Origin of the sequence: Endozoicomonas ascidiicola (genome assembly GCF_001646945.1) — a bacterium.
Lineage (GTDB): Bacteria > Pseudomonadota > Gammaproteobacteria > Pseudomonadales > Endozoicomonadaceae > Endozoicomonas > Endozoicomonas ascidiicola.
In genome coordinates this window covers 903,935-960,711 of record NZ_LUTV01000001.1, presented here as the reverse complement: position 1 = coordinate 960,711, position 56,777 = coordinate 903,935, and the positions used below count along the sequence as shown (strand labels likewise).

The 56,777-nt window shown below is 47.3% G+C and carries 58 protein-coding genes and 1 tRNA gene (1 of these 59 cut by a window edge); 40 read left to right on the top strand and 19 right to left on the bottom strand.

Annotated elements, in window-relative coordinates; translation table 11 throughout:
* The 21 genes from AKL11_RS03910 to AKL11_RS03810 form a co-directional block, all read left to right on the top strand.
* On the top strand, nucleotides 1-609 hold the 3' portion of the coding sequence (locus AKL11_RS03910) for a flagellar hook assembly protein FlgD (protein ID WP_067515267.1). Its footprint begins 36 nt before the window's first position; the window shows 609 of its 645 coding nt (coding positions 37-645); its start codon lies beyond the left edge, outside the window; it ends in the stop codon at nucleotides 607-609.
* A gap of 56 nt (nucleotides 610-665) precedes the next feature.
* Nucleotides 666-1,883, top strand: a complete 1,218-nt coding sequence (flgE, locus tag AKL11_RS03905; RefSeq protein ID WP_067515266.1) for a flagellar hook protein FlgE — start codon at nucleotides 666-668, stop codon at nucleotides 1,881-1,883.
* Nucleotides 1,884-1,908: 25 nt separating this feature from the next.
* Nucleotides 1,909-2,646 (top strand): flagellar basal body rod protein FlgF, encoded by a 738-nt coding sequence (locus tag AKL11_RS03900; protein WP_067515265.1) that lies wholly within the window; start codon nucleotides 1,909-1,911, stop codon nucleotides 2,644-2,646.
* A 53-nt stretch (nucleotides 2,647-2,699) separates the two neighbouring features.
* A complete protein-coding gene (gene flgG, locus AKL11_RS03895; protein WP_067515264.1) occupies nucleotides 2,700-3,485 on the top strand; it encodes a flagellar basal-body rod protein FlgG in 786 nt (261 codons plus the stop codon).
* A 21-nt stretch (nucleotides 3,486-3,506) separates the two neighbouring features.
* On the top strand, nucleotides 3,507-4,208 hold the full coding sequence (locus AKL11_RS03890; RefSeq protein ID WP_067515263.1) for a flagellar basal body L-ring protein FlgH: 702 nt from the start codon (nucleotides 3,507-3,509) through the stop codon (nucleotides 4,206-4,208).
* Between the two features lie 18 nt (nucleotides 4,209-4,226).
* Nucleotides 4,227-5,357, top strand: a complete 1,131-nt coding sequence (locus tag AKL11_RS03885) for a flagellar basal body P-ring protein FlgI (protein WP_067515262.1) — start codon at nucleotides 4,227-4,229, stop codon at nucleotides 5,355-5,357.
* 11 nt (nucleotides 5,358-5,368) lie between these two features.
* Nucleotides 5,369-5,662, top strand: a complete 294-nt coding sequence (locus tag AKL11_RS03880) for a rod-binding protein (protein ID WP_067515261.1) — start codon at nucleotides 5,369-5,371, stop codon at nucleotides 5,660-5,662.
* A gap of 235 nt (nucleotides 5,663-5,897) precedes the next feature.
* On the top strand, nucleotides 5,898-7,535 hold the full coding sequence (gene flgK / locus AKL11_RS03875) for a flagellar hook-associated protein FlgK (RefSeq protein ID WP_067515260.1): 1,638 nt from the start codon (nucleotides 5,898-5,900) through the stop codon (nucleotides 7,533-7,535).
* An 86-nt stretch (nucleotides 7,536-7,621) separates the two neighbouring features.
* Nucleotides 7,622-9,325, top strand: coding sequence for a hypothetical protein (locus AKL11_RS03870; protein ID WP_067515259.1), 1,704 nt, complete (start codon nucleotides 7,622-7,624; stop codon nucleotides 9,323-9,325).
* A gap of 14 nt (nucleotides 9,326-9,339) precedes the next feature.
* Entirely contained in the window at nucleotides 9,340-10,254 is a 915-nt protein-coding gene (gene flgL, locus AKL11_RS03865) for a flagellar hook-associated protein FlgL (protein ID WP_095210143.1), read from the top strand.
* 111 nt (nucleotides 10,255-10,365) lie between these two features.
* Entirely contained in the window at nucleotides 10,366-10,674 is a 309-nt protein-coding gene (flgM, locus tag AKL11_RS03860; RefSeq protein WP_067515257.1) for a flagellar biosynthesis anti-sigma factor FlgM, read from the top strand.
* The gene (locus AKL11_RS03855) at nucleotides 10,646-11,203 is read left to right on the top strand and encodes a flagellar protein FlgN (RefSeq protein ID WP_095210142.1); all 558 of its coding nucleotides are present in this window, start codon (nucleotides 10,646-10,648) and stop codon (nucleotides 11,201-11,203) included. The genes flgM and AKL11_RS03855 overlap by 29 nt, the downstream gene beginning before the upstream one ends.
* On the top strand, nucleotides 11,203-12,069 hold the full coding sequence (locus AKL11_RS03850; RefSeq protein WP_067515255.1) for an OmpA family protein: 867 nt from the start codon (nucleotides 11,203-11,205) through the stop codon (nucleotides 12,067-12,069). Before AKL11_RS03855 ends, AKL11_RS03850 begins: the two co-directional genes overlap by 1 nt.
* 130 nt (nucleotides 12,070-12,199) lie before the next feature.
* A complete protein-coding gene (gene fliE / locus AKL11_RS03845) occupies nucleotides 12,200-12,514 on the top strand; it encodes a flagellar hook-basal body complex protein FliE (RefSeq protein WP_067515254.1) in 315 nt (104 codons plus the stop codon).
* Between the two features lie 60 nt (nucleotides 12,515-12,574).
* Complete coding sequence (gene fliF / locus AKL11_RS03840) at nucleotides 12,575-14,248, top strand: flagellar basal-body MS-ring/collar protein FliF (protein WP_067515253.1); 1,674 nt, start codon at nucleotides 12,575-12,577, stop codon at nucleotides 14,246-14,248.
* Nucleotides 14,249-14,285: 37 nt separating this feature from the next.
* Nucleotides 14,286-15,305: a flagellar motor switch protein FliG gene (fliG, locus tag AKL11_RS03835; protein ID WP_067515252.1), complete on the top strand. Its 1,020-nt coding sequence runs from the start codon at nucleotides 14,286-14,288 to the stop codon at nucleotides 15,303-15,305.
* A gap of 15 nt (nucleotides 15,306-15,320) precedes the next feature.
* Complete coding sequence (locus tag AKL11_RS03830) at nucleotides 15,321-16,091, top strand: FliH/SctL family protein (RefSeq protein ID WP_067515251.1); 771 nt, start codon at nucleotides 15,321-15,323, stop codon at nucleotides 16,089-16,091.
* Nucleotides 16,088-17,449, top strand: coding sequence for a FliI/YscN family ATPase (locus tag AKL11_RS03825; RefSeq protein WP_095210141.1), 1,362 nt, complete (start codon nucleotides 16,088-16,090; stop codon nucleotides 17,447-17,449). The genes AKL11_RS03830 and AKL11_RS03825 overlap by 4 nt, the downstream gene beginning before the upstream one ends.
* Entirely contained in the window at nucleotides 17,439-17,849 is a 411-nt protein-coding gene (locus tag AKL11_RS03820) for a hypothetical protein (RefSeq protein WP_067515250.1), read from the top strand. The genes AKL11_RS03825 and AKL11_RS03820 overlap by 11 nt, the downstream gene beginning before the upstream one ends.
* A 94-nt stretch (nucleotides 17,850-17,943) precedes the next feature.
* On the top strand, nucleotides 17,944-18,648 hold the full coding sequence (gene flgA / locus AKL11_RS03815; protein WP_067515249.1) for a flagellar basal body P-ring formation chaperone FlgA: 705 nt from the start codon (nucleotides 17,944-17,946) through the stop codon (nucleotides 18,646-18,648).
* Between the two features lie 132 nt (nucleotides 18,649-18,780).
* On the top strand, nucleotides 18,781-20,595 hold the full coding sequence (locus AKL11_RS03810) for an N-6 DNA methylase (RefSeq protein WP_067515248.1): 1,815 nt from the start codon (nucleotides 18,781-18,783) through the stop codon (nucleotides 20,593-20,595).
* Nucleotides 20,596-20,619: 24 nt separating this feature from the next.
* On the opposite strand, the gene AKL11_RS03805 is transcribed toward AKL11_RS03810, so the two are convergent.
* From AKL11_RS03805 to AKL11_RS03770, 9 genes are all read right to left on the bottom strand, one after another.
* The gene (locus tag AKL11_RS03805; RefSeq protein WP_067515247.1) at nucleotides 20,620-20,997 is read right to left on the bottom strand and encodes a Cif family virulence factor; all 378 of its coding nucleotides are present in this window, start codon (nucleotides 20,995-20,997) and stop codon (nucleotides 20,620-20,622) included.
* Between the two features lie 56 nt (nucleotides 20,998-21,053).
* Entirely contained in the window at nucleotides 21,054-21,224 is a 171-nt protein-coding gene (locus AKL11_RS25010) for a hypothetical protein (RefSeq protein WP_157673392.1), read from the bottom strand.
* A 2-nt stretch (nucleotides 21,225-21,226) separates the two neighbouring features.
* Entirely contained in the window at nucleotides 21,227-21,976 is a 750-nt protein-coding gene (fliP, locus tag AKL11_RS03800) for a flagellar type III secretion system pore protein FliP (protein ID WP_067515246.1), read from the bottom strand.
* Nucleotides 21,977-22,372, bottom strand: a complete 396-nt coding sequence (gene fliN, locus AKL11_RS03795) for a flagellar motor switch protein FliN (RefSeq protein ID WP_067515245.1) — start codon at nucleotides 22,370-22,372, stop codon at nucleotides 21,977-21,979.
* A complete protein-coding gene (locus AKL11_RS03790) occupies nucleotides 22,365-23,402 on the bottom strand; it encodes a flagellar motor switch protein FliM (RefSeq protein WP_067515244.1) in 1,038 nt (345 codons plus the stop codon). The genes fliN and AKL11_RS03790 overlap by 8 nt, the downstream gene beginning before the upstream one ends.
* Before the next feature lie 79 nt (nucleotides 23,403-23,481).
* Nucleotides 23,482-25,578, bottom strand: a complete 2,097-nt coding sequence (flhA, locus tag AKL11_RS03785) for a flagellar biosynthesis protein FlhA (RefSeq protein WP_067515243.1) — start codon at nucleotides 25,576-25,578, stop codon at nucleotides 23,482-23,484.
* An 18-nt stretch (nucleotides 25,579-25,596) separates the two neighbouring features.
* The gene (gene flhB / locus AKL11_RS03780) at nucleotides 25,597-26,742 is read right to left on the bottom strand and encodes a flagellar biosynthesis protein FlhB (protein WP_067515242.1); all 1,146 of its coding nucleotides are present in this window, start codon (nucleotides 26,740-26,742) and stop codon (nucleotides 25,597-25,599) included.
* Nucleotides 26,743-26,754: 12 nt separating this feature from the next.
* Nucleotides 26,755-27,528 (bottom strand): flagellar biosynthetic protein FliR, encoded by a 774-nt coding sequence (gene fliR, locus AKL11_RS03775; protein ID WP_067515241.1) that lies wholly within the window; start codon nucleotides 27,526-27,528, stop codon nucleotides 26,755-26,757.
* Nucleotides 27,528-27,797 carry a flagellar biosynthetic protein FliQ gene (locus tag AKL11_RS03770; RefSeq protein WP_067515240.1) on the bottom strand — a complete coding sequence of 90 codons (270 nt, stop codon included), beginning with the start codon at nucleotides 27,795-27,797 and terminating at the stop codon, nucleotides 27,528-27,530. Before AKL11_RS03770 ends, fliR begins: the two co-directional genes overlap by 1 nt.
* 304 nt (nucleotides 27,798-28,101) lie before the next feature.
* Between AKL11_RS03770 and AKL11_RS26415 the strand changes: the two genes are divergently transcribed.
* The 9 genes from AKL11_RS26415 (at nucleotide 28,102) to AKL11_RS03725 (ending at nucleotide 35,898) form a co-directional block, all read left to right on the top strand.
* On the top strand, nucleotides 28,102-29,328 hold the full coding sequence (locus tag AKL11_RS26415; RefSeq protein WP_067515239.1) for a flagellin N-terminal helical domain-containing protein: 1,227 nt from the start codon (nucleotides 28,102-28,104) through the stop codon (nucleotides 29,326-29,328).
* Between the two features lie 121 nt (nucleotides 29,329-29,449).
* On the top strand, nucleotides 29,450-30,832 hold the full coding sequence (gene fliD, locus AKL11_RS03760) for a flagellar filament capping protein FliD (RefSeq protein WP_067515238.1): 1,383 nt from the start codon (nucleotides 29,450-29,452) through the stop codon (nucleotides 30,830-30,832).
* A 22-nt stretch (nucleotides 30,833-30,854) separates the two neighbouring features.
* Nucleotides 30,855-31,274, top strand: coding sequence for a flagellar export chaperone FliS (fliS, locus tag AKL11_RS03755; protein WP_067515237.1), 420 nt, complete (start codon nucleotides 30,855-30,857; stop codon nucleotides 31,272-31,274).
* 5 nt (nucleotides 31,275-31,279) lie between these two features.
* Nucleotides 31,280-31,639: a hypothetical protein gene (locus AKL11_RS03750; protein ID WP_067515236.1), complete on the top strand. Its 360-nt coding sequence runs from the start codon at nucleotides 31,280-31,282 to the stop codon at nucleotides 31,637-31,639.
* Entirely contained in the window at nucleotides 31,639-32,892 is a 1,254-nt protein-coding gene (locus AKL11_RS03745) for a flagellar hook-length control protein FliK (RefSeq protein ID WP_067515235.1), read from the top strand. The genes AKL11_RS03750 and AKL11_RS03745 overlap by 1 nt, the downstream gene beginning before the upstream one ends.
* A gap of 27 nt (nucleotides 32,893-32,919) precedes the next feature.
* Complete coding sequence (locus AKL11_RS03740) at nucleotides 32,920-33,381, top strand: flagellar basal body-associated FliL family protein (protein ID WP_067515234.1); 462 nt, start codon at nucleotides 32,920-32,922, stop codon at nucleotides 33,379-33,381.
* Between the two features lie 9 nt (nucleotides 33,382-33,390).
* Complete coding sequence (locus AKL11_RS03735) at nucleotides 33,391-34,134, top strand: sigma-70 family RNA polymerase sigma factor (protein ID WP_095210139.1); 744 nt, start codon at nucleotides 33,391-33,393, stop codon at nucleotides 34,132-34,134.
* A gap of 1 nt (nucleotide 34,135) precedes the next feature.
* Nucleotides 34,136-34,993 carry a flagellar motor stator protein MotA gene (gene motA / locus AKL11_RS03730; protein WP_067515233.1) on the top strand — a complete coding sequence of 286 codons (858 nt, stop codon included), beginning with the start codon at nucleotides 34,136-34,138 and terminating at the stop codon, nucleotides 34,991-34,993.
* Nucleotides 34,990-35,898: an OmpA family protein gene (locus AKL11_RS03725; RefSeq protein ID WP_067515232.1), complete on the top strand. Its 909-nt coding sequence runs from the start codon at nucleotides 34,990-34,992 to the stop codon at nucleotides 35,896-35,898. The genes motA and AKL11_RS03725 overlap by 4 nt, the downstream gene beginning before the upstream one ends.
* A 7-nt stretch (nucleotides 35,899-35,905) precedes the next feature.
* On the opposite strand, the gene AKL11_RS03720 is transcribed toward AKL11_RS03725, so the two are convergent.
* The 7 genes from AKL11_RS03720 to AKL11_RS03690 all read right to left on the bottom strand — a co-directional run bounded on the left by AKL11_RS03720 (nucleotide 35,906) and on the right by AKL11_RS03690 (nucleotide 44,624).
* Nucleotides 35,906-37,552, bottom strand: coding sequence for an ABC transporter ATP-binding protein (locus tag AKL11_RS03720; RefSeq protein WP_067515231.1), 1,647 nt, complete (start codon nucleotides 37,550-37,552; stop codon nucleotides 35,906-35,908).
* Entirely contained in the window at nucleotides 37,552-38,976 is a 1,425-nt protein-coding gene (locus AKL11_RS03715) for an ABC transporter permease (protein ID WP_067515230.1), read from the bottom strand. Before AKL11_RS03715 ends, AKL11_RS03720 begins: the two co-directional genes overlap by 1 nt.
* 16 nt (nucleotides 38,977-38,992) lie before the next feature.
* Nucleotides 38,993-39,970, bottom strand: coding sequence for an ABC transporter permease (locus tag AKL11_RS03710; RefSeq protein WP_067515229.1), 978 nt, complete (start codon nucleotides 39,968-39,970; stop codon nucleotides 38,993-38,995).
* Between the two features lie 53 nt (nucleotides 39,971-40,023).
* A complete protein-coding gene (locus AKL11_RS03705; RefSeq protein ID WP_067515228.1) occupies nucleotides 40,024-42,189 on the bottom strand; it encodes an ABC transporter substrate-binding protein in 2,166 nt (721 codons plus the stop codon).
* Between the two features lie 122 nt (nucleotides 42,190-42,311).
* Nucleotides 42,312-42,986 (bottom strand): ABC transporter permease, encoded by a 675-nt coding sequence (locus AKL11_RS03700; protein WP_067515227.1) that lies wholly within the window; start codon nucleotides 42,984-42,986, stop codon nucleotides 42,312-42,314.
* 1 nt (nucleotide 42,987) lies between these two features.
* Nucleotides 42,988-43,698: an ABC transporter permease gene (locus AKL11_RS03695; protein ID WP_067515226.1), complete on the bottom strand. Its 711-nt coding sequence runs from the start codon at nucleotides 43,696-43,698 to the stop codon at nucleotides 42,988-42,990.
* Nucleotides 43,699-43,784: 86 nt separating this feature from the next.
* Nucleotides 43,785-44,624, bottom strand: a complete 840-nt coding sequence (locus tag AKL11_RS03690; protein WP_067515225.1) for a transporter substrate-binding domain-containing protein — start codon at nucleotides 44,622-44,624, stop codon at nucleotides 43,785-43,787.
* A 285-nt stretch (nucleotides 44,625-44,909) separates the two neighbouring features.
* Between AKL11_RS03690 and AKL11_RS03685 the strand changes: the two genes are divergently transcribed.
* Together AKL11_RS03685 and AKL11_RS03680 are read left to right on the top strand one after the other, a co-directional pair.
* Complete coding sequence (locus tag AKL11_RS03685) at nucleotides 44,910-45,683, top strand: ABC transporter ATP-binding protein (protein WP_067515224.1); 774 nt, start codon at nucleotides 44,910-44,912, stop codon at nucleotides 45,681-45,683.
* 18 nt (nucleotides 45,684-45,701) lie between these two features.
* Complete coding sequence (locus AKL11_RS03680; protein ID WP_067515223.1) at nucleotides 45,702-46,823, top strand: succinylglutamate desuccinylase/aspartoacylase family protein; 1,122 nt, start codon at nucleotides 45,702-45,704, stop codon at nucleotides 46,821-46,823.
* Between the two features lie 28 nt (nucleotides 46,824-46,851).
* Here the strand turns inward: AKL11_RS03680 and AKL11_RS03675 are convergent.
* Nucleotides 46,852-46,928: transfer RNA gene (locus tag AKL11_RS03675), tRNA-Ile, on the bottom strand.
* A 241-nt stretch (nucleotides 46,929-47,169) separates the two neighbouring features.
* On the opposite strand from AKL11_RS03675, the gene AKL11_RS03670 reads away from it, so the two are divergent.
* From AKL11_RS03670 to yciH, 3 genes are all read left to right on the top strand, one after another.
* Entirely contained in the window at nucleotides 47,170-48,207 is a 1,038-nt protein-coding gene (locus AKL11_RS03670) for a DUF2333 family protein (protein WP_067515383.1), read from the top strand.
* Between the two features lie 66 nt (nucleotides 48,208-48,273).
* Entirely contained in the window at nucleotides 48,274-48,876 is a 603-nt protein-coding gene (locus AKL11_RS03665) for an HD domain-containing protein (RefSeq protein ID WP_067515382.1), read from the top strand.
* 2 nt (nucleotides 48,877-48,878) lie between these two features.
* Nucleotides 48,879-49,205, top strand: a complete 327-nt coding sequence (gene yciH / locus AKL11_RS03660) for a stress response translation initiation inhibitor YciH (RefSeq protein ID WP_067515222.1) — start codon at nucleotides 48,879-48,881, stop codon at nucleotides 49,203-49,205.
* A 30-nt stretch (nucleotides 49,206-49,235) separates the two neighbouring features.
* Here yciH and AKL11_RS03655 read toward each other — a convergent pair whose 3' ends face one another.
* Nucleotides 49,236-49,544 (bottom strand): YhbY family RNA-binding protein, encoded by a 309-nt coding sequence (locus AKL11_RS03655; protein ID WP_067515221.1) that lies wholly within the window; start codon nucleotides 49,542-49,544, stop codon nucleotides 49,236-49,238.
* A gap of 344 nt (nucleotides 49,545-49,888) precedes the next feature.
* Here AKL11_RS03655 and AKL11_RS03650 point away from each other — a divergent pair, with 344 nt between their 5' ends.
* The 5 genes from AKL11_RS03650 (at nucleotide 49,889) to glmM (ending at nucleotide 56,197) form a co-directional block, all read left to right on the top strand.
* Complete coding sequence (locus AKL11_RS03650) at nucleotides 49,889-50,902, top strand: hypothetical protein (protein ID WP_067515220.1); 1,014 nt, start codon at nucleotides 49,889-49,891, stop codon at nucleotides 50,900-50,902.
* A gap of 164 nt (nucleotides 50,903-51,066) precedes the next feature.
* Nucleotides 51,067-51,687 (top strand): 23S rRNA (uridine(2552)-2'-O)-methyltransferase RlmE, encoded by a 621-nt coding sequence (rlmE, locus tag AKL11_RS03645; RefSeq protein WP_067515219.1) that lies wholly within the window; start codon nucleotides 51,067-51,069, stop codon nucleotides 51,685-51,687.
* Between the two features lie 178 nt (nucleotides 51,688-51,865).
* Nucleotides 51,866-53,821: an ATP-dependent zinc metalloprotease FtsH gene (gene ftsH / locus AKL11_RS03640; protein WP_067515218.1), complete on the top strand. Its 1,956-nt coding sequence runs from the start codon at nucleotides 51,866-51,868 to the stop codon at nucleotides 53,819-53,821.
* Nucleotides 53,822-53,913: 92 nt separating this feature from the next.
* Nucleotides 53,914-54,774: a dihydropteroate synthase gene (folP, locus tag AKL11_RS03635; protein WP_067515217.1), complete on the top strand. Its 861-nt coding sequence runs from the start codon at nucleotides 53,914-53,916 to the stop codon at nucleotides 54,772-54,774.
* 85 nt (nucleotides 54,775-54,859) lie between these two features.
* Complete coding sequence (glmM, locus tag AKL11_RS03630) at nucleotides 54,860-56,197, top strand: phosphoglucosamine mutase (protein ID WP_067515216.1); 1,338 nt, start codon at nucleotides 54,860-54,862, stop codon at nucleotides 56,195-56,197.
* Here the strand turns inward: glmM and AKL11_RS03625 are convergent.
* Complete coding sequence (locus tag AKL11_RS03625; RefSeq protein WP_067515215.1) at nucleotides 56,172-56,648, bottom strand: hypothetical protein; 477 nt, start codon at nucleotides 56,646-56,648, stop codon at nucleotides 56,172-56,174. The two genes, glmM and AKL11_RS03625, sit on opposite strands and share 26 nt — an antisense overlap.
* Nucleotides 56,649-56,777 lie beyond the last annotated feature (129 nt).

Here is a 56,777-nt window from a genome sequence, read left to right as displayed (position 1 = left end):
GCCACCACCTCCAACAGTGCTTCCGGTTCCCTACAGGTGAATCAGGATCAATTTTTGAAACTGTTTATTACTCAGTTGGAAAATCAGGACCCCACCTCTCCGCAGGACACCAATCAGATGCTGACCCAGCTTTCCCAGATATCGTCAGTGGAAAGCTTGAACTCTATTGATGGTCGCATTAGTGGATTAACCAGTTCGTTGCAGCAATCTCAAATGCTCGGTGCTGCGCAATTGCTGGGACAGAACGTTCAGGTAAGCACCAATCGTCTTATAGTTAACGACGCCGACAGTGCAGTGACAGGTGAAGCTCAGCTACCGGTTGCAGCCAGTGATGTGTTGATTCGAGTTTATGACAATGCTGGAACAGAAGTCGCCTCCCGTTCATTGGGTGCTTATAGCGCGGGTGTGGTTCCGTTTGAGTTTGAAGGTATTCAACCCGGTGAATACACCATTACGGCGACAGCCATTAATGGTGGTGATGCTTACGCTGCCGGAGTCTCGCTCACTGGCAAGGTGTCTGGTGTTGAGACAACCGGACAGGGTGTGTATTTGAGATTAGCCAACATGGGGGCTTACCCATTGTCGTCAGTGGCTTCGGTTGGTGATTAAAAGGTTTTACTAAGTCAAAACATCAAAAGAATTGTTTGAGTTCAGGGAGGAATCAAATGTCATTCAAGATTGGTTTAAGCGGGTTGAATGCTGCCCAGAAGGATCTGGAAGTCGTCAGTAATAATATTGCCAACACCAGCACCGTTGGATTTAAAGGCTCCAGAGTGGAGTTTGCTGATGTTTATGCATCGTCGGTTGCGGGTGGTAATAGCCAGGTGGCGGGGGTTCAGGTATCTGGTATTAGCCAACAGTTTTCTCAGGGAAGTATCACTTTCACAGAAAATGCATTGGATATGGCCATTAATGGACAGGGCTTTTTTGTGGTCAGTGATAATGGTGAGTTGTCGTATTCCCGGGCAGGGTATTTTTCTCTGGATGCTGAGAATTATCTGGTTAATAACCTGGGGAATAATCTGCAAGGCTACTCTGCTGACAACTCCGGTAATATCCTGCCAGGAAGCCAGACGAATCTAAGAGTTGCCCAGGGAACCATGCCTGCACAGGCCACCACTCAGGTTGGGAGTTCAGCCAATCTTGATGCTCGGGAAACCGCACTCTCTGGCGTTATTGATCCAGCAGACCCAACCACATTTCATTCCACCATGGCATTTGATGTTAACGACAGCCTTGGGTCACCACATACGGTAAGTTTGTATTTTTCCAAGACAGCAGACAATACATGGGCAGTGGACTTCTATTTTGATAATGGGGCATCCGCTGATTTGAGCGAGACTTTTACTTTTAATACTAACGGTAGCCTTGCGACGCCTGCCGGAGGAACCGCAGCGTTGAACATTCCGCTGGGTGATGCTCGTCTCGCTGGTTCTGCTGCCATGAATTTTGACGTAGATATTGCAGATTTCTCTCAACTAGGTGCTGATTTTACAGTGAACAAGGTGACTCAAGATGGCTTTCCTCCAGGTGCATTGACCGGCGTCAGGGTGTCTCAGGAAGGGATTTTGCAGGCACTCTACTCAAACGGTCAGACTCTGACACAGGGTCAGGTAGTACTTGCCGATTTTCCTAACGAAAATGGATTGATTCCTACCGGTGAAAGTCTTTGGCAGTCTAGCTTCGCTTCCGGTGCTCCGCTGATTGGCGCTCCTGGTTCCGGAATCATGGGAGAGCTGGAAGCGGGTGCACTTGAGCAATCCAATGTGGATATCTCATCACAACTGGTTCGTTTGATTGAGGCGCAAAGTAACTATCAGGCCAATGCGAAAACCATTGAGACCAGTAATAACCTGACTCAAGCATTGATGAATATTATCTAGTCACGTTTTTTACAGGACGTAAATAATGGATAAAGCGCTGTATATCAGTTCTGCCGGAGCCACGCTGTCCATGCGTGCCCAGCAGGTGCATGCCAACAACCTGACCAACAGTAATACATTGGGCTTCCGTCGTGATTTTGTCAGCAGTTTATCGGTGGCATTGCAGGGGGATGGTTTTCAAAGTCGGATTATGTCGTCTGCTCGAGGGTTAGGAAGCAGCTTTGATGTAGGGGCTCAGGAACACACCGGCAGAAAGTTGGATGCGGTGGTAAGTGGTGATGGTTGGTTCACGGTAGAAACCATTGATGGTAATGAGGCGTATACCCGTGCAGGTCAGTTTCAGGTGAGTGCTGATGGTCAATTACTGACTGCCAAGGGGTTACCAGTAATGGGTGATGCCGGGCCTGTCCAGTTACCAGAGTTTGAGTCCATTGAGATTGCTGGTGACGGAACAATTACCATTATTCCTGCCGATGGCACAGGTGAAACAGTCGAAGTCGGTCAGTTAAAACTGGTTAACCCTGAAGTGACAGAATTACAAAAGGCATGGAATGGTTTGTTCGTTTCTGCCAATGGCGAAGCACTGGATGCCGATCCAAATGTACGACTGAGAACGGGCTTTCTGGAAACCAGTAATGTCAGTGCTATGGATGAAATGATTTCGTTTATCTCGTTGAGCCGCCAGTTTGAAAGTCAGATGAAGATGATGAAAGCGGCGGGAGATTTGGCGTCATCGGGAGACCGGCTGATCAGAGAGCAGTAGTTTGGATAAAAGTCTGAATATAAGTTTGGAATAAAACACGCAGGGAGTGTGCGATGAATCCTTCACTTTGGGTCAGTAAAACAGGTTTGGCTGCCCAGGAACGGCAGATGGCCATCATTTCCAATAACCTGGCCAACGTAAATACGGTTGGGTTCAAACGGGACAGGGCAACCTTTGAAGACCTTTTTTATCATATTCAACGCCAACCTGGCGCATTAAACGACCAGAACAATGAAATACCTTCCGGCTTGCAAATGGGCACCGGTGTCAAAATGACGGGTACCCAGAAAGTATTTACGCCGGGAAATTATGACACCACCAATCAAGCACTGGATATGGCCATTATTGGTAATGGTTTTTTTCAGATGCTTCAGCCTGATGGCACGCCTGCATATTCCAGAAACGGACAGTTTCAGATCAATTCCGATGGTGAAATTGTAAACGGCAATGGTTTACCACTTGAGCCGGGCATTGCAATTCCTGCTGATGCTACCGGCATTACCATCAGCGACGATGGCATTGTGATGGTTAAGCAACCAGGCATCATTGAGCCGGTTGAAATCGGTCAAATCACCTTGGTGAATTTCGTAAACCCAGCAGGTTTACAGGCCATGGGTGGCAATTTGTTTCAGCAAACCGTTGCCAGTGGTGATCCGGTTGAAGCACAGCCCGGTGTTGAAGGTCTCGGCTTTCTAAAACAGTTTACTCTGGAAACTTCCAACGTCAGTACAGTTGAAGAGTTGGTGAAAATGATCTCTGTCCAGCGAGCCTATGAAATGAATTCAAAGGTGATCTCGGCAGCGGATCAGATGATGCAGTTTGTGAATCAGACACTTTAAGTTCAATAACAGGAGTCTGGTATGAGAATATTTCTGCTCGGTATTAGCCTGATTTTGGCCGGTTGTCAGAATCTGCCAGACACCGCATCCGTGTCGCCTGTTTTTCAGGAAGAACCAGAGGTCATTCCTGAGCCCAAAGTGCAACAGCCCTACATTGTAAAGTACGTGCCAAATGGCAGCCTGTTTAACCCCCGCTACGGCAACATGATGGTTTCCGACCGTCGAGCGTATCGTTTGGGTGACATCCTCACCATTGAGCTAAAAGGCACCACCAATATCAGCATGGGTGGGGGCAGTAGCGTCAATAAAAGCGCCAATATTGATATTCCCGATCCTACTTTATTAGGACGCTCCAGCGCGTCGATTTTGGGCAGTGGTCGTTCACTGGCAACCAGTATCCAGCCAACCCGTGAATATGGCGGTGCGACCAGTGCAAGTCGTAATAACAGTCTGGAAGGCAGTGTAGCGGTAAAGGTCGTTGAAGTTTTACCCAATGGCACGTTGCGTATTCAAGGTAACAAATGGCTGACCATTAACTCGGGTCGGGAACAGATTAAGATCAGCGGGCTTGTTCGTCCGGAAGATGTCAGCACCGATAATAAGGTGTCATCGGAACGACTGGCAGAAGCCCGAGTGGATTACGTTGCCCTTGGTGATAATGCCAATGCTCACAAGCCTGGCTGGTTTGCCAGAATGCTGAATAGCCCTTGGTTTCCTTTTTAAGGGTAAAATGGAGGAGTTATGGCAGGACGCCATCAATTGCCAGTCATCACATTATTTTTATTTGCCTTGCTTATTACAGCGCCCGCCAATGCACGACGACTGCTGGATGTTGTGGATGTTGAAGGTGTTCGCAGTAATCAGCTGATTGGCTATGGATTGGTGGTTGGCTTGGATGGCACCGGCGATAAATCGGCGTTTACCAAACAGTCTCTGGTGAACATGCTTCGGGATTTCGGGCTGACGATTACCAGTAATGATGTGAATTCTAAAAATGTCGCCGCAGTGACGGTACATGGCTCGCTGCCAGCTTTTGCCAGACCGGGGCAGAAATTGGATGTCAGTGTGTCGTCCATTGGTGATGCGAAAAGTTTACGCGGTGGAACACTGTTGTTTACACCTATGAAAGGCGCTGATGGTCAAATTTATGCCATCGCTCAAGGCAGTCTGCTTGTTGGTGGTGTATCTGCAGAGGGCTTGGCTGGAAATGCTGAAAATCCAGGAACCGGAAGTAAGGTTCAAATCAACAGCACCAATGGCGGACGTATTCCCGGTGGTGCTTTGATTGAACGAGCCGTGGAAACACCTTTTAACTACGGCACTCATTTGGTGTTGAATTTAAGAGAGCCTGGCTTTAGTACCGCGCGCAGAATTGTAAAAGCCATCAATCAGTATTTTGGCCCCGGTGTTGCGTCTGCGACTAACGGGGTATCTATTGAAGTGTCAGCCCCGAAGGACAGCAGTCAGCGGGTGTCGTTTATGGCCATGCTGGAGCAGTTGGATGTTGATATGCCCAGCCCAGCGGCTCGAATCATCTTCAATTCCCGTACCGGTACGGTGGTGATGGGCGAGAACGTACGAGTTCGACCTGCTGCAGTCAGTCATGGCAACCTTGTGGTTCGGGTCAGCCAGAATGCAACAGCCAGTCAGCCGACGGCCTTTTCAGAAGGAGGAACCACCGAAGTTGTTCTGAACAGTGATGTGGCTATATCGGAAGAAGCGTCGGCGATTTATCTGGTGCCGGAGGGAGTGTCGCTGTCTGAAGTGGTAACGGCCATCAATGGCGTTGGCGCCACACCTACGGATTTGATGTCAATTCTAGAAGCACTGAAAGCAGCCGGCGCGCTGGAAGCAGAGTTGATCGTTATATAAAGGAGAGCTTTATGCTGAGTGGCGTGGGAAATATTGCAGATCCAACGATCTTGAGTTCAGCCGAACCGGGTAATATCGATAGCCTTGAAGCTGCAGCGAAAGAGTTTGAATCATTATTTGTGAATGAACTGCTCAAAAGTATGCGACAGGCCAATGAGGCGATGATGTCAGATACCGAGTCGCCCATGATGAGTAACGATACCCGGTTTTTCTATTCTATGTTTGACGCTCAATTGGCGGAACACTTAAGTGAACATGGTGGTTTAGGCATCGCTCAGGCATTAATCCGACAGCTCGGCGACTAATACCAATTCTGCTTTTAAATTATGGGCTGTGCAGCCATTTTGGGCGACTGGCTCTGCGTTGAAGTTCCTCGCCATAGCTAAGGCTATGACTCGTCTCTTCGCCTTGTCCAGTCGCCCAAAATGACTTGCTCACTCCATAATTTAAAAGCGACATTGGTAGAATCCACAAACTCCCCCTCAAGAAGCACCTTTTTCAGGTCGATGGCAATGTGAGCAAATTCCTGTTGGAACCATCATGAGCCTGACACATATTGCCACATCCGGCCTACTGGCCAGCCAGAAAGCCCTGACGGTGGCCGGCAACAACATCGCCAATGCGGAAACCGAAGGCTACAGTCGTCAGACTGTTCAGTTTCAGCCGACCTACACGCTCTATCCGGGTATAGGTGCTTTAGGGACGGGGGTGAATTCCAGTTCGGTAAGCCGGATTACCAGTCAGTTCCTCACTGCTCAGATGTGGGAAAGTCAGGCCATTGCTGGTGAAACGAATACGCATTTGAGTTATTTGAACGATCTTGATCAGTGGCTGGGTAGCGACAATATGTCCCTAGCTAAAGGCTTTGATAACTTTTTTACCGCTTTAAACGGTGGCGCCATCGATCCGGTGGAATCCAGTACACGACAGGTGATTCTGGCAGAAAGTAACGGTCTGACAGGACGATTTAACACCCTCTTTAATCAGCTTCAGGGGCAGGCCGAAGTGGTCGGCCAGCAGCTGAATGCTGCAGCCAATCAAATTAATGGCCTGCTGACCAATATTGCCGGATTTAATGATCAGCTGAGAACGTTATCCACAGGCAGCCAGCCCGCTAACGAGATATTGGATCTCCGTGATCAAGCGGTTAAGGATCTCTCTGAGTTGGTGTCTGTTAATGTTCTGCAACACGACAATGGCTCCTACAGTGTGTATATGAAATCCGGCCAGCCATTGGTGCTGGCTAATCAGCATAACTCACTGTCCGTGGAAGGTTTGGTGGATGCTGCAGATGGTTTTCAGATGATTCTGCAAACCGGCAACACCAAGATACGAGTCACCGGCGATCCAGGTGGAACGGTGGGTGGTTTGCTGCAATATCAATCTGATCAGCTGGTTTACGCTCGCAATGAAATGGGGCGTATGGCCGTGGTTCTGGCTCATGAAATCAATACTCAGTTGCAAGCCGGCGAAGACCTTAATGGCAACCCCGGCACGTCGTTGTTTAATGATTTGACGACACCGGTCGGTGCAGCGATGCCCCTTGATGCGGTATCAACGGCAGTCAGTTCCTTAACGATTACCGATACCAATCAACTGCAATCCAGTGATTATGATTTTCGTGTTGATAACGCAGGCAACTATCGGGTGGTTCGACGGCTTGATAATACGGACGTTGCCGCCGGTGTTTTGTCGGGCGCAGGCACAGATACCCTGACGTTTGATGGTATCGAGATTAATGTTGATGCCACAGCCACGGATCAAGCTTATCGACTGGCTCCGTTAAGGTACGGTGCCCGGGAAATCCAAACCATGATGTCGGACCCTTCTGCCCTGGCGTTTGCTGCTCCTGGAAATGGCATAGGCGACAACAGTAATTTGCTGGATTTAGTCGCCATTCAATCCAAAGGTCTCATCAATGGCGGCACCAGTACATTGGTGACGGCGTATTCCGGTTTTGTGGGTGAAGTCGCGGTGCAGACGTCTCGAAGTAAAACCGAGGCGGCTGGTGGGCAGGCATTATTGTCGCAGGTTGAGTCTGCTGTCGGCACCTACAGCGGTGTTAATCTGGATGAAGAAGCTGCCAGTATTTTACGATTCCAACAACTTTACAGTGCCAATGCTCGGGTGATTTCTGTCGCACGATCAACCTTTGATGCACTGCTGGCTATGTTTTAACCAATGCTAACTGAACAGTGCGATAGAAATGAACTTGGATGATAATTACGTTGTCTAACCCTAGGTCAGTAAATAGAGAACTACAAATGAATCTTTCGTTCCTATTCCAGGGTAGAGAAAATACAGCAAGCTATTGTTCTTCGCCCGAGGTTATACCGGGAAAAGATCTTGATATTAAAAAGGCTGCAGATGAGGCGGTTACACCTTATTACACGGGTGATCACAGGATGAAACCGGTACTGGTTCGCAATTTACGTTCAGACAGAGCCTATTTTATAGATACTTGCCATACTCATGAACGAATAATCGAAGTGTCTCCTGATCTCAGGGTTTTTTTTCCAAAAAGTGATCAGCAAATAACCGTGGTGAAGTCTCACCTGATACATTTGCTTGAAAGAAATATAGTGGTTTTACAACAAGCTGAGCCGACAATGCATGAGGGTATAGACTATCCAGCCGTATATTCAGAGAAAGGTGATAATATTACCGGCGGACGATTTAAGGTTGGCCTTCCCGTTGATGAATCAGTGCAATGCAGATTTCCATGGGAGATGGGTCGTTACTCTGGCAGGACAGACTTGCCTTATAAAACGTACCCTAATTCTGGAAATGAAGGGCATAATGCAGAAAAGGCTATAGCCAGATTGTTGCGATTTAAAAGTGGCAAGATTTATTCACAAGAAAGGCCTTGTTTTCAGAGAGGTACACAGGGTTATTGCACATCATGCCGTATGATTTGTGGGAGTCAGTACAGGTTTAATGAAATTCCTTTTTGGGAGTTAAAAAAAGAGTTGAATGGGGTTGAAGTCAAAGCATTGTGTGAGGAGGCATCAGGTATAAGCAAAATTATTAATGGTTTCATCTCTGAATACGATGAAACCATTAATAGATTAATACTCGTTAATTTAAATTATAACTTCTCCCAGGGCCTTGATGAAATTGAGAAGTGTATTTCACAATTTATAGGGCTTGAGGAGTATATAGAGAATTGTAAAAGAAAGATTGCGGAAGAGGATCATGGTGTACCTTCAAATGAGTTAGTAAAATTTGAAGACATAGATAAGGCTTTTGAAAATGTGAAAGAAATAAATATTTCTGTCCTGCGTAAATCAGTTGAAACCTTGTTCAATGACTTGGCAGGTTTTATCGCACAGCGGAAAAGTTTGGAAAAAAAGCATGGTGGTGAAGCCAGTTCAGGTGATATCAAACCTATTGTTCAGACGCTGGTTAATTCTTATATGGATCGTTTAGGTTCTGAATCTCAGGCCTATTCTTTGATTTCAAACATTATTGAAAATTGTAACTCTCTAATGACTGTTGCCAGTATTCTATTTGGGTACGAGTCTAGGGAACATGCGAATAAGTCCTTTCCCCTAAAAACAGCTTCAGTAATACCAACGGCTTCAGACGTCGAGTCTGGACTTATTCGAACCTTCCCTCTTAAGGTAGACATTGAGGATCTATCCCCTGTTTCCAAAGGTTGCAGCGAACTGGCTTCGTGGAAAGCTGACAAGTTAGAGCCTAAGGCAGGACAAAAACAAAGCCTTGACCCTGTTGAATCAACCAGTCTCAATGAAGAATCACCTCCGGAACATAAGCGGGGCAAGGGAATTCCCTTAATGTCTACCTTAAGAGGATTTGCTGATGAAATAGACTCTATCAAAACGTTGAAAGGAAGAGTTGAGGATCTATTAACAGCAATGATGAATCTACAACAAACAATCAGAATGATTTGCGAAGATTGCCTTGATTACGAAGCCGATAGGTATAAAAAATATATTCCAAACTAGATGGGTAGGGAGCTATGAGAGTCAGCACAGGGAACTACAACCGGCTCATGGTGCAGGTGATGCAAAACACCATGGCGGATTTAGCCAGAACATCGGATCAGTTAGCCACTGGCAAGCGGATTCTGCAACCTTCCGACGATGCGGTGGACGCAGTTAAGATTCTGCGACTGAACAATGAACTGAATGCCATCGGTCAGTATGAAAATAACATCAGTTCAGCCAGGGGCTGGTTACAGCAGCAGGATGTTTTGTTCGGTGGCATGAACGATTTGTTGATGCGTTCCAGAGATATTCTTCTGGAGGCAGGCAATGGTTCACGAAGCAATGCCGATCTTGCGACCATTGCTGATGAATTGTCATCTCTGAATGAGGCTTTGCTGAGTCAGGCGAATCATCGAACAGCGGATGGTCAGTATTTGTTTTCAGGAACGACTACGACACAGGAACCCTTCATGTTAGTCGCCGGTGACTATCTATACAACGGTAACAGTCTGCATCGTGAAGTAGAGGTCAATGGATCGACAACCGTCCAATTAACTCAGCCCGGGGATGCACTTTTTGTTGATGCTGCTGCCATTGCACCGTTGCCAGACACCATTTTTGATGCACTTGCCGCAGCGGTAACAGAGCTGAACACACCTACTGCAAATTTGGATACCGTGGTTGCCGAATCCATTATCTGGATTGATAACACCATGGAGCGAATTGGTTCTGCGCAAACGCGAGGCGGCAGTGAGTTAAATCTTCTTGATCAGATTGGTGGCAGCCATGGAGACATCAAATTGTTTGCTCAGCAATTGACGTCCAGCCTGGAAAATGTGGATTTTGTGGAAGCCACTACCCGATTGAATCAACAGCAGGTGATTTTGTCAGCCAGTCAGCAGGTCTATGCCAATATCAAGAATCTTTCTCTGTTCAACTATTTCTAAGAATTTAAGTTGCTCTTGATTTAACACGCTTTTGATTTAAGACGCTTTTGATTTAAGAAGAGCAGCGATTTAGCCGATGTTCCTACAGAACGTTCTCGGGAGCAGGTTGTAATGTCCAGCATAAAAGGAACCGGTGGTAAAAAAGCCGGTGCAGTCAGTGGAGCAAAACCGCGTGTTGACAAAAAAACAGGGGTTAGCAGTGTCCCGCGTGTTGCCGAAGATCGTTTGAATGTCAGTGCCTCAGCCCAACAGATTGATGATCTTTTTCAACAGTTATCGGATCTGGATGATGTGAATGCCGCCAGAGTGAAAAGTGTTCGCGAGTCGATCAAAAAAGGCAACTTCCCCATCGATTATCAGCGTTTGGCTGATAAAATTCTGGAACTCTCTGATGAACTCAATGCCGAAGACGACGACTGATGCTAATTTAGAAAATGTCTCGAATGTTGCTAATACGGATCGTGTATTACAAGATCATTTCCAGAAAATGCTCAGTAATATTCGTGATGCTTTGGCTCTGTCCAGAAAAATGGAAAAGGTTCTGGAAGCGGTCCATCAGAAAATGCTGAATAGGAACATTGCCTCTCTGGAAGTGTCACTGGAGCATCAGGTTCGCTTACTGAACATGCTGCAAATGAATGGCTCTCTTCGAGAGCACTACCTGAAACAGTTTGGCTTCAGTAATGATAGTACTGGCATAAAACAGTTCTTCAGCCTTATGAAACAGCAGCCTGCTATTGCCCCGATAGAAGCGTATCAGACACTGGAGAAATATTGGGATCAGTTAGAACACTCTGCCAACCGTTGCCAGCAAGTCAATAACGCCAATGGTCGTTTATTGGCTCGGCTTTCAGCCAGTACCCGAAAAATTATTGAACTCTCTTTCTCAGGACAACCCATTGCTACCTATGATGAGCATGGGGTGCCCGTTAATCCGCTGGCTGAATAATGAAGAGTCGCTATGCCGCAGTTATTATCGGTGCCGTAATTTTTCTGCAGATGAGTGTTTCTGCAGATGCCCCTCAGACGATTTATTACCCTCAGGTGCTTGAAGATCATCAATGGTCCATGAACAAGGAGCATGGATTTTACTGCATTTTATCAAATCCGGTGGCTGGTTTGGGTGATCTTCAGCTGATTGCCGAAGCCGGTGAAGTTGAGCAAATTGCCGTTGCTCCAGACCCATTTCAAAGCGAGCAGCGCCAGGTCTCTGTGGCGATTACTTCACCTCCCTGGTCGGTGAAACCACAACATACGCCCATTGCCAACGCCAGTATCCCCGCGGGTGATTCTTTATCTATAGATATCAGCATGGTGAATGTTCTGAAGGCATTTCATGCAGGGCAACAGCTACAATTGGTGGTGGACGACAATAATGGGCCTTCGGTCATTGTTCAGGTGCCTGCCCTGAATATTATGCCGGTACTTGAGCAGTTTTACCGCTGTATGGACGATTTGTTGCTGTTGAATTTTGAACAGGCAAAACACAATACCTTTTATTATCCGTCCGGCGGTAAACGACTGGATGATGATCAACGACAAATGTTGCTTCATATTGCTGAATATGTGGTGGCAGATCATAACGTTGATCGTATCACCATTGATTCTCATACGGATTCTTATGGTGATGAATTGGTGAACCGGGAACTTTCTAAAAAAAGGGGGCAGTTACTGGTGAGTGAGCTGCAAAAAATGGGGGTTCCTACTGGTAAAATCCTGATGCGATTTCATGGTGAACGTTACCCTGTGGCTGATAACAACACCCCCGATGGGCGAAACAGAAATCGCCGCGTCGAGATTCGGATAACTCGTTAAGCCAATGTCTTTTTCTTCCTAAACTCTGTCAATCCAACGTCGATATCCTTTCAGAGCCTGAGAAAATCTCAGGCATTTCTGGCACTTTGAAAAATACTTGCTACCAGACTTTCTGGAAGACGGAGCGATTATGGAAATCAAAGGATTGGCCTCCAGCCTGGTAAACCCGGTCAGAACTGAACGGCAGCCATCAGTATTACCTTCCGATTTAAGCCGAAACGATGTCCCTGATTTTACGCAGTTGATGAAATCCGCCATGGACCGGGTGAACGAGTTGCAGCAATCCGCATCGACTCAGATGCATCAGGTGGATACCGGTGAGTCTCAGGACTTGCTGGGAACGATGATTGCCACCCAGAAAGCCAGCATTTCTTTTCAAGCGTTGATGCAGGTGAGAAATAAGGCAGTAGCAGCCTATGAAGAAGTTATGCGCATGCAGGTTTGAACAGCGGTTCTGGCAAACACGCTAGACAAGGCACGCTAGATAAGGAAAGTGGAGTGAAGAATGGCTGAAGCGACAGCAGACGGTTTACAGGAAACCGGGATTGAAGAAGAGCAAGCAACATCTCAGCTTCAGCTGTGGCGCGAGCGGGTTCAGGAATTTCTGCAAAAGAATAAAGGCTATCAGACTATTACCCTGATCATGCTCTCCGCTGGCATTGCTCTGTTGGTGGTGCTTTGGCTCTGGTCGCAAGCCGCCGATTATCAGCCTTTGTACGGCAATCAGGAGCTTTACGAAGTGTCCAGTATTGTTGAAGTGCTGGAACGGGAAGGGCTGAACTACACGCTTCATCCTGAATCCGGACAAGTGATGGTAGACGCTGGTCAACTAAGTCAGGCGAGAATGAAGCTGTCGATTGCCGGTATTCAGGCACGATCACCAGAAGGTCTGGATACGTTGGATCAACAGGAGCTGGGTGCCAGTCAGTTTATCGAAGGTGTCCGCTATTTAAGAGGACTGGAAGGCGAGCTGGCGCAAACCATTATCAGTCTGAAGTCGGTGCGAAATGCGCGGGTGCATTTGGCCATTCCCAAACAAAGCAGCTTTATTCGGCGTAAAGAAAAGCCGTCAGCGTCTGTCTTTGTCAATTTATTTCCGGGGTATCGACTGAGCGTTGAACAGGTGGAAGGTATCATCAATCTGGTGGCAACCAGCGTCTCCAATATGAGCAGGGAAGATATATCTGTTGTTGATCAGAGTGGCAGACTGTTATCCACAGAAGCACTCGAAAAAAGCGGCGCTCTTGGCGAAGTGTCCAGACAGTTTGATTTTAAGCAGGAGGTGGAAGCCCGTTATCAAGATCGTATCAGCCACCTTCTTGAGCCATTGGTTGGCCCTGGCAATTTTCGGGCACAGGTGACCGCCAGTGTGGATTTTGAAAAAGTGATTCAGACCGTAGAGCAGTTTGATCCAGCGACAGCGGTGGTACGAAGTGAGCAAGGAAAAGAGCGCATCAATACCGGAGGGCCAGCGATAGGCGTTCCAGGCACATTAAGCAATCAGCCTCCGGCAGAGACGGATGAAGAAGCGGAGACCGAGAACAGTAGTCAGTCGGAATTTGTGCGCAATTATGAAGTGGACAAAGTAACCCGCCAGGTATCAAACCACCAGGGTCGTGTTGATAAACTGAGTATTGCTGTCGTCTTTAATGATCAGGCTGAAGGTGCTGTTTCTGGTGCTGTAGCGGAGTGGGATCAGGCTCGACTGGACAGTATGCGTCAGATGATTATTGATGCGACAGGATTGGATCAGGTAAGAGGTGATCAGATCAGTATTCATACCGCACCGTTTGTTCCTGTTGAAGGTGCTCCGGACAGCACGATGGCATGGTGGCAACAGCCACAGACGCTGTATTACGTGAAATACGGCTGCGGTACGTTATTGGCGATTTTAGTGTTGTTCTATTTGATTCGACCGCTGATGCAACAAGTCACGGTCAACTTGGAACCACCAAAAGAATTACTGCCAGCGCTAGCAGAAGGGCATGGTGAACTGGCCCATATGGACGAAGTGGATCCTGAGAAACGACGAGCCATGTTTGATGAAAGTTTCCACCTACTGCCACCGGAGCTGGCAGATTTTGAAACTCAGGTGACCCATATGAGAAAGCTGTCGGTGAAACAGCCTGAACGAGTGGCGCAGGTGATCCAGCTGTGGATGAGCAATTATGAGACGTAGTCATTGATGACCGATAAAAAAGAGAATAAATGAAAACATGAGTGAGAATCGTGATCTTGCCATTAGGCAGCCAACAACCAGAGACATTGCCATCCTGATGCTCAGCCTTGGAGAAAAGGGGGCTTCAAAGGTGTTGGAGCATCTTAGCCAGCGAGAAGTTCGGCAGGTCAGTGCTGCTATGGCAACCATGGCACCGTTGAAGAGAGATCAGGTTCAGGAAGTGTTGGATATCTTTTTCCACACCTATCGATACGACAGTGGTCTTACGGGATCATCTCGTGGCTATTTAGACAAAACCCTGAAGCTGGCACTGGGCGATAAAGAAGCCAAAAACGTCATGGACTCGATCTTTGGTGATGAAGACACCACATTGGAAACCATGAAAATGATGGATTCTGCGACGATTACCGAGTTGATTGCCGGCGAGCATCCTCAGCTTCAGGCAGTGGTGCTGACTTACCTTGGGCCTGAGCAGGCGGCAGAGGTTCTTCAGCGTTTGCCCGTTGCTACTCATCAGGATTTGTTGTCCAGAGTTGCCCGCCTTGAAGAACTGCATCCCTCCATTCTGCAGGAACTGAACCGGATGTTTGATGACAATATTGGCCGTCTCAGCACCAGCCAGAACACCACGGTCAGTGGCTTACGTCAGGTTGCGGATATCATGAATCGAATGGGTGAAGGTACGGTTAAAAATGTTCTGGGTTACTTCAAAGAGCAAGACAAGAAACTTGCAGAGAAAATTGAGCAGCAGATGTTTGTCTTTGAGCATCTGACGCGGTTGGATGAAGACGTAATTCGTCGCATTGCCAGTGAGGTCAGCCAGGATATTCTTGTGCTGGCATTGAAAGGTGCTCCTCAAGATGTGATGGATGCCATTGTTGGCACCATGACCAAGCGGGCTTCGAAATTCCTGTTGGAGGATATTGAGAACCTCGGTTCGGTGCGTGCCAGCCAGGTTCAGGGTGCCCGTAATGATGTATTGAGAATTGCACGGCAGCTGGCGGCCAGTGGTGAAATTGAGCTGAGCTTTAATGAAGATGAAGAGATGATTGAGTAACCCTATGAGGCTTCCATGAAGAGCAAAACCAGAATCTGGCAGCCAGAAACTGCAGCTTATCAGCAGTTTCATTTTCCTGTGCATGAGAAGAAAGGGCGACCTGGTCAAACTCAAAAAAACGGTCGCGCAAAAAAGCACAGTGCAGTTACTCCTTCCGAAACCCCGATAATTCCGGAATCTTCAGTGGCTTCTGAAGCCAGCCAAGGGACGATAGAGAAAGTACAGGAGCAGCACGAAGCAGAGCTTCAGAGTATGGAGCAGAGGAGTTATCAGCGCGGCTACGATGAAGGACGTCGTCAGGGTTTTGAAGAAGCATCCAAAAAAATCGCCAGCCAGACCCAGCAGGTTTCAGAGCAGCAGAAGGCACTGGTAGACAGTTTGCACCGTGAAATTTCCGCCGTTAAAAACAGTACTTTGCAAAACCGGGAACAGTTGTCGGTATGGCTTGGTCAGGTAGTAGAAGAAGTCTGTCGTCAGGTGGTTCGAAAAGAGATGGAAACCAAGCCAGAGCTAATTGTGGATATTATCCGCCAATCCCTCGAGCTGGTGCCAGAAAGCAACAGTTATACCATACAGGTATGCGATCAGGATGCTGAGCTGTTGAGACGCACCAAGCCGGATTTTGGGGCGCCATGGCAGCTGGTGGTTACTGAGAATTTAATGCCTGGTGACTGTCGAATAGTTGCCAGTGAAGGCGAGGCGGAAGCCAGGTTGGATAATCGATTAATTCAATGTCTGGATATTATTAAAGAGTCTCTGGTGGAAGATCTGGAGGCTGTCTCTTGATCAATGAACTTCCGGAGGTATCAGCAACGACAGCCAACTCCATGATCGGACGGCTTCGCAAAGTGCCGGTCGCTTCATTGACAGGCCGGGTTGCTGCAGTGAAAGGCATGTTGCTGGAAGCAGTGGGCGTTCGCCTGCCGGTAGGTCAGCTTTGTCATATACGCTCACGGTCTGGTGATGGATTTGAGGCAGAAGTCGTCGGCTTTAATGATAAAACCTCCTTGCTAATGTCGCTTTCGAACCATCAGGATGGCATCTCACCCGGGGATTTAATCGTTCCTGTGCCGGTGAATCAGGGCGTTTCGGTAGATAGTTCACTGGTGGGTCGCGTTGTCGATGCAATGGGTGAGCCTCTGGATAACAAGCCATTGACGTTAAATGAACGAATCCCCGTGTTACCCATACCATTAAATCCCATGAATCGGGGTGTTGTGGATAAACCTTTGCATGTGGGTATTCGGGCGATTGATGGTTTATTTACCCTTGGGCGGGGGCAGCGTATAGGGTTGCTGGCTGGAAGTGGGATTGGCAAAAGTACATTGTTGGGAATGATGACCCGCAATACGCAGGCTGATGTGACGGTGGTTGGCCTTATTGGTGAGCGCTCAAGGGAAGTTAAAGAATTTGTCGAACATACCCTTGGCTCCGAGGGGATGAAGAAAACGGTCGTTGTTGCAGCCCCGGGAGATGAATCCCCGGTCAGGCGCATTCGTGCTGCCAGTTATTGTCATCGGATTGCTGAGTATTTCAGAGATCAGGGTAAATCGGTGCTGCTGTTAATGGATTCTTTGACTCGTTATGCTCAAGCGCATCGAGAGATCGCCTTGACCATGGGTGAGCCGGCAGCGTCCAGAGGTTATCCGCCATCTGTCTTCAGTAAAGTGCCAAATTTGATTGAGCGGTCCGGACCGGGTGCAGGCAATGGTTCGATTACTGCCGTTTATACGGTATTAGCGGATGGTGATGATTTGCAGGATCCAATCGTAGACTGTGCCCGTTCTGTACTTGATGGCCATATTGTTTTAAACCGGGAGCTGGCAGAAAAAGGTCACTTTCCGGCGATAGATCTAGAGAAATCGCTGAGTCGTGTTATGCCGCAAGTCACCTTTGAAAAGCACGGGGTATCTGCACAGAACTTTCGCCGTCTCTTTTCACGTTACAACCATTTTCAGGAATTAATGGCCATTGGCGCTTACCAGGCTGGTGCAGATCAGGAATTGGATAAAGCCATTGAGATGCGCCCGGCGATGGAGCGATTTCTGCAGCAAAGTCGTTTTGAACAGTTTGATCCTGATGCATCTATTCGGGTATTAGAAACCATGCAGCTAACTCGGGAGGGGGCAGCGAGTGGCAGATGAACAACAACTCAAGCGACTGCACCGAATGATGGAATATAAGTCAAAAGACTTACAAAATAACGTTGCTGTCACCAGTGCTGGAGTGGATGGTTTAATCAATCAGAAGAAGATGGTGGATGACAGTAATCATCAGAATCACCTGCAGAAAGGTGAGCGACTAAACGCCCTGTTGTGCTGGAATCAAAATCAATTTTCATCACTGCTCAGCGATGTGGGTCATCTTATCGATGAGAAAATATCGGATCATCAATCAAAATTGAAGGCATTAGAGTCTGAGTTGACTGTTCAGCATAGAAAAATGAAAGGTGTGGATTTGTTATTACAGAAGAAAATACAGGATCGAATGAAAAAGCATAAGCGCAATCTTGAGCTTGAAATGGAGGAAAATCTGCAGCGTTAGACAAAGAGAAGTCATGTCCCTTCTTATAAACCTTTTCTGATGATTTAAGTCTGTGATAGCCTGACTACTGAATGCACAATGCAAGGATGCAGGTATGTCATTCAGTACATCACGATTTTTAGTCGTTTTTTTTATGTTCACGTTAGCCGCCAATTTTGGCCAGGCTTCATCAAATGACCCTGTTTCTCAAAAAGTGATGGGGTTTCTTAATACCGCTGTCCAGAAATTCTTGCAAAAGTACCCAGATGCAACGCACTCCATAACCCTGCGGCCATTCAAGGGAAAGCTGGAAAACTGCCCTCAAGACTTACAAATCAAGAGTAATATGGCGCATAAACCGCCGGTTGGTGTTATTCGATTAAATGTTGAATGTCCGGGCCTGTGGAAGACCTATGTCGTGGCTGAAGTGGAAGTATTACTCCCCGTGGTGCTTAGTCAGCAAAAACTGAACAGGGGTGATGTTATCACCGCTGGACAGCTGCAGGTGCAGCGTATCTCAATGTCAAAATTGAGAGGGCGTTATTTTACCGATGTCCAACAATTAGAGGGTCGTCAAGTTAATCGTACTGTTCCTGTTGGCCGGGTTATTCAGGAGACGACATTGGTGCCTCAATATCTGGTTCATAAGGGGAAGCCAGTTTCTATTCAATCCGGTAATGGTGCTCTTTTTGTCTCGATGATGGGGGTTGCTTTGGAGAGTGGTTTACTGGATGACGTGATAAGAGTGCGAAATCGCTCTTCTGGCAAGATTATTGATGCGCGTGTTGTTTCCAAAAATAAAGTTATGGCAGGGCTTTAATTTGCCCCTGAAATAACTAATCAACAGCTGACTAAGGATTTCTGCAGAAAATTAGACAATCAGCAGATGATTAAAAGTATCTGACTGAAATTAAACTTTTCCGTTGATGATTAATCACCCAGGGAGGGGGAGATGGGAAAGGAAATCGTAAATGCATTGACGCCAGATCCGCTGTTACAGCAGAACTGGTATCCAGACTATCTTCATTTATTAAGCCAGCTACTGACCTGGTGCTTTCTCAGTGAACGTCGGGAGTTAAGTGAAGCAATTCGATTTAATGATCACGTGATGGATGAGTTGAATGGTCAACCGGTGACGGACGTTCTCTCGTCTCAGTTGAAGAGAGTGCTTGAGTTTCGAACTGACTCAGTATGGCTATCAGCCTGGTCAGATCATGATGTTTATTTGCGCTCAATACCGCCGGCAGAAGTTGAGCGACTGTTAACGTCTGTGATCACAGCCAAGCGACATAACCTGATTAAATTTGATGAGCTGCCCTATATTCTTTATGAAAAATACTCTGAAACCAGCCCTGTTATTCCCATTGAACTCAGAGAGTTAATTGCACAGATAATTGCTCATGTGCCTCAGGATACTCTTTACCTGACTGGTGATGAAGGCTTTGGACTTGCACCTCTTTTTCTTGGAAAGCAATTCCAGATATTTTCGGAGCAGCATTGCGCTGAGTCGATGCATTCACTAATAACATTGTTGAGCTATCAAATTACATTGCGCGTGGGCGATCCAGTTCTATCGCCCGGATTTTTTGAACAAAACCGATTGCGAACGTTTGCTTGTGGCGTCGGCGTACTGTTACAGGATCATCGTTATAAACAACATGAAGTCAGGGATTTGTTTGGTCGGTTTGAGCCGAATACCCGATTGAGAGAGATGTTATTTATTACTCATCTTCTAAAGCAGTGCGCAGGGGAGTCCGTCGTTCTGGTGCCTGGCCGATTTTTGATTAAGAACACGACGGAGCATAAACGGTTCCGGCAGTATCTGGTGAGCAATGGTCGGATAGATACCATTGTTCGTCTACCAGCCGGCTTATTACCCGGGCGGGCTCAACCCTTATTTTTGCTGCGTTTTTCTGAACAGGCAACGGATAATATCCGACTGATCAATTGCGATCATGATTATTTTAAAGCAGTGGCAATTAAAAAGCGCGGAGAGGCAAAGTTCCAATTAATACACAGTGATGTACTGATGGAAGAGCTGAGCTCGACGGAGAGTAGTCAGTTTTGTACTCAAGTGTCTTTGTCAGAACTACGGGCAGAGTATTTTGCCGATATGCCTTTGGATCCAGCGTATTATCTTGGTAAAAACCGGACTGTGGTTATCAGACCCGGCAGTAGTGCCGTGAGAGGGTTGTCATCAACGTTTGATGTCATTCGTGCCCAGGCTGTCAAAGGGGCAGATAGAAGTCATGAGACGGATACCCGGGTTTATCTGGAAGTGACGGTTCAGGATATAAACGATGCCGGCATTATTGATCAGCCAGCCCGGGAAGTTCATGTCATCCCGGATCGCCTGAAAAGAGCAGAAGGACAAACACTGCGTGCGGGGGATATTTTGCTGGCTATCAAAGGTCAGGCTGGCAGGTTGGCGATGGTTCCTGACGTTTGTGGCAATAACTGGATGGCAGGGCAGTCCTTTGTCATTTTGCGACAGAAGTCTGGCAACGTGCTTAAAAGTCCAGTTGTGCTTTTTCGTTTCTTGAAGTCAGAAACGGGACAGAAATTGATTCGGTCAATTTGCACGGACGATGTTGTGCCATTCATTCATAGTCAGGATCTGAAACAACTGCCTATTCCTCAGTGGTCTGAACTGGAGCAGGAACAGGCTTGTATGGCTCACGAGGAAATTCTGAAATTGTATGCCCGAATGAAGTTTTTCCGGGAAAAGGCAGAGTTGGTTGAGCGGGAAATACTAAGAGAAGCATAAGCTTCTCTTAGTATCAGGCAGAGCTTATCGTTCACCCTGAACTTCAAAGTCATCGCTTTTCAGGCGGGCTTTACCATCAGTATCGATAATCCAGTGCTCGCGATGAACGACACCGTAAGCTTTGTTCATGGTCCATTTTGCCGTAAGGATATAACCGTCATTGTCTTTCTCAGGCTCCCAATGGACATCGGTGTAATCAACATCTTTAAACCCCTGATCCATGATGCCCTGCCAGAACTCCTCAATAGCTTTGCGCCCTGTAAACGTTCCGAAGGGCAGCGCCTCCATGATTGTATTTTCCAGATATTGTTCTGAGCAGCCCTTAGCATTTTGTAAGTTAAATGCTTTTTGCCACTCCGCAATACCGGCCTTACAGATATCCAGCATTTCTTGATCAAGCATGATTTTTTCTCGCTAGAAAATGAAAGATTATAGGTGTTATTGCAAAGCCCGCGTACTCAAATTGCACCAACAATGAAACGAAGTAGTCTACTGAACATGTTGACAAGAAAATCCAAAATACCCATATCCATGCCGGGATATCGATAATAGATGTAGTATGCGTAGATACTGAGCATAAAAGCGATGGCCAGCATTAGAATGATAAGGGCGTACGTCCATCGTTTCATAATCAGAAAAAACTCGATGCCATGGTGCCCATGATCATGGCCCAGCCATCCACCAGAACAAAGAGCATCAGTTTGAATGGCAGGGAAATCATTTGTGGCGACAACATGATCATACCCATGGCCATCAGAACACTGGCCACCACAAGGTCGATCACCAGAAAGGGTATATAAATAATAAAGCCGATTTGGAATGCCGTTTTCAACTCACTGGTCACAAAGGCGGGTATTGCGATAGAAAGCGGTGTGCTATCTATGTTCTGTGGAATCTCTTTGTTGGCAATGCCATAAAACAACTGAAGATCGGTTTCCCGTGTTTGTTTCAGCATAAAATCTTTTACAGGAATGCTGGCTTGTTTTAATGCCTCCATCAACGTGTAGCTTTCTTCCAGATAGGGCGTGATGGCTTCTGCATATATAGTTTCAAATAAGGGCGTCATAATCAGTAGCGTCAGAGCCAGTGTTATACCCAGAAGGACCTGATTTGGCGGTGTTTGTTGAAGACCCATGGCCTGACGAAGAATAGCCATGACAATAATGATGCGGGTGAATGAGGTCATCATCAGCAGCGCAGCCGGGATGAAACTCAGCGCCGTCATGAGAATCAGAATCTGCAGGCTGGCGCTGTACTCGGTAGTGTCACCGTCATTGGTGATTGAAATGAGAGGCAGGCCGGATTCCGCCAACCCGGGTAACGGAATAGCCAAGAGAACGACCGGCAGCAGCGTGAAAACTAACCAGAGTCTTCTATTCATTCAGGATACGTGTTTCAGCCGCTCGGATTCACTGACTACATCCAGAAAACGAATTCCGTATTTATCATGAATAACCACCACCTCTGCATAGGCAATTAACTTACCATTGACCATAACTTCCAATGGCTCCGATGCTTCTTTTTCCAACTCAACAATGGAGCCTTTATTAAGCCGCATCAGATCACCAATGTTGATTTTGGTGCTGCCCAGTTCCAGTGACAACGTGACAGGAATATCCAGAATCATGCCCAGATCGCTCATCGCCTGAGGCAGGTTGTTGCTTTCATCAGAGGCCGGAGCCGACTGTTCAGATTCCAGGCTGTCCTGAAAACTTACACTGGCTGCATCAGACGGCATGTTGTCGTCTTCATGTTCGTTATCATTTTCTTCATTCATAGACTTCTTTCTCCTCTGGTCCCTCTGGCTCTTCTGGCTGATAAAAGTCAGAACTTCTATCAGCCTCTTCGGTGTGGAGTTTTTTTGTTATTTTCATGGCAAGAGAGTTCTGTACGGAACAGACAGACGCTTTAAAGGTTGGCATGCCGGCAACTTTCACGGTGACACTGGGGGGAATATCGACCTGAATAATCTGACCAGGTTTAAGGCGCATGACGTCTCTCAGGCTGACGTCGACTTCACAAAGCCTGGCCGATAAATCCAAAGGTGCCTGCATCAGGCCCTGCAGCATGTTGCGCTGCCACTGCGGATCCTGCTCTGCTACTTTGAATGCCTGCAGTTTTTCTCTAACCGGCTCCAAAGCCTGATAAGGCATCACCAGATGAAAGCTGGATGTATTGTTTCCAAGTTGCAGGGTGAACTGGCTGAGTAGAATGATTTCTGTATCAGACCGGAACAGCGTAGAGATCGGGCTGTTATAAGTCTCAGCTAGTTTAATTTTGAACGATAGGATACTGCTCCAGGCTTCGGTTTGTTTATCTGCTGATGCTTTGAGAACCCGGTTGAGAATTCGTATCTCCGCTGTCGTTAGTTCCTGCCGTTGTGGGCTGAGAGTGTCGCCAGAGCCACTGAAAAAGATATCCACAAGTGAAAACAGCATGGGCGATTCCAGTGCCATAAAGCCGGAACAGCGCAGGGTGGTGGATTTATAGATGTGTTTCAGGTCAGGCGTGGATTCATCGGACAGGTAGTCGCCCACTTGTAAGGAATCAACCCGATCAAATTGGACGTCAATGTTGCAGCGAAAGATACTGCTGATAGCATGACGGAACAGCTGAGAGAATCGCTGATTAATTAGCTCAAGCGTCGGCAGTAAATCATGAATCTTATAATCCGGATTCGTCAGATCATAAGTTTCCAGATTCTGAAACTCAGATGAAGAGTGAACCTTTTGTACTTTTGGTGAACCTGAAAGCGGCGAACCTGAAAATGCATTGCCGTTCAGATGAGATTTTGTTTTCCGATCCATGGAAATCCCGTAAGGCCACAACTCAGTAGTTGACTAATTCAAGATACCGCTATCAGTGGATAAAAACAAACATCCACGTTTAACCAACCTTGCCCACAATGACGACTTCTTTATTCTCCGGTATCTCATTAAACGACAATACATGCATGCCTTCGGTGCAAAGCCTTGCATAACGGGCCATGGCTGGACGGATTGAATCATTCACCAGCATGATGGGCGGCTTGCCTTCGGCGATCATTTTGTCGGCAACTTCGGGCAACTGCTGTTGGAGCTGTTCTGCAATTCCGGGCTCAAGAGGTAGGCTATCTGGCGAGAAGTGTGTGTTTTTAATCGCTTGTTGATAGCTTTGCATCAAAATCTGTTCCAGCTCAGGGCTCATGGTGATGGCCGGTAATGATTCCTGACTGCCTACCAAGTTTTGAATGATGGCTCGACGAAGAGCAACTCGAACTTCAGCAGTTAGCTGCCAGGGCTCTTTTTTGTTTTCTGAGGATTCCAGAAGTGTTGAGCCAATGGTGCGAATATCGCTAACGGGCACATCTTCCAATAATAATTCCCTGAGTACCTTTGAGAAGATACTGATGGAGATTTTCTTGGGGATAAGTTCATCCGCCAATTTAGGGGAATAGTGTCGTAATTTATCAACAAGCTGTTCGACCTCATCGTGGCCAAGCAATTCACTGGCGTGCTCATCAATCACTTTGTTCAAATGCGTTGCCATGACACTGGCAGGGTCAACCACGGTGTAGCCAAGACCTGATGCGTGATCTCTTTCGCCGGGTTCAATCCACAGGGCATCCAGTTGATAGGCGGGGTCTTTGGTGGGCGTTCCGTTGATGTCGCCAAAGACTTCCCCGGGGTTTATGGCCAGCAGCATGCCCGGATCCACCTGACCTTCTGCCACAACAACGCCTTTTAATTCGATGGTATAGGCGTCGGGTTTCAGGCTTAGATTGTCTTTTATATGGACGCTGGGAATCAGAAACCCCAATAGACGTGATTGGCTTTTGCGAATGCCTTTTATCTGGGTCAGCAGCTGTCCGCCTTGTTTTTCATCCGCCAGAGCGATGAGGCGAAATCCCAGCTCCATCTTCAATGTATCCACAGGCGGAATGTCACCCCAGGACCATGGCGTTTCTACAGACGTCGGATCTGGCTTATCTGACTCTTCGACAGCATCACCAGAAATATTTTTCTGAAGCCACCAGACGACTAGCAACACCAATGCACCGAGGCCGGTAAACGGCACAAGCGGCATACCGGGTACTAAACCCATAACGATCAAAATAGTACCGGTGAGAATCATGGCTTTCGGGGAAGAGAGCATTTGCTCTGAAACCTGATTCCCCATATCAGCGGATTCAGACACCCGGGTGACCATTAGAGCCGCGGCTGTGGATAACAGCAGCGAAGGAATCTGGGCAACCAGGCCATCACCAATGGTGAGCAGGGCATATACCGAAAAGGCATCACCGGCGGACAGGTTGTGGGCCAGTGTGCCAATCAACATTCCACCAATAATATTAATGGCAAGAATCAGCAGACCGGCCATGGCATCGCCACGAACAAACTTACTGGCACCGTCCATGGAACCATAGAAGTCTGCCTCCCGACGTACATTTTCACGACGATCACTGGCGCTTTGCTGGTCAATAATGCCGGCATTGAGATCGGCGTCGATGGCCATCTGTTTGCCGGGTAAGGCATCCAGTGTGAAGCGGGCGGTTACTTCGGATATACGGCCAGCGCCTTTGGTGACCACCACAAAGTTGATAATGACCAGAATGGCGAAGACCACGAGACCAACAACGTAGTTATTACCGATCACCACTTCACCAAAGGATTGAATCACTTTTCCGGCAGCGTCTGCACCGGTATGACCATTCAGCAGAACGACTCGCGTCGAAGCAACATTCAGTGCCAGCCGCAGTAAAGTAGATACCAGCAGAATGGTTGGGAAAACGGCAAAATCCAAAGGTCGAAGTGAGTATACGCTTACGAGTAGGATTAGTAATGAAAGGGCGATATTAAAGGTGAACAGTGCATCCAACATGAACGGTGGCATGGGCAAAGTCACCATGGCCAGTGTCATGAGCACGACGATTGGAACCCCCACCCGGAAACCGTTGGTGCGTACTGAGAGTTCTCCAAGCAGACGTTGAGCTTCCCTGATCATTGTCTGAAAATCCGTTTTTTATTGTTTATCCCACTTATCCTGAAATGCTCTAGGCACTTCCGGCGCTGGCATATCTGGTGATGTGGTTATTAATCCGGCCTGATAGTCATTCAGGTGCTTGATATACGCCAACACCTGAGCCACTGCCACATAAAGTTCATCTGAAATTTCCTGATTCAGATCGGTGGTGTGATAGACGACTCTTGCCAGCACCGGCGACTGAACTACCGGGCGATTGTACTCTCTGGCCACTGCGCAGATTCTTAATGCTACCTGATCTACCCCCTTGGCCACCAGATAAGGCGCTCTAGCCCGATCCTGATCATAGCGGACAGCGACCGCATAATGGGTTGGATTGGTAATGATGACATCCGCACCGGGCACCGCTTGCATCATACGACGACCGGAGATTTCCTGCTGCTTTTCCCGCAGGCGGGAGCGCACTTCGGGCTGGCCTTCTGACTCTTTCATTTCATCACGTACTTCCTTGTGTGTCATGCGTAACTTTTTCAGGTGGCTCCAGCGTTGGAATGGGACGTCAATCAGGCAGATGATAACCAAAGCCAGCGTCATTACCCCAATGGCTTTAAACAGGTAACCAATCCCGAGAATCAGAGCGGAGCCGAGTGGCATTCGATTCAGGGTTAATAACTCTTCAAAGAACCACTGAGCGCTGAGCCAGAGGCAAAAACCCAATAAGATAACTTTGGCGATGGATTTGATGGCTTCCATTAACGAACGAACAGAAAACATCCGTTGTATGCCTTTAATGGGGCTGATGCGTTCGCCTTTGAATTGCAGGAGTTTATTGCTGAATAACCAGCCGCCCAGAAGTAGTGATGCGCCAATAGTGGCCAGAATAATTAATATAAAGAAGGGATAAAGGCCGGTGAAACCGTTGGATAGGCTTTGTATTAAATGGTCTTTCAGCCAATCTTCTTGCCGTAATACTTCTTTATCAAACGTGAAGCTGGTGGCCATCACACCCTGTAGTTGCTCGCTGACCAGAGTGCCGCTGAGCCAGAAAGACAACAGAGTGGCACTGATTAACGCGGCCGTGACTAATTCTCGGGAACGGGGGATTTGTCCTTCTTCACGGCTTTTCTGAATTTTTCGTTCCGAGGGTTCTTCGGAGCGATCCTGATCTTCTGATTCTTCTGCCACTCTTTATCTCCTTTAGAGCACGAACTGTGACAGTGACTCCAACCCTTGACGGGTGAAGTTCAGGAAAATACCGGAGAACCGGGTGCTAACCAGCATCAGAATAATCAGCCCGCCCAACATAGTCAGAGGAAAACCCAAGCTGAAAATATTGAACTGTGGCGCAGAACGGTTCATCACCCCAAAGGTAAACGACACAATCAGCAGAGAGATAATGGCCGGCACCACCATCAGCAGGGCGCTGGCAAACATCCACGACACGATGCCGGGTAATTCTTCGAGGGCGATATTGGCAAGGCTAAACGGTGCGATGGGAATGGTGTTGAAGCTTTCAATCACCACAGAAATAGCAACGAGGTGGCCATCGACCGCCAGAAACATCAGAAAGCTCAACAACTGGAATAGCTGGGAGATGACTGGAATCTGCACGCCATTGATCGGGTCCACCATCACGGACATGCCCAGGCCCATTTGCATGGATATCATCTCTCCGGCGGAGGTGAAAATGGCAAAGTAGATTTGCAGCACCATACCCATGACAAAACCAATCATCAGCTGTTGCAGGGTAATCATCAGCGCAGTTGTCGACAGTGGCTCAACAGCGGGAACTGCTGGCAGTAAAGGCGACACCAGAAAGGTAATCGCCATGGCCATTAACAGGCGAACCCTTGGCGCAACAACACGGCTGCTGAACAATGGCATCACCATAAACAGGGCAACAATGCGGAATAATGGCCACAGATATTGGCCGATCCAGCCGGTTAGCTCGGTGGAAGTAACGTCAATCATCAGACCAGCAGCTCCGGAATGATTTCATAGAGCCGGATAAACAGATCCATAAACTCCTGAATTAACCAGTTCCCCGTCAGGCCAATGGTGATCAGTGTTGCCAGCAATCGGGGGAGAAAGCTCAGGGTTTGTTCGTTGATTTGCGTAGCCGCCTGAATGGTACTGACCACAAGCCCGATCAACAGGCCTGGCATAACAATGACAGACACCATCATCACCACCAGGGTGAGGGCGTCTCTGAATAGGTCGACCACAACTTCCGGTGTCATGGGTTCTTCCTTTTGTATTGAATTTTTGCCCGCCGATCGCTAACCCTTCAAGATTGTCGGTGATCACTTCTGATGAGTTGGCGGGCTTTATTGTCGGCAATCCCTTTGGGATTACCGACCTAAGAATTCCTATAGATATATAGAATCATTTTTTTACTCTTAAAACGACTGAAAAAAAGCATTAATTGATTTAAGTGAAAGTCAAAGACCTCCGAATAGTGGGGATCAGCGATTCTTTGCGAAGGAAAAAGACGAAGTACGCTGAATTCAATAGCGAACAATCCATGGATGGAGAAATAATAAAATGGCAATGACCGTTAATACCAACGTCTTCTCTCTAAATGCCCAGCGTCAGCTGATGAGCACTGAAAGCGGGCTTCAGACTTCTATGCAACGCCTGTCTTCAGGTTTAAGAATCAATAGCGCCAAGGACGATGCGGCTGGTTTGCAGATCGCTAACCGTTTGCAATCTCAGGCCAGTGGTCTTTCAGTGGCTATTCGAAATGGTAGTGATGGTATTTCTCTTGCCCAAACTGCTGAAGGTGCGTTGAATGAGTCTACTGCGATTCTTCAGAGAATGCGTGATTTGGCGCTTCAGGCTTCTAATGATTCCAATGGAATCGCTGAACGAACAGCGCTTAATGATGAAGTGACCGCTTTGAAAGCTGAGATGAATCGTATATCTACAACTACTTCATTTGGTGGTGTTCAACTACTTGACGGAACATTTACTAGTAAAAGTTTTCAGGTTGGTTCAACAGCAACTGCAGCTGACAAAATCACTTTCAGTATTAACTCAGCTTCCGCCTCAGATTTGGGGACAGGTGCAGTAGCAGGAGTAACTCTTCTTGCCACTATTGATAGTGGTGACATATCCCATGGAAGTAGAGAGGCGGCTGAGACAGTGGCTGTATCTGTAGATGGTGGTACAAATAGTGTGGATGTTAATTTCACAAATACCGATACTGCTGAGGATATCGCTTCTAAATTAAATGCTGTTTTTGAGGCTGAAGTTGCCGCAGGAGACTTGGTGGAGGGTGCTCTTACTGCTGTAGTTAATGGTGGTGGTGATGTTCAGGTTCTTCGAGTAGATGCAGATTTTGCAACAGTCGGCAACTTCGAACTAGATACCGCTCTAACAGCCGCTGGTGATTTGGGAATACTTGGTGAAGCTACTACCTCAGCTACTTTGGCAGGTACTGCTGGAGCCGCAGCTTCTTCTGTTGATTCTTTGAATTTAACGACATCAAGTGGTGCTGATGATGCTGTTAGCATTATCGATAAGGCCTTATCTCAGGTTGATTCTGAACGCGCTATGCTTGGTGCTACCCAGAACCGTCTGACTTCCACCATTAACAACCTGGCCAATATCCGTGAAAACGTAACGGCTTCCAAGTCTCGTATTATGGATACCGACTTTGCCATGGAAACTGCCAACCTGAGTAAGTATCAGGTAATGCAGCAGGCAGGTACTGCCATTCTGAGTCAGGCCAATGCCATGTCTCAAAACGTGCTGGCTCTGCTCCGTTAATTTGACGGTTGCTGTGCAGTCAACAACTGTTGGCACATAAAGAAAGGGAGCTTGTCTCCCTTTCTTTATGTTTGATAAATAACGCCGACAGGAATATTACTCAAATAATCAGAGGCTGATTATGTTCAGTGTTTCAGGTCTCTACTCCGGTTTGGATGTGAACTCCATGGTGAATGCTCTGGTCAATGCCGAGCGGGCACCCATTGAGTCGCGGCTTAACCGCAATGAACAGTCTTACACTCTTGAACTGACTGCCGTTGGGCAGTTGAAGTCATCGTTGAGCTCGTTTCAGAGTTCTCTGCAACGCCTTAATTCTATTGAAAACTTCAGCCAGCGTGCGGCCAGTGTCAGTGATGATTCAGTCATTACTGCCTCGGTGAACAACGCCTCGGTGAACAACGCCTCGGTGAACAACAGTGCCGTGGCTGGCAGTTATACGTTCACGGTTGATCAATTAGCTTCCCGTCATCAATTGGCTTCAGAAGGTGTGGCAGATAGCGAAACCATCGGAACCGGCACCGCCAGTTTTACCGTCAACGGCGAAACGTTTTCCGTCGCACTGGCATCGGGTGACGATACATTGACAGGGTTACGGGACGCCATAAATAACGCCGAAGACAACACCACCATCAAAGCCGCCATTATCAACGACAATGGTCAGCAGCGCTTAATGTTGAATAGCCTTGAAAGTGGGACAGACAACGCCGTTAGTATGGATCTCAGTGGTTTGACTGGTGGTACCGTCTCTTTGGGAACGTTCACCGAATTACAGCCTGCCCAGAATGCCAGTATTCGATTTGGCAGTGGCGCATCGGCCATCACCATTTCTTCACCGGATAATAAGCTGGAAGACGTGATAGATGGTGTGACTTTGGATCTCAAAGCGGTGTCAGTATCCCCCATTACTCTGGATATATCTCAGGATAAAGGCAGCGTAAGTTCTGCCATTCAATCCTTTGCTGACACCTGGAATAGTCTGAAATCAACCTTCAGTGATCTTACCGGCTACAACGGCGTGAGCGCCGGCACATTAAACGGCGATGCGCAGACACGTCTGCTGGAATCCCAGTTACGCAGGGAGTTAAGCAATCTCTTTGGTGAAAGTGGTGATCCTTTCCGCTCACTAGGCGACTTGGGATTGGAAACGACTCAAACCGGCGATCTTACGGTTAATAGCAGTAAGCTTGATGCTGCCCTGAGTGAAAACTTTGATGCGCTGGCGGATATTTTTGCCGGTGAAGATGGGTTGATGACGCGCCTTGAAGAACGGCTGACTCCTTATCTAGAGGGCGGTGGCTCTATCGCCCAGCGAGAAGATCGACTAAATGAATCCTTAAGTGACATTGCGGATGATCGCCTTGATTTGGAAGCCCGCCTCGTACGAACTCAAAGTTTCTATCAGCAACAATTCCTGGCCATGGAAAACCTGCTGGCGTCGTTAAGCGGTACCAGTCAATGGTTAACCAATAATCTGGCTTCACTCAACAGCAGTAATAACCAGTAAAAAACTGAGGGGCTGACTTGTTATGAGAAAGCAGGGAGGCGTTAACGCCTATCAACAACAACAAAAAACAGGTGTTGAAGTTGCAAAGCCCGAGCAGTTAATTGCCACACTATTCAACAAGTTAATGGAAACCCTTAGTAAAGCCCGACACTTTATGGAAGCGGAGGATCTGACTAATAAAATTGATCGGATGACGCTGGCCATGGATATTCTGAATGTACTTGAGCAATCTCTGGATCATGAAAAGGGCGGCGAGCTGGCAGAGAATCTTCAGTCACTTTATCAGTACAGCATGAAGCGGTTGATGGAAGCCAATGCCAGCAATGATGTCGCTATGATTGATGAAGTGTCTGGCCTGATGGGACAGATTCAGGAAGGCTGGCAGTCGGTTCTGACCGCAAAGATTGCTCCTGCCAATGACACTATCGCTACCACAGGGTAAATATTATGAGCAGCACTGACACATCAGAATATGAATCCGTACTGAGAGAGTTTGAACAGTCTCTCGAGCAGTCGCTTGAGGCTAAAGACTGGGATCGCATGATGTCGGTGAATCAGGAGCTGCAGACGTATTTCCAGATGTTGTCAGACGACGGGGTGGTCGCTTTGCCTCCGGTTCAGCGGGCGCTAACCCGTGTGCAGGTGCTTTTTGATGCGCTGATTCAGGTGTGCATACGACATCGTTCCGGTAGCCTGGCGATGATCAAACAGACGCAAAACAGTGGTTATGCTTTAGCGCGTTATGAGGATGCCAGCAGCCTGAACAGCGAAAGTCATCAACCCTCTGATTATTTTCAGGAGCGTTGATGGAAGCCGGAGTTTCTTCTCCAGTTGTTAACACTCTTACTTTAGTGACACCCAATGCTTCGGGTGTACAGCCGGTTGATTCAAATTCCAATTCCTCAGCGGCTCAATTTTCAGAGATATACTCAATCCTCAGTAGTGCATCCTCCAGTAATTCGGTAATTACCGCCCAACCGGAATTCAAGCTTCAACCGTTGGCATTAGAAGTGGAAGAAATGCAGCCATTCGAAAGAAGCCTTCCTGAAGATAATCTAACGACGACTGACCAATTCACAAGATGGCAGGCAGTTGGTCAGCATGAAGTGGCAGAACCGGCAAACTATCCACTGGAAGGAATACCGGTTTTTGAGTTTGAAGAAACTACTGAGGGCGCGCCTGAAAGTGAGTATTCGCCTACTAAGCATGGTGAGCACAATAGTGATTCTGAACTTTCAGATAGCATGCCAGTAACTCTAATTAGTATTGATGACCGTAAAGCTTCTGGCACTGATCGTGAGGATAAGTCGTCTTTCACTCAACATGAAAAGCCTCTGCCTTTAACTACCGATCTTGCAGTAAAAGAACGTCCAGTAAATTCGAGTTTAAAAAATTATCAGTGGCAGGACAAACCGCTGGAAACGTCTTCCCCTGTTGTAAATGAGTCGCCTGAAGACGCCTTAAAAGCGGTGATAAAGTTACCAGACGAACCTCTGAAAAGCGTGGTGAATCAGCAGCCTTACGAGCCAGCCCATAATATTCAATCATCCGGCCATTCATCACCCGCCACTGAAAAAATCATCACCAAACCACCCCCAACGCTATTAGCGCCTGAACGCACCGTAGTTTTGCAAGAGCAAGTCATACCGCAGCGCTTAAGCTCAGCACTTATTCAGCTGATCCGGCGGGGCGAATCCGCATTGGAAGTGCGGCTTGATCCTCCGGAGCTGGGCCGGCTTTCCCTGACGATAAAGGTCGATGCAGAGACGCTTTCGCTTCAGGTCAATGCATCTTCGCCCGCAGCAAGGGAGCTGCTTATGAACAGTTCTGACCGGTTGCGTCAAACACTGGCGGAGCAAGGGTTATCGCTGTCAGAGATGTCAGTGGATGTTCGTTCAGAGACCGACAGTCGTAAAAGTCATTCCCGTGGTCAAAGTCCCGACGGTACCTCTGCAGAAAGCAGTTTGATCGCCGATTGGGGGGTTGATAACCGGGAGTTCCTGACCGGAGAACAGTTATTTAAATCCAGAGGCGGTCGCCTGCTGGATTATTTCGTATAAGCAATGTCACAGCGGCAGGGAAGCAAAATGGCAGAAGGGAGCGAGAAGAAATCAGGCAAGGGGATGTTAATCGTGGTCTCTCTGTTGTTTGTCATTGTCTTAGCAGCGGCTGGTGGTGCGGCATGGTTTTTTATGCAGTCCAAAGAGACCGAGCAGGCTGATAACCGCTTTGCAACACCGCACTTCATGAAGCTTGAACCATTTGTTATCAGCCTGAAAAGTCAGAAACGTCCTCATTATCTGCAGATAAAGCTGTCTCTTATGAGTCGTGATCCTGAAGCCGTTCAGGTATTAGAAGCCTATCGTCCGATGGTGCGCAACGAACTGGTTCGATATCTCAATACACTGACTTATACCGAAGTCTTAAAGAAAGAGGCTCCGGACGTAATCCGTGAAGCATCCATGGAGAAGGTGAATGGTTTGCTTGAAAAAGAGCAGATCAAACTGGTAGTGGATGATTTGATCATTACCGATCTGGTTGTTCAATAAGGTAGACCTGTGCAACAACTCAAGGGACTGAGTGCCTACAAACAGCAAAGTGGTAATGCTACCCGTGATGATTTAATCAAGGGGCATCTTGGGCTGGTTAAAAAAGTAGCATTGCATATTGCCGGTGCTCTGGGTGGTGATGTGCCTAAAGATGATTTGTTACAGGCGGGCATGATGGGTTTGTTAGATGCGGCCAGTAAATACGAACCCAGTCGACAGATTCCCTTTGAGCAGTATGCACGCATTCGCATCCGTGGCGCAGTGATTGATGAGCTACGGCAATGGGATTGGCGCAGCCGAACGGATAGAGAGCACGGGCAGAAGATAAGGGATGCCATACAAAAGTTACAGAATCGCCAGGGAAAAGCACCCACTGAGCAGCAGATAGCGGATGAGCTGGGAGTCAGCCTGGAACGCTATAACCGCATGTTGCAGGCAGGCAGTTCAGGCGCTTTGTTAAGCCTTGATTCTCTGACTCAGGGTGAAGCCAGTGCCAGTGTAATCGAAGTAAACGACGATGATTCTGTTGAAATCATCACTGAAAGTGAAGAGGCCAGTAAAGCTCTGACGAAAGCGCTGAAAGAACTACCAGAGCGAGAACAACAATTGATGAATCTTTATTACATCCATGAATTCAACATGAAAGAAATTGGTCAGATTCTTGAATTAACGGAAGCAAGAATATGTCAGCTTCATCAACAGGCTCTACTGAGGTTGCGCTCATTGATGGAAGCCTGGAACAGGGAGTCATAACATGAAAACTATCGGGTTACTGATTCTGCTGGGTTCTATTTTCGGTGGATTTTTGATTGCCGGTGGCGAGATGGCTGCCATATGGCAACCAGCTGAAATTTTGATGATTGCTGGCGGCGCGTTTGGTGCATTTTTGATTGCTAACCCTATGGTGATTGTCAAAGCAACTGGGCGTCACCTGATGTATATGGCTAAGGGCACCGGTTTTAATCGTGCGTATTTTGATGAGCTGTTGAGTTTGATGTACGCCCTGTTTGAAATGGCACGAAAGAAAGGTGGTAATAAAATTCTGGAAGAACATATTGAATCACCGGACACCAGTGATGTATTTAAAAAGTATCCACTAGTCCTGAAAACACCCCATATCTACGGATTTATTGTTGAAAACCTGCGTCTTTCATTGGTGGATGGCGTTACTCCCAAAGAATATGAACATTTGATTGAGCAGGAAATTGGTAGCCGAGAACATGAAATGATGCGCCCTGCCATGGCGCTTCAGACAGTGGCTGATGCATTACCGGGTTTCGGTATTCTTGCTGCGGTTCTCGGTATTGTTATCACCATGGCATCAATCAACGGCCCGATGGATCAAATTGGTGCAAGCATTGCCGCAGCATTGACCGGAACCTTTCTCGGCGTGTTCTTCGCTTATGGACTGGTTGCTCCGGCAGCGACAGCCATTGGTCATTCAACGAATGATGAGCTTCAAGCATTTGACTGCATCAAGGTTGCACTGGCCAGCTACAAATCGGGTTTCCCGCCCATTGTTGCAGTGGATTCTGGCAGAAAGATTTTATACGGTGATTGCCGTCCAACCTCCACAGAGCTGGAGAAAATGTTGGAGAATCAAGGCGGATGAAGGCGAAACGCGGCGGTGGAGGAGGTCATCATGGTGGTTCCTGGAAGGTAGCACTTGCGGATTTTGCCATTGCCATGATGGCTTTGTTCTTGTTGCTTTGGGTTCTGAATGCAACAGACGATGATGCAAAATCAGCCATTGCCGCTTACTTTGAAGATCCCGGTGCTTTCCGTCATCAAAGCAGCTTAAGCCCTATTGATTTTGGTGGTCAGGATTCTCTGGTAGAAATCCCTAACCCCGGGCCAACTATGCGTGGCCGAGAAGGGCCGGAAATAATGAGTGATGGTAATGCCGAAACGCTGAATGAAGATCCGGATTTCAGAGATCTCATGGATGAACTCCAGCGATTGATCGGTGGTGATGACAGTGCCGGAGAATATGAAGACTTTATTTATCTAGAGCAGTTACAGGAAGGGGTTCGAATCGTCATTCTGGATAACGATAAACGGAATATGTTTGCCCGAGGAAGCTCAAGAATCAATCCATTCTTTCAGGATTTACTGCTAGAGCTGGCGCCAATCATTAATAAAATCGATCAACGGGTAATGATCAGTGGGCACACTGACAATTCAGGCTTTCAACGCAGGGATTATGGTAACTGGGAGCTTTCTGCTGCCAGAGCGCAAGTGGCAAGAAGAACACTCATTTTCGGGGGGTATGACGAAAATAAAGTGTTGATGGTGCTGGGCATGGCTGATCGAGTACCAAGAGATCCGGAACATCCAGAGTCCAGTGCCAACCGTCGTATAGAAATCATGGTTTTGGCAGAATATATGGAGCGTCAGGTAGAAAGGATGTTTGCTCCGGTTGAAGATGAAGATCATCAAAATCACCCTGGTCATCGCCTCGAAATGCACGATGCTTTTGAACGAGCAGCAAAAAACCAGTTGGATGTTTTAGATTGATTAAGCGCTATTGACTGGCTGATGGAGCCGCCTCAAGTAGCTTTTTAGTGTAGTGGTGTTGAGGTTGTTTAAGCACTTGTTCAGTTGTCCCCTGCTCAACAATTACCCCACCCTGCATGACTGCCACTCTATGAGCGATATGAGGAATGATCGAAAGATCATGAGTGATAAAGAGGTAGGAAACACTCAAATCTCGTTGCAATTCTAACAGTAAATCCAATACCTCCGAACGAATAGAAACATCAAGGGCGCTGGTGGGTTCATCGCAAATAATCAGATCGGGATCAACGGCCAAGGCTCTGGCAATAGCGATCCGCTGTCGTTGACCGCCGGAAAACTCATGTGGATAACGATGTCTGAGTTCTGGCTCCAGTTTTACTCTTGTCAACAATGACTCTATACGCTGTATTCGCTCAGCTTTTGATAACGCTACACCAAGGCTAACCATTCCCTCCTCAATAATATCGCTTACCGTCATTCGAGGGTTCATGGAGGAAAATGGGTTTTGAAAAATCACCTGAATTTTTTTTCGAAACGGTAACATACCTCTTCGGTTAAGTTTATTCAGGCAATGGTTGTTGTACCAGACATTGCCTGCGGTTGTTTTTTCCAGATTAAGAATAGCCCGCCCTACTGTCGTTTTCCCACAGCCTGACTCACCAACCAGAGCAAGAGTCTCGCCTTTGCAGATAGATAAATTGATACCGTCGACCGCTTTGGTGTAACCATGGACTCGTTGAAATAGCCCCTTACGCTGCGGAAAGTGAACGGCAAGGTTTTCGACTTTCAGAAGTGATGCTTCTTGTTCCAGAGAACGGTAGTCATCCATATCTGGCAGACAATCAATCAGTTGTCGGCTATAGACTTCTTTTGGGTTGGCAAAGAACGCTTCACAGTGGTTTTGCTCTATGATCTTTCCCTGATACATCACACCAACCTGATCAGCCGTTTCTCGGACAACGCCCATATCATGGGTAATCATCAATACAGCAAGCTGACGACTAACGGTTAACTCTTGGATCAGCTTAAGAGTCTGTTTTTGAATCGTGACATCGAGCGCCGAGGTGGGTTCATCTGCCAGCAGTACATCGGGTTCGCAGGCAAGGGCCATGGCAATCATCACCCGTTGCTGCTGGCCTCCGGACATTTGATGTGGATACCAATTCACTCGCTTTTCGGGTTCAGGCAGACCGACTTCACTGAACAGTTCAGCGATACGGGAATGTATTTCTATGGAGTTCAGTGAGGTATGAAGTTTCAGCGCCTCTGCTATTTGTTCACCCACGGTTTGCACTGGGTTTAAAGCCGTCAATGCATCCTGAAAGATCATGGCAATCCTTTTGCCTCGAATACCAGTCATTTGTCGTTCAGTAAGCGAAAACAAGTTTTTTTGGCTAAGAGAGACATTGCCTTTTGTTATTTTCAGAGCATCTGGCAACAGTCGTAAAATGGAATGTGACGTAACCGATTTGCCACTCCCTGATTCTCCAATCAGCGCGTAAATCTCCCCTTTTCTTAGATCAAAACTGACCTCTTGCAAAATAGGCGTGTACGGCGCATGCCTCAAGTTAACACTCAGGTTGTTAACGGATAACGCCAGATCGTGAGATGACTGATGGTTTGATGTAACAGTCTGCGCATTGTTATTGGTCATCACGCAGCCTCCAGTTTTGTTTTAGGATCAAAGGCATCGTTGACCAGATCGGAAAACAAGTTTACCGATAACACCAGAGTAAACATCAGGAAAAAGGCGCCACATAAATTCCACCAGATAGACGGCTCACGGGACAGTTCGGTGCTGGCGAGATTGATCATATTGCCCCAGCTGGCCATGGCTGGGTCGATACCCACACCGATGTAAGACAGCACCGCTTCTGCCAGCACAAGACCACTGAAATCCAGGACAAATGAAATAATAATAATATGGCTCAGATTAGGCAGGATATGACGTCTAATAATCTGGAAATGGCTGACCCCAAAGGCGTGGGCTGCCTGAACATAATCAAGTTGACTGATTTTCAGGGTCTCCGCGCGAAGTAAGCGACAGAGTGTTGTCCAACTGGTAATTCCCAAAATAAAGCAAAGCGCCAGAAATTTCGCATCCGCTTTTTCCAGACCAATCTGGAAATACTGAGGGTTATTATTGATCCATACCTGAAAAAGAAGTACTGAAGCAGCAATCAAAAGAAGACCGGGAATGGAAATTAACGTCGTATAAATGTACTGCACTGCATCGTCAATCCAGCCTTTGAAATAACCGGCCATCAACCCCAGAGTGATGGCGATAGGCATAGTGATTAATGTCGTGAGCGTGCCAATCAATACACCGGTTCGAATCCCTTTTAAACTTTCATAGAGTGTATCGTTTCCAGCCTGATCAGTGCCAAGTACGTGATACAGATTCCCCATGGTGATCAACCAGCTGAACAGTGCAAGGATGATAGCAAAGGTGATCCAGGCGGAATGCCAGGGTAATGGTTGAGCGTTATCCTGAGTATGCTGTTTTTTCAGCCAAGATACATGAAGCCCAATCAACACCAAGGCAATGAGCAGACCTATACAAATGCCAATTAGAGAGTTGCTCGCAATATCGCGATTAAACGACGAAGAATCATCTAAATGACTGCCCCCAAACGCGAGCTCAGGGTAGTCACGAACCCGTTCACCATCAGGCAGTAACAGATTCTCCTTATTCCATGATTTCAAAGCAAAGGGTGCAGAATAGGTTCTTTCGGGGCGCTCACCCATTTCACCAAGAACCAAGTCCAGCAAACTGTTCACCGTGTTGCTGTAATAGACTTGATCTGTTTTTTGTCCTTCCGTGGTCGGTAATGCTTTTCGAAAGTGCATAGAATCGACGAGGGCGACCACAACATAACTGAGGATAATGACAAATGTCGCCATTCCCAAACGAGTAGAAAACACCTGTCGCCAACGTTCCCGATTATGTGGATTTTGTTTCAGTGACCAGATAAACAGCGTGATAGCACCGGTGAGCAAAAAGATCAGCAGATCGCTCCAGAGAATGGTCACAAGAACAGGTGTATCGAAAAATACAGAGCTGATTTCAAAATCCATAGTGCATTCTGCTCCGTTATTTCAGTCGAACTCTGGGGTCGGCCCAGGTGTAAGAAATATCCGTCAGGATCAGGCCGATGATGTAAAGCACTGAGCCGAGAAACACCATTGCCCTGACAATGGCAAAATCTTGTGCGCGAATGGCATCCAGTAAATAGCTGCCCAGACCGGGAATGCTGAAAAACGATTCCATCACCAGGCTGCCCATAAACAGAGTGGGGATCACAACCACAACACCAGTGAGTATGGGTAGCATGGCATTGGGTAAGATGTGATGGAACAGCACACCAGTTTCGCTGACACCTTTGGCTCTGGCGGTTCTGGCAAAGTCTTGCCCGGAGACTTCAATAAATAATGATCGATACCAGCGGGCACCGGCACCAATGCCGGAAATTACCCCTATCAGAATGGGCAGAATCAAAAAACGCCAGCCGTCTATTCCATCATTAAACCCGGACACGGGAACAAGTCGTGCGGCTTTGGCCATAAAGTACTGGCCGAAGATGATGTAGAAAAGATAAGAAACCGACATCAGCGTGACAAAAAATCCAACGGCAAAACGATCGAGTTTACTGCCACGAAACATCAAGACTAACAGTGCCACGGTGATATTGACCCAAATACCGATGATGAAAGAAGGCAGTGCCAGAGCAAGGCTTGGCCCCATTCGGTTAGCAACATCGGAGCGTATGTTTCTGCCTTCATCGGATGCACCAAAATCGAAAGCAAACAGCTTGAGTGATTTATTGAAGAAGATGGTATCTGTCAGAGTGCTTATACCGCTGGCAGCGTTATTAAAAAATAAAGGCTGGTCATAACCTTTATCCACAATCCAGTGCTGAACGGCTTGTTCGGTGACATATTTATCCCCAAGGTGCGCTCTTGCCATATCTTCAGGGGTGTTGACGATAAAGAACAACGTAAAGGTCAGTAGATTGACCCCAATGAGTATTGGAATGGCATAACACAGTCTTCTAATTATGTAGTTAAACATGTTCTATTGTGCTCTCAGCCGGCTTTTATGAATCAATGTTTATGAAGCAATGTTTATGAAGTAATAGTCAGTTTCTGTCGTTGTCGATATGCTCTAATGCCCGGAATGATCAATAAAATAAAGAAGCCAAAGCTGGCAATAAGCGGCCAGACGATAGGCTGGTTCCACTCTTTTTGTTTCTGTTCTCTGAGTTCCGGGTCAACGCGGATATATTTCAACGTACCCTGATTGATGCCATGACGCTTCGTGTTGTACACCCATTGGTTGGAGAGGTAATACTCTTTGTTATTGAAACCCCAAATCCATGGGTTGTCTTTTTGCACCATCTCAATCATCTGGTCAATGGCGTCAAGGCGCTCAGGCCCATTGGTGAGCGTTTTTACTTTGTCGTACAGGCGGTCAAATTCAGGATTATCGTAATTAGTTGAATTGCTACCGTCGCATTTACACTGCACCAAACCCTGTCGACTATCTAAAAGAAACAAGAAATTTTCAGGATCTGGATAGTCTGCTAACCAACCCCAGCGAAAAATCTGGTTATTCCCCTGACGCATTTTTTCTTTAAAACGAGGATAGTCGGTGGTGCGGAACTCAAGCTGAATACCGATTTTCGCAAACTGTTTTTTCATCCAATCTGATGATGGGCTGGTGTCATTTGCCGTGGTGTCCATATAAAGGATTAACGGTTTGCCAGTCTTATGGTGTCGTCCATTAGGGTAGCCCGCTTCAGCGAGTAATTGTTTGGCGTACTCAATGGATTTTCGTCGTGGTGTTTTGCTGTGAGAATCCCAGTCAAAAATCCAGCGATTGGTGGCTTCTTCGCCTTCTTGATAACCGTAAAGGCCAGGAGGGATAGGCCCTTGAGCAACCTGACCAATGCCGTTGCGGAAGATATCAATGTATTCCTGATCGTTGTAAATAATGCTGATGGCGTATCGCAACTTTCGCTTATCTTCTGTGTAACCGCCAACTACCGGGTCGAGCATATTAAATCCGGTGTAATAAAGCGAAGGGCGAATTTCTTCATCGACGATGATGTTTCGTTGTTCCAGCTCAGGTGTCAGTTCAAGACCATCCGGCCCGACAGTAAAGGCATGATCGAAGGTGGCGGTATTGATATTCGGGTCACCATCGCCGGAGCGATCATAATATCCTTGAGTGAATTTACTCCACATAGACGTGGCGGCTTTTTCATAGCGGAAAATGGCTTTATCAATAAACGGCAGTGGTTTACCGGCATCAGCGAGGTAACCTTTTTCAAAGTCATCACCCGAACCTTCACTGGGGTAGAGCTCTGTTCGAAAGTTTGGATTTCTCTCCAACACAACCTCTCGGTTTGGGGAGTTTACCGTCATCATAAATGGGCCGGTACCGACCGGATTCCAATCCAGAGTCAGGTTTCGAGCCGGAAACCCCGGATTATGGTAGAAACGATCCGCTTCCCAGGGAATAGGCGCAAAGAAAGGAATCGACAACCAATATTGAAACTGTGGATAAATGCCTTTTATGCGAATGGAAAAGGTGTAGTCGTCCAGTTTGGTTAAACCTTCCATAGGGCGCTCACGAAGATCTAACCATTGTTTACCCGTTCTTGAGTCTTTCGCCCAATCGCCAAACGATTTCATGCCAACGATGTAATCGGACATCAAACCAATTAAAGGCGATTTGTTAATTGGGTCCGCCATGCGTTTGATCTGGTAGATGTAATCATCTGCTATCAGCTCCCGTGAACCAGTATCAGGGAAATCGCTCAGAAGTTTGTACTGCTCGCCTTCTTCAATGGTGTTGAATAGATAGGTTGATTTACCCTGGTCGTCTTTTGCTAAGGCAGGATGAGGTTGATAAAAAGTACCCCGCTTCAGTTGTATGGTGATGCGACTGAACGTTGCGTTCTCGCTATTGGATATTGGCTCCAGATTTTTATCCAGTAACTCAATCGTTGGCATCGCTGCGGCTGTTGCTGGCTCCAGCTCATAAGGTCTTTTCAAAAAGTGGTATTGCAGTGGAGGTTCGTAGATTTGATCAATAAACAGCTTTTCTTCAGCACTGTAAGAGCGAACGGGGTCAAGGTGCTTAGGGCGGGTGATAAAGCTACCAAAGTAAGTAACCTCGCTTTCTTTGGTCGTTGGGTTCGGGTCATTCCACGGACCAGAGCATCCTGAAAGCAGCACCGCTATCAATAGCGTCACGATGCTTTTTTCAAAGAGGCTGCGCTGCATGATCTTTCTCATTATTCTTATCAATATATAGAATCGAAGCTTGCAACAGTTACTAGCAGCCTACTGCATCAGCATAGAAAAAGCCAAATGAAGACAGAGGCCAGAAGTGAAACAAGCCTGGCTTATATGGCCAGGCGTCGTTCAAAATAAGCGATGATTTGAGTCGCAATAAAATTAATAAGCAGGTAAATGCTGCCTGCGATTAGCAGTGGCTCCAATGGGCTGAAATACTCAGAAGCAATCTCTTTATAGACGCCAGTGACGTCCATAATCGTAATGGTGCTGGCCAGTGACGAAGATTTCACCATCAGGATGACTTCATTTCCATAAGCAGGCAACGACTGCCTTATGGCCAGTGGGAAAGTGATTCGCCGGAAAATCTGGGATTTTTTCATCCCAATGGCTGCGCCCGCCTCCAGTAAATCCAGTGGTACCGATTTTATGCCGCCACGAATAATTTCTGCAGTATAGGCCGCGGTATTCAAAGAAAGTGCTAGTACTGCACAAAACCATGGCTCCCGGAACAGGTGCCACAAACCGACAGCGGTTAGCTCTTGTCGAAATTGGCCAGAGCCGTAGTAAATCAAAAAGATTTGTATCAACAGAGGTGAGGAGCGAAAAATATAAACAAAAAGATTCGCAGGTCGGTTGATAAACCAAGCCTTTTGTAATGCACCGAGAGCCACCAGTACGGCAAGAATAAAACCAATCAATAGCGATGATCCAACCAGCCCTAATGTGGTGGGCAAGGCGCTGAAAATGGCTGGAACTGATTCCGAAATAATATCCCAATCCATACTAATTCACCCTGACGCCTTTTTCGGCTTTGGCTTCCAGAAATTTATAACCTTTGTCGGACAGTGACGCTAACACCAGAAAGAGAATCAAGCCGGTTATAAAAAAGAGAAATGGCTTTTTCTCACTGCCGGCGCCCATCTGGGCAATCCGAACAATTTCAGTTAAACCAATAACAGAAATCAAAGACGTTTCTTTCAACGTCAGTTGCCATACATTGCCGAGGCCGGGCAAGGCAAAGCGTATGGCTTGAGGTGCCAGAATGCGCCTGAAACGTGAAAATGTGGGCATGCCAATGGCTTTCGCCGCTTCAATGGTGCCCACCGGAACGGCTTGAACAGCACCTCGGATCACCTCCGTAGAATAAGCGCCAGAACTTAAGCCAATACAAATCACACCCATAACAAACACAGGCAGTTCAATATAGTCGTCAATACCAAAAAAGCTGTTGGCAATGCTCATTAACAACACACTGCTGCCATAAAAAATCAGATAAATGACCAGTAATTCAGGAATGCCCCGAACAACGGTGGTATAGACATTGGCAAAAAAAGTCAGGCTACGACGCTTGCTGAGCTTCATGGCTGCAGCAGCAATAGCAATGACCAAACCTAGAAGAAAGGAGCAACTGGCAACGGCGAGGGTCATTAATGTTGCAAAGAAAAATTCATCCCCCCAACCTGAGTCTCCCCAGCTTAAAATCGTAGCATCCATGGTTATTTTCTCTAACAGCTTTAAGACGTTGCACCCAATGTCGTGCAAATATACGGCACTGGGTGCTTACCATGAGTGGCTATAGATTATTTAGCAGCGGCATCAAAGTCGAACCATTTTTGAGCCATTGCGGAGAGCGTACCATCGGCAACCATGGAGTCGATAGCGACAGAGAATTGATCAGCCAGAGCCTGATCTTTTTTCCGGAAGCCCAAGCCGACGCCTTCACCGAAAGGTCCTTCAGTAACGCCTGGTCCAACAGTTAGCAGGTTTTTGCCTTCTTCTTTGGAAAGCAGCTTGTGCCAGTAGCTCATGGCAGCCAGTGCGATATCAACACGACCAGCTTGAAGGTCCAGGTCCAGCTGTTCCTGAGTGGCATAGGTGCGAATATCGATCTCGTCTTTCAGGTATTCTTTCAGGAAATTCAGGTGAATGGTGCCTTTCTGAACGCCAACGGTTTTACCGTCGAGCGCCTTTTTTAGCGCCATCAGAGCGGCCTGTTCTTTGTCGTCCATATCACCAAGGGCAAGGTTTTCTACTTCGGTAGAAAAGTCTTTCAATGGCGAGTCGTCACTGACAACAAAGAACGCTGGAGAGGAGGCATAGGCACGGGAAAAGGCGATTTTTTTCTTACGCTTGTCGGTAATGGACATGCCGGCAATGATGACATCGAACTTACCCTGCTGCAGGGAAGGAATAATGCCATCCCAAGCAGTTTGTTGCAGGCTGCACTCAACCTTTGCCCGAGCGCAAAGCTCATCGGCCAGCTCAATTTCAAAACCTTCCAGTTGCCCGGCGCTGTTAACGGCATTCCACGGAGGATAGGCGCCTTCGGTAGCCAGTCTGATGACATTGTCAGCTTGAGCGCTCATGATGCCCATTGAAAATGCCGCAGCGAGGGCACCGGTTTTGATCAGATTTTTCATAAAGATCCTCTTAAATTCTTCTTATTCTTCTGTACAAGATATTCCCTGATCTTAGACAGTATTTGAGCAAAAATGATCCATTAATGGATAGTCTTGCTGCAGACGCTATTTACTAAACCATAACAATTATTCATAGACAACTATTCATCATAGATAATCAGAAAAACGTCAACTGTCGTTTTATGGGTTGCGCATACAAAACCGGATTGCTATCTTGAAAACGCCTTGAAATGGCAAGAAATAGATCATTATAAAAACAAAGTTGATGAGAGTTGATGAGAAATTATGCCAAGTACCCCTGCTGCGATTCAACTTAAAGATATCCATAAGTCCTACGGTAGCCTTGACGTTTTAAAGGGTGTCTCTCTGGATGCACATAACGGGGAAGTTATCTCCATTATAGGTTCCAGCGGCTCTGGAAAAAGCACCTTGCTTCGCTGCATTAATTTATTGGAACAGCCTAGTCAGGGCGAGATCATCATTAATGGCCAACCGCTTGAGTTGAAGGCTGGCAAGGGTGGTGATCTGGAAGCGGTCGATCAGCGACAAATTCAAGATATGCGACAAAAACTGGGCTTCGTATTTCAAAATTTTAACTTATGGCCCCATATGACGGTGCTGGAAAATATCATCGAAGGCCCAACACTGATTTTGAAGCAGGATCGCGCAGAGACGATCGAAAAAGCCAGAGTATTAATGGATAAAGTTGGGCTCAGTGATAAAGCAGACTTTTACCCATCCATGTTGTCTGGTGGTCAGCAGCAGCGAGTGTCTATTGCCCGGGCATTGGCTATGGAGCCTGATGCGCTGTTGTTTGATGAGCCTACATCCGCACTGGACCCTGAGTTAGTTAGTGAAGTGCTGAAGGTGATTCGAGCGTTGGCTGATGAAGGGCGAACGATGCTGATAGTTACCCATGAGATGGGTTTTGCACGAGAAGTGTCCAATAAAGTGATGTTTCTCCATGAAGGGAAAGTTGAGGAGTTTGGTACCCCGGAACAAGTCTTTGACAACCCAACCTCTCAGCGTTGCCGGGAATTTCTTTCTTCAGTTCTTTGATAGTTTCAGAGTAGGAAAATGACTCACACCGTTTCAACTATCCCGTTATTGTCGCCAACACCGGGTATTCAAAGGCACTTGAAAGTTCATCGGTTTGGCCAGGAGCGATCTGGTCTGAAAATCTATCTTCAAGCGGCACTCCATGCGGACGAATGGCCGGGATTGTTAACTTTGCAGCACCTGATCGGCCTTCTGAAAAAGGTGGATCAGAGCGGTGGTATTAATGGTGAGGTGGTTATCGTCCCCTATGCAAATCCGATAGGGATGGATCAACGAATCAATGGTGTGGTGCTTGGTAGGCACTCTTTCAGTGCGCAGGGCAATTTCAATAGAGATTGGCCGGATCTCAGCAACGTTGCTATTGAAGCTGCCGAGCATAGCAATAGCGAAAATAAAGTCCCCGCCATTAAACAGGCATTGAAAAAAGCAGTAGGCAGGTTGCAGAAAACAACACCGCTGGATGAATTAAAAGCGGTATTGCTTCATGAATCCATTGATGCAGATATTGTGCTTGATGTGCACTGTGATTCAGAAGCACTGACGCATATTTATTGCAATAAACGACAACAGACTGAAAGTCTGGAGTTGGCACAGGATGTTGCCTGTCCGGTTTTATTAATGGAAGACATGCCGGATGGAAATCCGTTCGACTCAGCACAGATCAAACCCTGGCTGGCAGTTGAACATTTAGGTGTACCCATGGGTTGTCATTCTGTGACGTTGGAGTTGAGAGGTCAGTCCGATGTCAGTGATCAGTTGGCGTTACCTGATGCGGAAGGCATCCTGCGGTTTATGGTAAGGCGAGGCGTGATCAGCGAAGTTCAGACAGAAATAGCGGCGATTGAAATACAACAAAGTAATCTTGAAGCGGTGGACAGTGTGCGGAGCCCGGGTGCCGGCATTATTGTCTGGCATAAACAGTTAGGTGACGTGGTCAGACAAGGCGAAACAGTGGCCAGTATTGTCGACCCCGATGCGGACGATCCAGAAACGGGTCGCTCACCGGTGTTAGCTCGCACAACAGGCATTTTATTCTCAAGGGAGCGAGATGTACTGGTTGGGCCAGGCGATCGCATCGCCAAGATTGCAGGCAATGACAACCTTGAAAATATTTACGGTGGAGGATTACTGTCTTTATAGGAATATAAAGACAGTAAGTTTCAGGAAGTGGTGGGCCCACCAGGACTTGAACCTGGGACCAACGGATTATGAGTCCGCTGCTCTGACCAACTGAGCTATAGGCCCTGAAGCGGGTTGGATTATACGCATAGAATTGTCTGCTCGCCAACCCTGTTATCGTCTTTTGGTGGTATTTCCTTATAGGTCTTCGTTGTTCCGGTTTTGAGACTAAAGCTCTGTTGATTAAGGGTGCTCGCACTGGCTTCATTAATAGAGGATAATGAATACACGTAGCGCATCCATATATTGGAACGCCATTATCAGGATTTCAAGATACCAAGCCTGACCGGTGACGGACGAGGAAACTATGGCGCTGGATAAGTTGAAGAAAACAGTTCAATCAGGAATTCAGGCTTTTTCTGGCCTGATCCATGGGAAGGCCGTTCTTATTGGCGTTGGTGTTCTGGCGATTTTGTTGTCGCTGCTCGGCTGGTATTGGAGTCAGGAGCCTGAACCCTTTTCTGTTCAGGCAAATGCGGAAAAAGTCGCGACGGCCAATGGTAATGAGGTGGTGACTGGTTACACGACCACGTCCACCCTTTATACGCTGTCAGACACACTGCTCACCAAACCAGGTGGCTTCCTGCGTAACGATATTATGCCTCCCAGTGTGTTGATGGATAATATGCCCAGCTGGGAGCTGGGTGTACTGATTCAGGTGCGGGATATGGCTCGTGCATTGCGCAAAGATTTTAGTCGGTCTCAGTCACAGTCCAGCGAAGATCCGGATCTGGCGGTGGCCGAACCTCAGTTTAATTTTGATGCCAAAAGTTGGATTCTTCCTTCCAGTGAGCGTGAATATCAGCGCGGTATCGATAAACTGCAAAGTTATATGCAGCGCCTGTCTGATCCTAATGAGTCGGCACAGTTTTATACCCGGGCAGATAATCTGACCCGCTGGCTGAGCGATGTAGAAACCCGCTTGGGCAGTCTTTCTCAACGACTGAGTGCCAGCGTTGGTAAACCGCGTTTAAACACCGATCTGGCCGGTGATGCCAATGCTTCACAATCCACTGATGGTGCAGTGCTGGTGGATGTGAAAACACCCTGGTCGCAAATTGATGATGTCTTTTATGAGGCTCGTGGTACTTCCTGGGCGCTGATTCATCTGCTGAAAGCCATCGAAGTGGATTTTGGTGATGTGTTGGAAAAGAAAAATGCCACGGTGAGCGTTCGGCAGATTATCCGCGAATTGGAAGCCACTCAGGATACCGTTTGGAGCCCGATGATTCTGAACGGTTCTGGTTTTGGGCTTCTGGCCAATCACTCATTGGTCATGGCGAATTATATTTCCCGGGCTAATGCGGCGATTATTGATTTGCGTAGATTACTGGAGCAAGGTTAACGTCCTTGCTGTTCTATATAAGAAGCCTTCTATATGAAGGCTTCTTTTTTTGAAACTGAAAATATTATGAATAGTGTATCAAAACTGAGCCAACAGCTGGCCTTCATCACCGAGGTAGAAAAGCTTAAGGCGGTTTATCGTAGAACGGTTGTTAAGCCGGATGATAATCGCCATGAGAACAGCGCCGAACACAGTTGGCATATTGCCGTTCAAGCGGCTGTGTTGCAGGAATATGCCGAAGAGCCGGTGGATATTCTACGTGTTATCAAAATGCTATTGATTCACGATGTAGTGGAAATTGATGCCGGCGATACGTTTGCCTTTGCGGATCAGGCGGAATTGTCGGGCCAGAATGCCAAAGAGCTGGAAGCGGCAAACCGTTTATTTGGTTTGTTGCCGGAAGAGCAGGAGAAAGAGTACAAACAGCTTTGGCTGGAGTTTGAAGAGCTCGAAACGGCCGATTCCCGTTTTGCCAAGGTGATGGATTGCTATTTGCCGTTTCTTCAGAACATGGCGAATAACGGCGGCACCTGGGCAAAATACGGGATTACCCGCACTCAGGTAGTAAAGCGCAATCAATACCTTGAAACACTGGCACCAAAGCTTTGGGCGTTCCTGCAAGAACAGATCGATGTTTGTATCCGTAATGGTTGGTTGAAGGATATCTAATCATGGGTAGAAACGGTGAAAGCCGATTGGTGTACTCCACCGATGCGGGGCGAATAAAGGAAAAGCCAGTTAACGAAGATGTTGCCGGCGATGGCAATGTCCGGGTTCGTCCTGAGAAGAAAGGGCGGGGCGGCAAAGTGGTCACGGTAATCAGCGGTTTGCCAATGGCGGGGAATGATCTGAAAGCTTATGCCAAACAGCTGAAAAAACGCTGCGGCGGTGGAGGCGCTGTAAAGGATGGTTGTGTCGAGCTTCAGGGGGATCACGTAGATGTGATGGTGGAATTCCTGAAGAAAGAAGGGTACGACGCAAAAAGATCCGGCGGTTAACCCGCCGGTGAGAAACCCTGTGGGTCTCTTTTACTGAACTCTCAGCAAGTTAGACAGTGCTGGATTCGGCTTTTTGGCCGGTTTGAAGATCAGGGCGATTTTGCCAATCGTCTGGATCAAGTCTGAATTCGTGGCGCTGAGCAGCTGGCTGATCAGTTGCTGGCGAGCATCGCGATCGCCAATGGCGAACTTCACTTTGATCAGTTCATGATCGTTCAGCGCTCTCATGGTTTCTTCAACCACGCCTTCGGTCAGGCCTTTGTCTGCCACCATAACCACTGGGTTCAGGTTGTGGCCAATAGAACGAAAATGCTTCTTTTTTGCTGCGTTTAAACTCATAACTGCTTCCTGATTACGGGTAAATCAAGCCATGGGTTTAAAGCGGCAGGCTTACCTGAAATCGTTTATTAACCGGGGATAGCGGGCAAAACGTTTATTCTGCCGATCGGATCGCTGGTGTCTGGGGATGATGTTGACGCCCTATTTTATGACTTTCCCCTGAATGGCAGCAACCTGTTGTGTACTATTTGTCCTTAATAGTGTCAATTTTGTTCCCCTGATCATCAGAATCAAGATGAAAGGGCTGTTTGATGCCCAGCTACAACGGCTGTCACATTGAACTCTTGTCAGAAAAAATGGTCAAACCCTGAAAATAAGCATTAGCTATCAAACAGGGAATTTTAATGAGAAGTAGTATCCTCGACATCATCAAACAAACTCTGATTTATGGTTTGTTATCTGTTACTTTCACTTTTGCACTGACCGTAAACGCCCATGTGGGCGCAGTGTCGAAAGAATCGTCGACGATTGAAGAGCCATCAGCCAATAAAGAGCCGTCAGCGAGTCAAGAAAAGCCGTCAGATAGCCAAGAGATATCTGCCGATCATTATATTCCCTATGACGAGTTTATCGATGAAGATTCATCGGAGGATGACAGTGATTCGGGCTTAGACTTGGAGTCTGCTCCTGCTGAAGATCAGGGGTGTTCCTACGAAGAAGCATTTCAGTCATTATCTGACCATCCAGAGCATCTTTATCCTTATGATTATCTGTCGTCTTTACTGGCAGACCAAGGGCAGGCATCTATTAAACTATTTGTTTATGGCAGCCTGATGGATTGTCGCTCTGCGTCTCAAACACTCTGCGCAAGTACATTAAAAACCCGTGAACTTGCCAGGGCTTATGGTGTGAAAACCATTTATAACCGCTCAGTACCTTATGTGTTTTCACCTCATTGGGGTGTGCCGGAAAATCCCTATGCTATTGCCATGCTGAATACTGCGGTTTCCCAACGATATGAAGATGTTGCATTAGGTATTTTGCTGGATATTCCTGTGAGCAGTATTACGCCGTTGCTGGCCCGTGAAGTGGGTTATGATTTGAAACCTGTGGTTGTGCAATCTTGGTCAGAGCCGAAAGGCAATGTATCTCATCGTTCTGGTCAGTACAAAGTCGCCTACATTTTAAGCTCTCCTACGCCCAGTCAGTATACAGGAGCGCACCTGTTACCCAGAGAAGGTTATTATCAGCGGGTGATGGAAGCAGCGAAATCCAATGGTGAGCACTTTTATAAAGAATGGCTGGAAAACACCTATCTTGCTGATGGCGTTACTACGGTGGGCTACTATGAACTGTACAGAGATAAAGTGATGAACGAGTTTGACCAATACGATTATGCGGCTTGTGTCGGATTGTAATTTAGAGCTTACTTACTTTATGAGCTAATCTTTTCTTATCTCCAGCTGTCCCCTTCATAATCTATCGGATATTATTCTTCCTTATTGGAAATTACTGCGATGTAAAAGTCATGTGCAGTGTATTTCCAGTGTCTGGATATTTTAGAGTACCCAATTTTAAAACTATGGCGAGATCCAAAAGCAGTGGTCGCTGGTTGAAAGAGCACTTTGATGACCCGTATGTAAAGCAATCGCAAAAAGATGGGTGGCGATCCCGTGCCAGCTATAAACTGCTGGAAATACAGGAAAAGGATAAAATCCTTCGTCCCGGAATGCGCGTGGTTGATTTAGGCGCTGCGCCCGGTGGCTGGTCTCAAGTAGCGATTCAGCTGGTGGGCGATCAGGGTCGAGTTGTTGCGTCTGATATCTTGCCCATGGATGGCATTGCCGATGTGGATTTTGTGCAGGGCGATTTTACCGAAGATGCAGTGCTTGAACAGATTCTGGAAACCATCGGATCTGATCAGGTAGACCTTGTAATTTCCGATATGGCCCCCAATATGAGTGGAGCACTCACTGTTGACCAGCCTAATGCTATGTACCTGGTGGAACTTGCATTGGATTTATCCAGACAGGTACTCCGTAAAGGTGGTGTTTTTCTGGTGAAAGTATTTCAGGGGGAGGGCTTTGATGCTTACCTGAAAGACATGAAAACCAGTTTTGACAAAGTACAAACCCGAAAGCCGACGGCTTCAAGGGCGCGTTCAAGGGAAGTGTATCTGCTGGCTTCTGGCTTCAGGGGATAATACGATAATAGGGTACATATATCAGCATTATAGAAGACATTCACTGTCACACCGAAAGCCGATCGTGTATCGTTAACGATAACATTACTACAACTCCAGCGGGCCAGGGAAACGTCCTCATCAAAAACGATTACCTGAGTCTTAAGTACGCTCAAGAGAGGTTAGCCCCTTGAATGATATGGCAAAAAATTTGATTCTCTGGGTCATCATCGCCTTGGTGCTATTGACCGTATTCAAAAATTTTGACGGCATGCAGTCGTCTACTCAAAAGGTCGCCTACTCCGATTTCATAAGTCAGGTAGAAAATCGTCAGGTCAGCAAAGTGTTGATTGATGGATTTACTATTACTGGCACCATGAGTAATGGTGAGCGTTTTGAAACCAACCTGCCACCGGCAGTGCCAGACAACAAATTGATGGACGAGTTGTTGCTTGGCAAAGTGCAGGTGGATTCCAAGCCGATTGAAAAACAAAGTATCTGGACTCAGTTGCTGGTTGCCAGCTTCCCGATTCTGGTGATTCTCGCGGTCTTCATGTTCTTTATGCGTCAGATGCAGGGCGGCGGCGGTGGCCGTGGGGGTCCAATGAGCTTCGGTAAAAGCAAAGCGCGTTTGCTGTCTGAAGATCAGATCAAAACCACATTTGCTGATGTAGCCGGCGTTGAAGAAGCCAAAGAAGATGTGCAGGAACTGGTGGACTTCCTGAAAGATCCTGGCAAGTTCCAGCGTCTCGGTGGTCGTATTCCCCGCGGTGTGCTGATGGTAGGCCCTCCGGGTACCGGTAAAACGCTGATCGCTAAAGCCATTGCTGGTGAAGCCAAAGTACCGTTCTTTACTATATCCGGTTCCGATTTTGTTGAGATGTTTGTGGGCGTGGGTGCGTCCCGTGTCCGTGACATGTTTGAACAGGCCAAGAAACAGGCACCTTGCATCATCTTTATTGATGAGATTGATGCGGTGGGTCGTCACCGTGGTGCCGGCATGGGCGGTGGTCACGACGAGCGTGAGCAAACCCTTAACCAGCTTCTGGTGGAGATGGATGGCTTTGAAGGAAACGACGGTATTATTGTAATTGCCGCCACTAACCGTCCGGACGTTCTGGATCCAGCACTACTGCGCCCTGGTCGTTTTGACCGTCAGGTTGTGGTTGGTCTGCCAGACATCCGTGGTCGTGAACAGATTCTAAAAGTACACATGCGTAAAGTACCTGTCTCCGACAATGTGCAACCGGCAGTTATTGCCCGCGGTACACCAGGATTCTCCGGTGCTGATCTGGCGAACCTCGTGAACGAAGCTGCGTTGTTTGCTGCTCGTGCTAATCAACGCACAGTGGGCCAGAAAGAGTTTGATCAGGCTAAAGATAAAATCATGATGGGTGCCGAGCGCAAGTCCATGGTGATGAGTGATAAAGAGAAAAGTAATACGGCATTCCATGAAGCAGGCCACGCCATTGTTGGGCGCATGGTTCCTGATCATGATCCGGTTTACAAGGTCAGTATCATTCCTCGCGGACGAGCACTGGGTGTCACCATGTTCTTGCCAGAAGAAGATCGTTACAGCCAGAGCAAAGAAGCGCTGCTCAGTCAGATCTGTTCGCTCTTTGGTGGTCGAATTGCAGAAGAGATGACGCTGGGCAAAGACGGTGTGACCACCGGCGCCTCCAACGACATCCAGCGTGCTACTCAAATTGCTCGGAGCATGGTTACTAAGTGGGGCTTATCTGAAAAGCTTGGCCCGCTGCAGTACGACAGTGAAGATGGCGAAGTCTTCCTCGGTAAGAGTTATGGTCACGGTAATTCGGGTATGAATGTGTCCGGTGAAACGGCCAAACTGATTGATCAAGAAGTGCGTTTCTTTATTGATGATAGCTACAACCGTGCTTACAAAATTCTTGAAGATAACCGCGACAAGCTGGATGCGATGGCTGCAGCACTGATGCAGTACGAAACCATCGACAGCGACCAGATTGATGACATCATGGAAGGTCGCCCGGTTCGTCCACCGAAAGATTCTGGTGATCAGGATAACAACGATAGCGGTATCAATGCCTCTGCTGGTGATGGAGAATCCAAAAACGATACTCCAGACAGTAAAGACAGTGATAAGCCTATCGGCGGTCCCGCCGGCGAACACTGATCTTAAATAGGTCTATAGTTGCAGGGCAGGTTTTATACCTGCCCTTTTTTGTATCTGAAAAAAATGAATAAAAGTCTGACTTGGGGTGTTTAATGAGTAATGACTTTCAGTTGGGTGGGTTTCTACTGGATTGTGCAGGCAAAGCGCTGGATTTAAGTAAGCCTAAAGTCATGGGTATTCTGAACGTTACGCCGGATTCTTTTTATGAGGGGAGCCGGTGCCGGGATGGCTGGTTAAAGTTAGCTGAGCAAATGGTGCTGGACGGTGCGGATATTTTAGATATCGGCGGAGAATCGACTCGCCCTGGTGCTTCAGGCGCACTCAGTCAGGAAGAAGAGCTAGAGAGAGTATTACCGGTCATTGAAGGTTTAAACTCAAGGTTGGATGTTATTCTATCGGTGGACACCAGTTCCCCTCTGGTAATGGCTGAAACCGTGAAGGCTGGAGCGGGTCTAATTAATGATGTGCGAGCACTGTATCGTGATGGTGCCCTTGAAGCGGCTGCTTCCACCGCTGTTCCTATTGTCTTGATGCACTCTCTGGTAGAACAACCTGAACCCGGTTTTGTCCCTGTATACGACGATGTGGTGGCAGAAGTCGGCGAATACCTTGCGTCAGTAGTGGCGAGGTGTGAACAAGCAGGTATTGCAAAAGAACGTCTCATTATTGATCCGGGCTTTGGCGGTGGAATGTTTGGGAAAACACCTCAGTATGACCTGCAAATACTAAAAGGCTATCGTCGTTTTCATAAGTATGGCTTGCCTCTGTTTGCAGGAGTGTCCCGAAAATCCTTTGTTGGTTCCACGCTGAATCGTGATACGGAAGAGCGGCTACCGGGTAGTCTGGCTGCCGCTATGCTGGCTGCTCAGGCAGGGGCGCACATCATTAGAGTTCATGATGTACGAGAAACGGTGGACGTTTTGCGATTACTTCAGGCGGTAGAAGAAGCGTGATCAGCCAATGTAGAACACTGGTAGTTTATGATGAGGAATGACATTATTACCGCCTATCGTATCTGGGTGAATTTGGTAAGCGGCTATGGCTCGTAAATATTTTGGTACCGATGGTATTCGCGGTAAGGTCGGTGAGTTTCCTATCACGCCTGATTTCGTTCTCAAGCTTGGCTGGGCTGCTGGCCGTGTATTGGCGGACCAGGGTGAAGGTAAAGTCATCATTGGCAAAGATACCCGCATTTCTGGCTACATGTTTGAGTCTGCCCTGGAAGCTGGCCTCTCTGCTGCCGGTATCGATGTTGTACTGACTGGACCAATGCCAACACCAGCCATTGCCTACCTGACACGCACTTTTAACGGTCAGGCCGGAATTGTGATCAGTGCTTCCCATAATCCATTTTACGACAATGGTATTAAGTTTTTTGCCGGTGACGGTAACAAACTTTCCGATGAAGTTGAGTTGAAAATAGAAGCCCTGCTGGACTCCGATATTGACGTGGTTCCGTCAGAGAAGCTGGGTAAGGTAAGCCGCCTTGATGATGCCGCTGGCCGTTATATTGAATACTGTAAGGCCAGCACTGCTCCACAGTTGGATCTCCGGGGTATGAAGATCGTTGTGGATGCCGGTCATGGTGCTACCTATCAGGTAGGCCCGGCTGTTTTTCGTGAACTGGGTGCAGATGTCGTTGTTATGGGTGTCAAGCCTGATGGTGTCAACATCAATGAAGATGCTGGGTCAACAAAGCCGGAAGGGATGGCCGATATGGTTCTCGAAACTGGGGCTGACCTCGGAATCGCTTTTGATGGTGATGGCGACCGCGTTATCATGGTAGACGACAAAGGAACTATTATTGATGGCGATCAGCTACTGTATATTATAGCCATGGATCGTAAAAATCGTGGAGGGCTCCAAGGTGGTGTAGTTGGCACCTTGATGACCAATCTGGGTATGGAAAATGCCCTAAAAGAAGCAGATGTTCCTTTTGCGAGAGCCAATGTCGGTGACCGCTATGTGAATGAAATGCTGTTGGCTAACGGCTGGCAGTTGGGTGGCGAATCCTCCGGACACATTATCTGTCGTGATGTTTCTACGACCGGTGATGGTATTGTATCGGCATTGCAGGTGCTTAAGGCTGTGCAAAACGCGGGTAAATCCATGTCAGAGTTGGTAGCAGCTATTTCACTTTATCCGCAGACCATGATCAACGTTCGTGTTCAGCACAAGCGTGATACTAGCACCATCCCATGTATTGTTAATGCAGTGAGACAAGCTGAACTGGAAATGGCAGGGAAAGGCCGGGTATTGTTAAGAGCGTCAGGAACAGAGCCTGTTATCCGTGTGATGGTCGAGGGGGAAGATGGCACAGAAGTACAGTCTCAGGCTGAAAAGCTGGCAACTATTGTTGAGCATGAGATGGCTTAGAACCTGAGGCTTCGGCTGGGTACTGGTCTTCGAAGTGAACTGTTTTTTTTGATGAGTTTTGCAAAAGGGTATCCGTTTCAATGGCTGCCCTAGGTTCCGAGCTAACTCGATTGTTATCAGGTGATGTTGATTTCAGGTTCGATAACTCAACAACATCTGTTTCAGTATTACTTTTTGATTTTTCCTGTTGGGCAGGACACAGCTTTTTATGCACCTTGCAAGGAAGAGTCACTGCACGCTTCACTATACTCATGGCAATATTCCCGGCAATACCTCCAGCAAAGGCTCCGGCTGGTATAGGCCACAGTGCGGTAGCGTAGAAAATACCTACAGCATATGCCCCTCCCAGTGAGCCTGCTATTGACCCCGCTATATTTGGGATGCTTTCCGCTTCCTTCACCAGTCGGTTCACAAAAACCGGGCATTCTAAACCAAAACTCATTTGAAACATACGGTTCTAAATGAGCAGATAAATTGATCCAAAGCATGAAACGAAAAACGATTCAAGACGTATAATTACAGATCATTTTTTGCCATAACTATTCGATTCATGCTTAAAGTCCTACACGATAAATGGAAT

Bases quoted from the DNA above. Each gene is read 5' to 3' on its own strand.
- flgE (WP_067515266.1), top strand. From the start codon at position 666: ATGTCATTCAAGATTGGTTTAAGCGGGTTGAATGCTGCCCAGAAGGAT.
- AKL11_RS03900 (WP_067515265.1), top strand. From the start codon at position 1,909: ATGGATAAAGCGCTGTATATCAGTTCTGCCGGAGCCACGCTGTCCATG.
- flgG (WP_067515264.1), top strand. From the start codon at position 2,700: ATGAATCCTTCACTTTGGGTCAGTAAAACAGGTTTGGCTGCCCAGGAA.
- AKL11_RS03890 (WP_067515263.1), top strand. From the start codon at position 3,507: ATGAGAATATTTCTGCTCGGTATTAGCCTGATTTTGGCCGGTTGTCAG.
- AKL11_RS03885 (WP_067515262.1), top strand. From the start codon at position 4,227: ATGGCAGGACGCCATCAATTGCCAGTCATCACATTATTTTTATTTGCC.
- AKL11_RS03880 (WP_067515261.1), top strand. From the start codon at position 5,369: ATGCTGAGTGGCGTGGGAAATATTGCAGATCCAACGATCTTGAGTTCA.
- flgK (WP_067515260.1), top strand. From the start codon at position 5,898: ATGAGCCTGACACATATTGCCACATCCGGCCTACTGGCCAGCCAGAAA.
- AKL11_RS03870 (WP_067515259.1), top strand. From the start codon at position 7,622: ATGAATCTTTCGTTCCTATTCCAGGGTAGAGAAAATACAGCAAGCTAT.
- flgL (WP_095210143.1), top strand. From the start codon at position 9,340: ATGAGAGTCAGCACAGGGAACTACAACCGGCTCATGGTGCAGGTGATG.
- flgM (WP_067515257.1), top strand. From the start codon at position 10,366: ATGTCCAGCATAAAAGGAACCGGTGGTAAAAAAGCCGGTGCAGTCAGT.
- AKL11_RS03855 (WP_095210142.1), top strand. From the start codon at position 10,646: ATGAACTCAATGCCGAAGACGACGACTGATGCTAATTTAGAAAATGTC.
- AKL11_RS03850 (WP_067515255.1), top strand. From the start codon at position 11,203: ATGAAGAGTCGCTATGCCGCAGTTATTATCGGTGCCGTAATTTTTCTG.
- fliE (WP_067515254.1), top strand. From the start codon at position 12,200: ATGGAAATCAAAGGATTGGCCTCCAGCCTGGTAAACCCGGTCAGAACT.
- fliF (WP_067515253.1), top strand. From the start codon at position 12,575: ATGGCTGAAGCGACAGCAGACGGTTTACAGGAAACCGGGATTGAAGAA.
- fliG (WP_067515252.1), top strand. From the start codon at position 14,286: ATGAGTGAGAATCGTGATCTTGCCATTAGGCAGCCAACAACCAGAGAC.
- AKL11_RS03830 (WP_067515251.1), top strand. From the start codon at position 15,321: ATGAAGAGCAAAACCAGAATCTGGCAGCCAGAAACTGCAGCTTATCAG.
- flgA (WP_067515249.1), top strand. From the start codon at position 17,944: ATGTCATTCAGTACATCACGATTTTTAGTCGTTTTTTTTATGTTCACG.
- AKL11_RS03810 (WP_067515248.1), top strand. From the start codon at position 18,781: ATGGGAAAGGAAATCGTAAATGCATTGACGCCAGATCCGCTGTTACAG.
- AKL11_RS03805 (WP_067515247.1), bottom strand. From the start codon at position 20,997: ATGCTTGATCAAGAAATGCTGGATATCTGTAAGGCCGGTATTGCGGAG.
- AKL11_RS25010 (WP_157673392.1), bottom strand. From the start codon at position 21,224: ATGAAACGATGGACGTACGCCCTTATCATTCTAATGCTGGCCATCGCT.
- fliP (WP_067515246.1), bottom strand. From the start codon at position 21,976: ATGAATAGAAGACTCTGGTTAGTTTTCACGCTGCTGCCGGTCGTTCTC.
- fliN (WP_067515245.1), bottom strand. From the start codon at position 22,372: ATGAATGAAGAAAATGATAACGAACATGAAGACGACAACATGCCGTCT.
- AKL11_RS03790 (WP_067515244.1), bottom strand. From the start codon at position 23,402: ATGGATCGGAAAACAAAATCTCATCTGAACGGCAATGCATTTTCAGGT.
- flhA (WP_067515243.1), bottom strand. From the start codon at position 25,578: ATGATCAGGGAAGCTCAACGTCTGCTTGGAGAACTCTCAGTACGCACC.
- fliR (WP_067515241.1), bottom strand. From the start codon at position 27,528: ATGATTGACGTTACTTCCACCGAGCTAACCGGCTGGATCGGCCAATAT.
- AKL11_RS03770 (WP_067515240.1), bottom strand. From the start codon at position 27,797: ATGACACCGGAAGTTGTGGTCGACCTATTCAGAGACGCCCTCACCCTG.
- AKL11_RS26415 (WP_067515239.1), top strand. From the start codon at position 28,102: ATGGCAATGACCGTTAATACCAACGTCTTCTCTCTAAATGCCCAGCGT.
- fliD (WP_067515238.1), top strand. From the start codon at position 29,450: ATGTTCAGTGTTTCAGGTCTCTACTCCGGTTTGGATGTGAACTCCATG.
- fliS (WP_067515237.1), top strand. From the start codon at position 30,855: ATGAGAAAGCAGGGAGGCGTTAACGCCTATCAACAACAACAAAAAACA.
- AKL11_RS03750 (WP_067515236.1), top strand. From the start codon at position 31,280: ATGAGCAGCACTGACACATCAGAATATGAATCCGTACTGAGAGAGTTT.
- AKL11_RS03745 (WP_067515235.1), top strand. From the start codon at position 31,639: ATGGAAGCCGGAGTTTCTTCTCCAGTTGTTAACACTCTTACTTTAGTG.
- AKL11_RS03740 (WP_067515234.1), top strand. From the start codon at position 32,920: ATGGCAGAAGGGAGCGAGAAGAAATCAGGCAAGGGGATGTTAATCGTG.
- motA (WP_067515233.1), top strand. From the start codon at position 34,136: ATGAAAACTATCGGGTTACTGATTCTGCTGGGTTCTATTTTCGGTGGA.
- AKL11_RS03725 (WP_067515232.1), top strand. From the start codon at position 34,990: ATGAAGGCGAAACGCGGCGGTGGAGGAGGTCATCATGGTGGTTCCTGG.
- AKL11_RS03720 (WP_067515231.1), bottom strand. From the start codon at position 37,552: ATGACCAATAACAATGCGCAGACTGTTACATCAAACCATCAGTCATCT.
- AKL11_RS03715 (WP_067515230.1), bottom strand. From the start codon at position 38,976: ATGGATTTTGAAATCAGCTCTGTATTTTTCGATACACCTGTTCTTGTG.
- AKL11_RS03710 (WP_067515229.1), bottom strand. From the start codon at position 39,970: ATGTTTAACTACATAATTAGAAGACTGTGTTATGCCATTCCAATACTC.
- AKL11_RS03705 (WP_067515228.1), bottom strand. From the start codon at position 42,189: ATGCAGCGCAGCCTCTTTGAAAAAAGCATCGTGACGCTATTGATAGCG.
- AKL11_RS03700 (WP_067515227.1), bottom strand. From the start codon at position 42,986: ATGGATTGGGATATTATTTCGGAATCAGTTCCAGCCATTTTCAGCGCC.
- AKL11_RS03695 (WP_067515226.1), bottom strand. From the start codon at position 43,698: ATGGATGCTACGATTTTAAGCTGGGGAGACTCAGGTTGGGGGGATGAA.
- AKL11_RS03690 (WP_067515225.1), bottom strand. From the start codon at position 44,624: ATGAAAAATCTGATCAAAACCGGTGCCCTCGCTGCGGCATTTTCAATG.
- AKL11_RS03685 (WP_067515224.1), top strand. From the start codon at position 44,910: ATGCCAAGTACCCCTGCTGCGATTCAACTTAAAGATATCCATAAGTCC.
- AKL11_RS03680 (WP_067515223.1), top strand. From the start codon at position 45,702: ATGACTCACACCGTTTCAACTATCCCGTTATTGTCGCCAACACCGGGT.
- AKL11_RS03670 (WP_067515383.1), top strand. From the start codon at position 47,170: ATGGCGCTGGATAAGTTGAAGAAAACAGTTCAATCAGGAATTCAGGCT.
- AKL11_RS03665 (WP_067515382.1), top strand. From the start codon at position 48,274: ATGAATAGTGTATCAAAACTGAGCCAACAGCTGGCCTTCATCACCGAG.
- yciH (WP_067515222.1), top strand. From the start codon at position 48,879: ATGGGTAGAAACGGTGAAAGCCGATTGGTGTACTCCACCGATGCGGGG.
- AKL11_RS03655 (WP_067515221.1), bottom strand. From the start codon at position 49,544: ATGAGTTTAAACGCAGCAAAAAAGAAGCATTTTCGTTCTATTGGCCAC.
- AKL11_RS03650 (WP_067515220.1), top strand. From the start codon at position 49,889: ATGAGAAGTAGTATCCTCGACATCATCAAACAAACTCTGATTTATGGT.
- rlmE (WP_067515219.1), top strand. From the start codon at position 51,067: ATGGCGAGATCCAAAAGCAGTGGTCGCTGGTTGAAAGAGCACTTTGAT.
- ftsH (WP_067515218.1), top strand. From the start codon at position 51,866: ATGGCAAAAAATTTGATTCTCTGGGTCATCATCGCCTTGGTGCTATTG.
- folP (WP_067515217.1), top strand. From the start codon at position 53,914: ATGAGTAATGACTTTCAGTTGGGTGGGTTTCTACTGGATTGTGCAGGC.
- glmM (WP_067515216.1), top strand. From the start codon at position 54,860: ATGGCTCGTAAATATTTTGGTACCGATGGTATTCGCGGTAAGGTCGGT.
- AKL11_RS03625 (WP_067515215.1), bottom strand. From the start codon at position 56,648: ATGTTTCAAATGAGTTTTGGTTTAGAATGCCCGGTTTTTGTGAACCGA.